Annotated in this window: 53 protein-coding genes and 5 pseudogenes (1 of these 58 running past the window's edge); 25 read left to right on the forward strand and 33 right to left on the reverse strand. The window is 58.0% G+C overall.

Annotated features, from left to right (window positions below):
• The 6 genes from HD598_RS12960 to HD598_RS13325 all read left to right on the forward strand — a co-directional run.
• A partial coding sequence (locus HD598_RS12960) for a transglycosylase SLT domain-containing protein (protein ID WP_183666913.1) occupies positions 1 to 1,009 on the forward strand: 1,009 nt, incomplete at its 5' end.
• Positions 1,009 to 1,563 (forward strand): hypothetical protein, encoded by a 555-nt coding sequence (locus HD598_RS12965; RefSeq protein WP_183666915.1) that lies wholly within the window; start codon positions 1,009 to 1,011, stop codon positions 1,561 to 1,563. The genes HD598_RS12960 and HD598_RS12965, both read left to right, overlap by 1 nt.
• Before the next feature lie 106 nt (positions 1,564 to 1,669).
• Positions 1,670 to 1,903: a hypothetical protein gene (locus tag HD598_RS12970; protein ID WP_183666917.1), complete on the forward strand. Its 234-nt coding sequence runs from the start codon at positions 1,670 to 1,672 to the stop codon at positions 1,901 to 1,903.
• A gap of 219 nt (positions 1,904 to 2,122) precedes the next feature.
• The gene (locus HD598_RS12975) at positions 2,123 to 3,991 is read left to right on the forward strand and encodes a hypothetical protein (RefSeq protein WP_183666919.1); all 1,869 of its coding nucleotides are present in this window, start codon (positions 2,123 to 2,125) and stop codon (positions 3,989 to 3,991) included.
• A gap of 234 nt (positions 3,992 to 4,225) precedes the next feature.
• Positions 4,226 to 5,149: a ParA family protein gene (locus tag HD598_RS12980; RefSeq protein ID WP_183666921.1), complete on the forward strand. Its 924-nt coding sequence runs from the start codon at positions 4,226 to 4,228 to the stop codon at positions 5,147 to 5,149.
• Positions 5,150 to 5,151: 2 nt separating this feature from the next.
• On the forward strand, positions 5,152 to 5,652 hold the full coding sequence (locus HD598_RS13325) for a hypothetical protein (protein ID WP_221244891.1): 501 nt from the start codon (positions 5,152 to 5,154) through the stop codon (positions 5,650 to 5,652).
• Between the two features lie 276 nt (positions 5,653 to 5,928).
• On the opposite strand, the gene HD598_RS12990 is transcribed toward HD598_RS13325, so the two are convergent.
• Positions 5,929 to 6,210, reverse strand: a complete 282-nt coding sequence (locus HD598_RS12990; protein ID WP_183666923.1) for a hypothetical protein — start codon at positions 6,208 to 6,210, stop codon at positions 5,929 to 5,931.
• Between the two features lie 755 nt (positions 6,211 to 6,965).
• On the opposite strand from HD598_RS12990, the pseudogene HD598_RS12995 reads away from it, so the two are divergent.
• Positions 6,966 to 7,490, forward strand: a pseudogene (locus HD598_RS12995) (IS110 family transposase); the annotation flags it as partial.
• 73 nt (positions 7,491 to 7,563) lie between these two features.
• Here HD598_RS12995 and HD598_RS13000 read toward each other — a convergent pair.
• The 4 genes from HD598_RS13000 to HD598_RS13015 form a co-directional block, all read right to left on the reverse strand.
• Positions 7,564 to 8,550, reverse strand: coding sequence for an IS481 family transposase (locus HD598_RS13000; protein ID WP_065062263.1), 987 nt, complete (start codon positions 8,548 to 8,550; stop codon positions 7,564 to 7,566).
• A gap of 78 nt (positions 8,551 to 8,628) precedes the next feature.
• The gene (locus tag HD598_RS13005; protein WP_154676754.1) at positions 8,629 to 8,790 is read right to left on the reverse strand and encodes a hypothetical protein; all 162 of its coding nucleotides are present in this window, start codon (positions 8,788 to 8,790) and stop codon (positions 8,629 to 8,631) included.
• A 43-nt stretch (positions 8,791 to 8,833) separates the two neighbouring features.
• The gene (locus HD598_RS13010; RefSeq protein ID WP_176338507.1) at positions 8,834 to 9,712 is read right to left on the reverse strand and encodes a permease; all 879 of its coding nucleotides are present in this window, start codon (positions 9,710 to 9,712) and stop codon (positions 8,834 to 8,836) included.
• Complete coding sequence (locus HD598_RS13015) at positions 9,709 to 10,107, reverse strand: ArsR/SmtB family transcription factor (protein WP_048896403.1); 399 nt, start codon at positions 10,105 to 10,107, stop codon at positions 9,709 to 9,711. Before HD598_RS13015 ends, HD598_RS13010 begins: the two co-directional genes overlap by 4 nt.
• A gap of 67 nt (positions 10,108 to 10,174) precedes the next feature.
• On the opposite strand from HD598_RS13015, the pseudogene HD598_RS13020 reads away from it, so the two are divergent.
• Positions 10,175 to 10,672, forward strand: a pseudogene (locus HD598_RS13020) (transposase); the annotation flags it as partial.
• A gap of 220 nt (positions 10,673 to 10,892) precedes the next feature.
• Here HD598_RS13020 and HD598_RS13025 read toward each other — a convergent pair.
• The 9 genes and pseudogenes from HD598_RS13025 to HD598_RS13065 form a co-directional block, all read right to left on the reverse strand.
• Positions 10,893 to 11,912 (reverse strand): annotated as a pseudogene (locus HD598_RS13025) (HoxN/HupN/NixA family nickel/cobalt transporter); the annotation flags it as partial.
• On the reverse strand, positions 11,913 to 12,794 hold the full coding sequence (locus HD598_RS13030; protein WP_183666927.1) for an urease accessory protein UreD: 882 nt from the start codon (positions 12,792 to 12,794) through the stop codon (positions 11,913 to 11,915).
• Complete coding sequence (gene ureG / locus HD598_RS13035; RefSeq protein WP_183666929.1) at positions 12,791 to 13,408, reverse strand: urease accessory protein UreG; 618 nt, start codon at positions 13,406 to 13,408, stop codon at positions 12,791 to 12,793. Before ureG ends, HD598_RS13030 begins: the two co-directional genes overlap by 4 nt.
• Positions 13,409 to 13,437: 29 nt before the next feature.
• A complete protein-coding gene (locus tag HD598_RS13040; RefSeq protein ID WP_183666931.1) occupies positions 13,438 to 14,118 on the reverse strand; it encodes an urease accessory protein UreF in 681 nt (226 codons plus the stop codon).
• The gene (gene ureE / locus HD598_RS13045) at positions 14,099 to 14,578 is read right to left on the reverse strand and encodes an urease accessory protein UreE (RefSeq protein ID WP_183666933.1); all 480 of its coding nucleotides are present in this window, start codon (positions 14,576 to 14,578) and stop codon (positions 14,099 to 14,101) included. The genes HD598_RS13040 and ureE overlap by 20 nt, the downstream gene beginning before the upstream one ends.
• A gap of 7 nt (positions 14,579 to 14,585) precedes the next feature.
• Positions 14,586 to 16,343: an urease subunit alpha gene (gene ureC, locus HD598_RS13050; RefSeq protein WP_183666936.1), complete on the reverse strand. Its 1,758-nt coding sequence runs from the start codon at positions 16,341 to 16,343 to the stop codon at positions 14,586 to 14,588.
• Positions 16,340 to 16,684, reverse strand: coding sequence for an urease subunit beta (locus HD598_RS13055; RefSeq protein WP_183666938.1), 345 nt, complete (start codon positions 16,682 to 16,684; stop codon positions 16,340 to 16,342). The genes ureC and HD598_RS13055 overlap by 4 nt, the downstream gene beginning before the upstream one ends.
• A gap of 9 nt (positions 16,685 to 16,693) precedes the next feature.
• Positions 16,694 to 16,996, reverse strand: a complete 303-nt coding sequence (locus tag HD598_RS13060; protein ID WP_183666940.1) for an urease subunit gamma — start codon at positions 16,994 to 16,996, stop codon at positions 16,694 to 16,696.
• A gap of 79 nt (positions 16,997 to 17,075) precedes the next feature.
• Positions 17,076 to 18,761, reverse strand: a complete 1,686-nt coding sequence (locus HD598_RS13065) for a purine-cytosine permease family protein (protein ID WP_183666942.1) — start codon at positions 18,759 to 18,761, stop codon at positions 17,076 to 17,078.
• Positions 18,762 to 19,458: 697 nt separating this feature from the next.
• Between HD598_RS13065 and HD598_RS13070 the strand changes: the two genes are divergently transcribed.
• The 4 genes from HD598_RS13070 (at position 19,459) to HD598_RS13085 (ending at position 22,145) form a co-directional block, all read left to right on the forward strand.
• The gene (locus tag HD598_RS13070) at positions 19,459 to 20,439 is read left to right on the forward strand and encodes a DUF4192 family protein (protein ID WP_183666943.1); all 981 of its coding nucleotides are present in this window, start codon (positions 19,459 to 19,461) and stop codon (positions 20,437 to 20,439) included.
• Between the two features lie 80 nt (positions 20,440 to 20,519).
• On the forward strand, positions 20,520 to 20,876 hold the full coding sequence (locus HD598_RS13075) for a hypothetical protein (RefSeq protein ID WP_183666945.1): 357 nt from the start codon (positions 20,520 to 20,522) through the stop codon (positions 20,874 to 20,876).
• A gap of 417 nt (positions 20,877 to 21,293) precedes the next feature.
• Entirely contained in the window at positions 21,294 to 21,530 is a 237-nt protein-coding gene (locus HD598_RS13080; protein WP_183666947.1) for a glutaredoxin family protein, read from the forward strand.
• Between the two features lie 66 nt (positions 21,531 to 21,596).
• The gene (locus HD598_RS13085; RefSeq protein WP_183666949.1) at positions 21,597 to 22,145 is read left to right on the forward strand and encodes a hypothetical protein; all 549 of its coding nucleotides are present in this window, start codon (positions 21,597 to 21,599) and stop codon (positions 22,143 to 22,145) included.
• A gap of 51 nt (positions 22,146 to 22,196) precedes the next feature.
• Here the strand turns inward: HD598_RS13085 and HD598_RS13090 are convergent, their stop codons facing one another.
• From HD598_RS13090 to HD598_RS13100, 3 genes are all read right to left on the reverse strand, one after another.
• Positions 22,197 to 25,016: an SAM-dependent DNA methyltransferase gene (locus HD598_RS13090; RefSeq protein ID WP_183666951.1), complete on the reverse strand. Its 2,820-nt coding sequence runs from the start codon at positions 25,014 to 25,016 to the stop codon at positions 22,197 to 22,199.
• Positions 25,017 to 25,110: 94 nt separating this feature from the next.
• Positions 25,111 to 25,680 (reverse strand): recombinase family protein, encoded by a 570-nt coding sequence (locus HD598_RS13095; protein WP_183666953.1) that lies wholly within the window; start codon positions 25,678 to 25,680, stop codon positions 25,111 to 25,113.
• Between the two features lie 394 nt (positions 25,681 to 26,074).
• Positions 26,075 to 26,467: a MerR family transcriptional regulator gene (locus HD598_RS13100; RefSeq protein WP_183665250.1), complete on the reverse strand. Its 393-nt coding sequence runs from the start codon at positions 26,465 to 26,467 to the stop codon at positions 26,075 to 26,077.
• Between the two features lie 166 nt (positions 26,468 to 26,633).
• Between HD598_RS13100 and HD598_RS13105 the strand changes: the two genes are divergently transcribed.
• The 7 genes and pseudogenes from HD598_RS13105 (at position 26,634) to HD598_RS13130 (ending at position 32,532) form a co-directional block, all read left to right on the forward strand.
• On the forward strand, positions 26,634 to 28,175 hold the full coding sequence (locus HD598_RS13105; protein ID WP_183665248.1) for a SulP family inorganic anion transporter: 1,542 nt from the start codon (positions 26,634 to 26,636) through the stop codon (positions 28,173 to 28,175).
• 220 nt (positions 28,176 to 28,395) lie between these two features.
• Positions 28,396 to 28,989 carry a recombinase family protein gene (locus HD598_RS13110; protein ID WP_035762867.1) on the forward strand — a complete coding sequence of 198 codons (594 nt, stop codon included), beginning with the start codon at positions 28,396 to 28,398 and terminating at the stop codon, positions 28,987 to 28,989.
• A gap of 72 nt (positions 28,990 to 29,061) precedes the next feature.
• Positions 29,062 to 30,504 carry a Mu transposase C-terminal domain-containing protein gene (locus HD598_RS13115; RefSeq protein ID WP_311539000.1) on the forward strand — a complete coding sequence of 481 codons (1,443 nt, stop codon included), beginning with the start codon at positions 29,062 to 29,064 and terminating at the stop codon, positions 30,502 to 30,504.
• A complete protein-coding gene (locus HD598_RS13120; RefSeq protein ID WP_183665246.1) occupies positions 30,504 to 31,316 on the forward strand; it encodes an AAA family ATPase in 813 nt (270 codons plus the stop codon). The genes HD598_RS13115 and HD598_RS13120 overlap by 1 nt, the downstream gene beginning before the upstream one ends.
• Before the next feature lie 310 nt (positions 31,317 to 31,626).
• Positions 31,627 to 32,121: a CinA family protein gene (locus HD598_RS13125; RefSeq protein WP_183666955.1), complete on the forward strand. Its 495-nt coding sequence runs from the start codon at positions 31,627 to 31,629 to the stop codon at positions 32,119 to 32,121.
• A pseudogene (locus HD598_RS13880) lies at positions 32,122 to 32,274 on the forward strand (DNA topoisomerase IB); the annotation flags it as partial.
• 9 nt (positions 32,275 to 32,283) lie between these two features.
• A complete protein-coding gene (locus HD598_RS13130; RefSeq protein ID WP_183666957.1) occupies positions 32,284 to 32,532 on the forward strand; it encodes a ferritin-like domain-containing protein in 249 nt (82 codons plus the stop codon).
• A 185-nt stretch (positions 32,533 to 32,717) separates the two neighbouring features.
• Here the strand turns inward: HD598_RS13130 and HD598_RS13135 are convergent.
• The 3 genes and pseudogenes from HD598_RS13135 to HD598_RS13145 all read right to left on the reverse strand — a co-directional run bounded on the left by HD598_RS13135 (position 32,718) and on the right by HD598_RS13145 (position 35,450).
• Positions 32,718 to 33,622 (reverse strand): annotated as a pseudogene (locus HD598_RS13135) (SDR family oxidoreductase).
• A gap of 47 nt (positions 33,623 to 33,669) precedes the next feature.
• A complete protein-coding gene (locus HD598_RS13140; RefSeq protein ID WP_183667007.1) occupies positions 33,670 to 34,500 on the reverse strand; it encodes a carbohydrate ABC transporter permease in 831 nt (276 codons plus the stop codon).
• A 44-nt stretch (positions 34,501 to 34,544) separates the two neighbouring features.
• On the reverse strand, positions 34,545 to 35,450 hold the full coding sequence (locus HD598_RS13145; RefSeq protein WP_311539061.1) for a carbohydrate ABC transporter permease: 906 nt from the start codon (positions 35,448 to 35,450) through the stop codon (positions 34,545 to 34,547).
• Positions 35,451 to 35,745: 295 nt separating this feature from the next.
• Here HD598_RS13145 and HD598_RS13150 point away from each other — a divergent pair, with 295 nt between their 5' ends.
• Positions 35,746 to 37,116 (forward strand): ABC transporter substrate-binding protein, encoded by a 1,371-nt coding sequence (locus tag HD598_RS13150; RefSeq protein WP_183666962.1) that lies wholly within the window; start codon positions 35,746 to 35,748, stop codon positions 37,114 to 37,116.
• Positions 37,117 to 37,945: 829 nt separating this feature from the next.
• Here the strand turns inward: HD598_RS13150 and HD598_RS13155 are convergent.
• The 3 genes from HD598_RS13155 to HD598_RS13165 are packed head-to-tail and all read right to left on the reverse strand — an operon-like array spanning position 37,946 to position 39,782.
• Entirely contained in the window at positions 37,946 to 38,542 is a 597-nt protein-coding gene (locus tag HD598_RS13155; RefSeq protein ID WP_183666964.1) for a DUF3618 domain-containing protein, read from the reverse strand.
• 14 nt (positions 38,543 to 38,556) lie between these two features.
• A complete protein-coding gene (locus HD598_RS13160) occupies positions 38,557 to 38,982 on the reverse strand; it encodes a phage holin family protein (RefSeq protein ID WP_183666965.1) in 426 nt (141 codons plus the stop codon).
• On the reverse strand, positions 38,979 to 39,782 hold the full coding sequence (locus HD598_RS13165; protein ID WP_183666967.1) for a hypothetical protein: 804 nt from the start codon (positions 39,780 to 39,782) through the stop codon (positions 38,979 to 38,981). The genes HD598_RS13160 and HD598_RS13165 overlap by 4 nt, the downstream gene beginning before the upstream one ends.
• 250 nt (positions 39,783 to 40,032) lie before the next feature.
• Between HD598_RS13165 and HD598_RS13170 the strand changes: the two genes are divergently transcribed.
• Positions 40,033 to 40,839: a PRC and DUF2382 domain-containing protein gene (locus HD598_RS13170; protein WP_183666969.1), complete on the forward strand. Its 807-nt coding sequence runs from the start codon at positions 40,033 to 40,035 to the stop codon at positions 40,837 to 40,839.
• 847 nt (positions 40,840 to 41,686) lie between these two features.
• On the opposite strand, the gene HD598_RS13645 is transcribed toward HD598_RS13170, so the two are convergent.
• From HD598_RS13645 to HD598_RS13190, 5 genes are all read right to left on the reverse strand, one after another.
• Positions 41,687 to 41,818 (reverse strand): hypothetical protein, encoded by a 132-nt coding sequence (locus HD598_RS13645; RefSeq protein WP_260170757.1) that lies wholly within the window; start codon positions 41,816 to 41,818, stop codon positions 41,687 to 41,689.
• 32 nt (positions 41,819 to 41,850) lie between these two features.
• A complete protein-coding gene (locus tag HD598_RS13175; RefSeq protein ID WP_183666971.1) occupies positions 41,851 to 43,026 on the reverse strand; it encodes a zinc-dependent alcohol dehydrogenase in 1,176 nt (391 codons plus the stop codon).
• A 547-nt stretch (positions 43,027 to 43,573) separates the two neighbouring features.
• Positions 43,574 to 44,701, reverse strand: a complete 1,128-nt coding sequence (locus HD598_RS13180) for a DUF4192 family protein (protein ID WP_183666973.1) — start codon at positions 44,699 to 44,701, stop codon at positions 43,574 to 43,576.
• 210 nt (positions 44,702 to 44,911) lie between these two features.
• Positions 44,912 to 45,532, reverse strand: coding sequence for a hypothetical protein (locus HD598_RS13185; RefSeq protein WP_183666975.1), 621 nt, complete (start codon positions 45,530 to 45,532; stop codon positions 44,912 to 44,914).
• 45 nt (positions 45,533 to 45,577) lie between these two features.
• Positions 45,578 to 45,919: a PIN domain-containing protein gene (locus tag HD598_RS13190; RefSeq protein WP_183666977.1), complete on the reverse strand. Its 342-nt coding sequence runs from the start codon at positions 45,917 to 45,919 to the stop codon at positions 45,578 to 45,580.
• 230 nt (positions 45,920 to 46,149) lie between these two features.
• On the opposite strand from HD598_RS13190, the gene mobC reads away from it, so the two are divergent.
• The 4 genes from mobC to HD598_RS13210 are packed head-to-tail and all read left to right on the forward strand — an operon-like array spanning position 46,150 to position 49,213.
• A complete protein-coding gene (mobC, locus tag HD598_RS13195; protein ID WP_183666979.1) occupies positions 46,150 to 46,530 on the forward strand; it encodes a plasmid mobilization relaxosome protein MobC in 381 nt (126 codons plus the stop codon).
• Complete coding sequence (locus tag HD598_RS13200) at positions 46,527 to 47,963, forward strand: relaxase/mobilization nuclease domain-containing protein (RefSeq protein WP_183666981.1); 1,437 nt, start codon at positions 46,527 to 46,529, stop codon at positions 47,961 to 47,963. Before mobC ends, HD598_RS13200 begins: the two co-directional genes overlap by 4 nt.
• Positions 47,964 to 47,972: 9 nt before the next feature.
• A complete protein-coding gene (locus HD598_RS13205) occupies positions 47,973 to 48,824 on the forward strand; it encodes a hypothetical protein (protein ID WP_183666983.1) in 852 nt (283 codons plus the stop codon).
• Positions 48,821 to 49,213 carry a DUF4913 domain-containing protein gene (locus HD598_RS13210; RefSeq protein ID WP_183666985.1) on the forward strand — a complete coding sequence of 131 codons (393 nt, stop codon included), beginning with the start codon at positions 48,821 to 48,823 and terminating at the stop codon, positions 49,211 to 49,213. The genes HD598_RS13205 and HD598_RS13210 overlap by 4 nt, the downstream gene beginning before the upstream one ends.
• A 222-nt stretch (positions 49,214 to 49,435) precedes the next feature.
• On the opposite strand, the gene HD598_RS13215 is transcribed toward HD598_RS13210, so the two are convergent.
• The 5 genes from HD598_RS13215 to HD598_RS13235 form a co-directional block, all read right to left on the reverse strand.
• Entirely contained in the window at positions 49,436 to 50,827 is a 1,392-nt protein-coding gene (locus HD598_RS13215; RefSeq protein ID WP_183666987.1) for an HAD family hydrolase, read from the reverse strand.
• 64 nt (positions 50,828 to 50,891) lie between these two features.
• Positions 50,892 to 52,631, reverse strand: coding sequence for a type IV secretory system conjugative DNA transfer family protein (locus HD598_RS13220; RefSeq protein WP_183666989.1), 1,740 nt, complete (start codon positions 52,629 to 52,631; stop codon positions 50,892 to 50,894).
• Positions 52,628 to 54,199, reverse strand: a complete 1,572-nt coding sequence (locus HD598_RS13225; RefSeq protein WP_183666991.1) for a hypothetical protein — start codon at positions 54,197 to 54,199, stop codon at positions 52,628 to 52,630. Before HD598_RS13225 ends, HD598_RS13220 begins: the two co-directional genes overlap by 4 nt.
• Positions 54,199 to 55,704 (reverse strand): SCO6880 family protein, encoded by a 1,506-nt coding sequence (locus HD598_RS13230; protein ID WP_221244896.1) that lies wholly within the window; start codon positions 55,702 to 55,704, stop codon positions 54,199 to 54,201. The genes HD598_RS13225 and HD598_RS13230 overlap by 1 nt, the downstream gene beginning before the upstream one ends.
• Positions 55,705 to 55,709: 5 nt before the next feature.
• Positions 55,710 to 56,963, reverse strand: partial view of a hypothetical protein gene (locus HD598_RS13235; protein ID WP_183666995.1) — the 3' portion only. The gene runs 444 nt beyond the window's last position; the window shows 1,254 of its 1,698 coding nt (coding positions 445-1,698); its start codon lies beyond the right edge, outside the window; its stop codon occupies positions 55,710 to 55,712.

Raw genomic sequence — 56,963 nt, forward strand, 5'->3', positions numbered from 1 at the left:
GGTTCTCGTCCTGACAGCCGGCACCGACGCGAACGGCCAGCCACTCAACGGGTGCTCCCCTACCAGCCAAGCCCGCCCAGGCATCCCCGAGCAGTACAGAGATGCCATTAACGTGGCCGCCAAAACCTCCGGACTGCCCGCGGAACTGCTCGCAGCTCAAATCAAAGCGGAATCTAACTGGGACCCCACAGCTACCAGCCCTGTCGGAGCACGCGGCCTGGCGCAATTCATGCCAGCAACGTGGGCTCAATACGGACAAGGTAAAGACATCCTCGACGGCAACGCTGCCATCGACGCCCAGGGCCGCTACATGAAAGACCTTCTCGATGCTGTGTCCTCAATCGCCACCAGCGATAAAGAACGCATCGACCTCGCCCTCGCTGCCTACAACGCCGGCATCGGCAACGTCCAAGCAGCCGGCGGAATCCCGCCCTTCCCTGAAACCATCGCCTACGTCAAGCGCATCAATGCCAGCGCTCAACTCGACTACTCCGCAGACTGCACGCCACTGGGCGGCTCCACCATTGGGGAACTCGGCTCAGGACAATGGACTCATCCACTTTCAGGCGCGCAGCTCACGAGCACTTTCGGGTTCCGGGGCTGCATCGGAGGACTCTCCTGTATTGGCGACATCGCCAACCATCGCGGAGTTGATTTCTCCACCGGCGGCGGAGGAACCGTCGTCGCGCCCGCAGATATGCGCATCACCGTTGCCGAAGCAGGCCAAGGATGGAAATCCGGATACGGCACCTACATCATCGGCCGACAAACCGAAGAACCCGGTTTGATCTTCGAATTCCATCACTGTGTCGACGGCTCTCTCAAAGTCGCACCTGGTGACACCGTTGCAGTAGGCACTCCCCTCTGCGTGGAAGGCAACACCGGAAACTCAGCCGGCGCTCACCTGCACTTCCAAATCGGTGACCCCAAAGCCAGCGACACCGAACCGACCCGACTGAACGCCATCGACCCACTACCGATCCTTCGCCAGAAAGGAATCATCCAGTAATGCGTCGCAACCTCATCATCGCCGTACTCAGCCTCGCAGTCATCGCGCTGCTCGTTACTGTTGGCATCAAACTCTTCACCCCGCGCGCGACTACGGAAGCCACCACGCTGCCAACTATTAGCCCCACCCAGGCTGCAACCCAAGCACCCACCAGCAGCGCAGCAGAACCAACAAGCCCCACCAGTAAAGAACAAGCCGCGCTCCACGCGGCCACCGTCATGAGCACCTGGACTCCAGCCACGGACTTCAACCGCACCGCATCAGAACTACGTGCACGAGATCTCATGACACCGGCCCGGGCCAAGAAAGTCCTAGCCCCTGTCCGCCCCGCAACCGGAGAGCAATGGCTCACCGCGGCAGCTGCAAACGCCACTTCAGTACCCACAGCGACCCTGAACCGCGCAACCGAGAAGAACCTCACCTCCGTCACCGTGACCTGGATCTGGAAAACCAAAGACGGAAAAGTCCTTGACCTGCCCGCCGAACAACGCACCTACTTCTTCCAACTCACCGAAACCACGCCCCACAAAATCACGGACTATGACTATGAATAGCCACGTCAGCGTTAAAAACCACCAAACCTTAGACAATCGGTTAAAGGTTGCGACACGCCCCACCAACTCCCCCCACACCCTTTTGTATTTAGATACATTCACGGGTATGACAACGACGGCACAGAAACTCCCGCGAGGCACTCGCAGAGATTCCATGTCCATGGGATTACTGGTCGAGCGCGCAAACAAAGAAAAATTTGCTGAGATCGCTCGCAACTGTGGCATGACCGCGAGTGGCTTCTTCGACTACCTCGTCGAGCACATGCCGCTCGACGAAAACGGCCGTCCTGTCTTCATTGACTTGGCCGAAGATGGGAGGCTTCCTCTGGACGCCGCTTAACGAGTAAGGCCCCACATTTTTCAGTGGGGCCCGAAGCTCAATATAGATCCCTGATCTGCCGAATAGTTTGGCGACTGGAAGCAGATCAGTTCATAGATTCCGACCTCACGGCCGGTCCCTCTTACGTACCTCGAAAGGAGGTTCGTGCTTTTGAGTATACCCAAAAGCGCTGTACATGGAACACCCACACTCGGTGTGGCGTGGCTGTTAACCCAGTACATGAGCCCGCGCGATCGTGTTCGTATCGCGTCCACGGACCCCACCGGGGCTGTTCTTAACGAATACGCGAGCACCTATGCGTGCGCTGCAGAACCGCCTCCGACGGTTTGGGCTGTGAACCTCGCAGACGACGACGGACTCTTCCGCCTGATCGCGTTCGATTTCGACGCAGGCCAAGACCCAGCACGTGCAGCACACGACGCAGACGGGCTCTCAGAACGGCTCGAACGCCTCGGCATCGAACACGTTCTCTGCGCTTCCGGACCATCCGGTGGCCGCCATATTTGGCTCAGCCTCGCCGAGCCAGCCACCCCTGATCTGGTCAAAGCGCTCTCCATCGCTGTAAAGCGCGCCTACCCCAGCCTTGACCGCACCCCACTAACTAACCCAGCAACGGGCTGCTGTCGCCCACCCGGAGCACCACACCGCAACGGTGGGGTCTCTACCGTGATTCGTGGCCACGAATGGGACCTCGCTTCCCCGTGGGTTACAGTCTCTCAACTTCTTGAGCTCACCGAAGAGCTCAACCGCGAACACCCCGCCCCCGGAGTCACGCAGATTCGTGCTGAAGCTGGCCCCTTGCCCGTTGATGCGCAAGGACACCTCTACCTGCCCGGCCCACGCCGAGCTCTCCCCACTGGCAGCCAGGAAGCCCTTAACACCCGGATTGAGGCAACACAGGATGCTTCCACGATCCTGTGGACCGTCCTCATCGGTGCAGCTGCCGCTCGCTGGCACTACAACGACGTCCTACAACACCTACGCACCGCGCCAGGACTCGAACACGCACGGACCCTGCGCGGCCACACCGCGCACAGCGCACGACGTCAACGCCCCCGCCACGGATCTCAATCCCCCGAAGCAATCCTCGCCGCCGAATGGCGCCGGGCAGTCACCCACGTAGCCACCACGCCACGGCAAGCCGGCGAAGACCCCACCTTCGAACCCCGCGCCCAACACATTGCCGAACTCGTAGAAACCATCCAAGATCGTGCAACCGCCAGCCCCGGCCGGTGGAACACCGGCGGAGGCCCTGCAGACCGCCGCGTCCTCGACGCGCTCTGCCTCCTGGCACTCCAAGCCGTTCAACCCATCATCGAAGCAGACATCCGCCGCCTCGCACTGATCACAGGCATCGGCCGAGAAACAGCACGCACCAGCCTCATCCGCCTCTCCCAAGACGGCTGGATCACCCGCACCGAAGAAGCCAGCGGACCCCACGGCGCAAGCTGGACCATCGACCCCCAGGACACTATCCACAACCAGCCAGACCATACTCGGCCACAAGCGGTCACACGCGCCGAAGGCGCTGGGGCCGCACACCGTAACCTCCTCCTCACAGAGCTCACCGACAAACTCCACGCCAGCAACCACGACGCCTTCACAGGCAACGGCAGCCTGAGCTTGCACCTCGGTAACGTCTACGCCCTCGTTGCAGAAGAACGAACCCTCCCCCAGCTCACACGCCTCACAGGACAAACAACCTTAGAAACCCTCAAAAACCTCTCAGAGCTCCAGTCAGTCCAGCTCATCAAACGCACCATCAACGGATGGACCCAGACCTCTTCCAGGAACCTCGACCAGCTCGCACGCAACCGAGGCACAGCCGGCCGACTCAACGAGCGAGCCAAAACCTACCTCGCAGAACGAATCCTCTGGGCTTGGTGGCAACAAGAACACCAATGGATGACCACACCCGGCACCAAATCACGCAGAACCCCACTCGGACAAACCACCCTGGCACTCGGCCCGATACTGGATGCATACCCGATCTACCCACGCTCAGCACGCCACCGAGCAGACCACCACGCAGCACGCCAAGCACTCAAAGCCGGCGCACTCCAACACCTCATCCCAACAGCCGCCTAATATCCCACTCCCCTAGTCGACCACACACCCACAACAACATTCAGACTCTGTTAGTAACAGACTCTGTTAGTCTGTTACTAACAGAGTTACAGACTTCAACGGATGATTCTGAACTTCCAGAACCGCAGAAATTCAACCGTTTTCAAACTCCGACTAACAGACTCTGTTAGTACGTAACTCTGTTAGTCTGTTACTAACAGAGTTAAAGAGTGGATACTCTCGAGAGGACACAGCATGCCAACAGGACTCGAACGCGTGATCGCGGTCGTCAACGGAAAGGGCGGCGTTGGTAAAACAACCATCACCGCCAACCTCGGAGGCATGCTCGCCGCCAGCGGCTACAAAGTCCTCCTCATCGACATGGACCCCCAGGGCAACCTCGCCGAAGAACTTGGCTACACCAACGAGGAAATCAACGACGACGGACTCGGCCTCGCCCAAACCCTCGTCTTCGGTGCCGAACCCTCACGCGCAACTGCCGTCCGCGAGAACCTCGACGTCCTGATCGGCGGCTCACACCTAGACATGGCAGCCGCCGGCCTCACCACGAAAACCAACAAAGACCCCGACGGTGCTAAAAGATCACTCTCGACACCGCTGCAGAGCATCGCGCACGAATACGACATGATCATCATCGACTGCCCACCAGGACAGGAGACGCTGCAACAAGCAGCGCTCACCGCATCCCGCTGGGCGCTCATCCCGGTAAAAACCGATGCGTCATCCCGCAAAGGACTACGTGACGTTGCACGCCGGCTCGAAGCAGTCATTCCCATCAACCCGGACATTGACCTTCTCGGGATCGTCCTCTTCGGCGTCAACCGATCCGCTAAACGCGTCTCCGAAACCGCACGCGAAGGAATCAAAGCCGAGCTCGGGGACGAAGCGCCCATCTTCGAAACCACCATCCGTCACGCGGAAGCAGCCGCCCAGGAAAGCCGCGAACGAGGCCTACTGGCCTTCGAACTCGAAGAAGCCGTCCTTGCCGCACCTAAGTGGTACGAAGTCCTTCGAGGCTCCGCCAATGACAGCGCCGGGCCGCGATCAAAAAGCGCCGTCGGAGTCGCCAGCGACTTCCAAGCACTCGGCGAAGAAATCATTCAACGCATCGTTGAAACCGAAAACCAGACCACCAACACCACGGCAGCAGGGGAGTAGCCATGACAGAGAACAAGCCTTCACGCGGACTCACCAAAAAGCTTGGACATGTGGCATCGGAATCAAGGAAACCATCGGGTGACCTCGGCATTCTCTTCGCTAAAAATCGAAGCGAGAACGCACCAGCCCCGCAAGAAACACCACAGCCGGCGGCAATTCCAAAAGCTTCCGAACGTACACCAGGAGTAACAGACTCTGTTAGTAACAGACTAACAGAGTCTGTTACTAACAGAGTTCCGAAGTACCGCCAGCTCAAGCGTCGAGAAGCACGCATCCATGAAGAACAAGCCGACGAACTCACTCTCATGGCACGCCAGCTCAACATGCAGCGTAAACGCCCCGATGGAACCACAGTGGGGGAGCGCATCACCGACAACACCCTCATCCGCGTTGCCATTGACCTACTGCTCAAGCACCGCGAAGAACTCCACGGAACCAGTGAACAAGAACTAGCGATCAGCCTCGGACTGACGCCACGCGAAGTCCCCAGCCAGGAGAAATAATCCTGGAAACAGTTCGAGTGGGGTGCTCACGCCATAGCGTGAGCACCCCACCCTTTGTGTTCCCCGCGGAGCTTGCTTGAGCGTTGCCCCCTGCACACATTGTGGACGGCCTGAGATTTATTGGGGTCTCCAGCCGACCACAATGTGCACAGCGGGACCCATGTCGACCGGCCGCACACACCCCACACCCTCACCACGAGCAGGCACACTTACGGACAAGAGCGCGGGGCATGCACGGACCTCTGACGAATTAGCCGGGGGAGGAAATCCTAGGCTTTAGACGGGGGTGATTGAAGACGTCACGGCCCGGAAAGAGCCGCTGTAGAGATTCGGGGAAATGTACCGGCAGTACTGCAAGTGCGTGACCATTTTGCCCTGCCGCCGCACCTCAGCAACCTTCGCCAGCAACGCCGAGTTGCACATGGACTGAGTTGTTCTCTGAATAATCCAATACGTAACGGTCGTAGCGGACGCCTGAGTGCCAGCGGCAAACAGTCCTCCAAAAACAAGCATGAGAGCTAGAAAAACACCCGTGAACTTCGATCTAACAACAGACATCACACACACCCCTTTTAATCCAACGATTGATTAAAAGGGGGCTCTACGGCAGGTCAATCTGGTGCACAAGAGCTTTCCCAAATTATTACACCGTAAGCAACAATTTCCGTTCGAGATGCATCCAGTGGCCGTTCCGGCTGAGGAAGAACGGATCGACTAACGCATTGCCGTCTAGAGCTAGTTACGTGAAAGCTAACAGACTTATTGGGCGTCCATTGCATGGACGACTGTTAGTGGGCTTACAGCCCACCGGGACCACCTGCGGTGGTCCCTTTCTTTTCATTTTTTGCTGCTGTCCTTCGGAGTTTACGGGCCGCCTCCAATCTCACAAGCCACTGCACACCCTTGCGGGTGTTCCGGGCGAGCTCGCTACGAAAATTTTGGACGCGGTCACTGCGCTCCCTTATTTCGCCCAAAATTTTCTCCGCTCCCACCCCTGACGGGTTGCTGAGCTTTCCGGTCGACCCCGCTCCATTTCATTTCGCCAGCAGGCAAAAAACAACTGTGAGTCTTGCAGTGGCTGGTCTGGGACTAGCTGGCAGTGTTGATGCCGGTCGTTCTGCCTGGAGCGTGACTCGAAAAAACAATTGCCCCTTGAGGGTGCGTTTCCCCCGACTTGTCCGCGCTGGGTGGAGCGGCCGGCGTTGACCTGTCCCACGACGGTGGCTTGATTAGAAGCTTGTCCAGCCCTTCGGGGTTGTGGCTCATCACAGTATTGCCTCGAAGTGACTCCTCCCAGGTCAGTGCCGGTCGCGATGCGGCCAGTCTTGCCCGTTCGAAAAGGAAGGAGGGTGGCCGCGTTGACTATCGTTGCGCAGACCCGCCCATTCGTCATTGGCGTGGACTGCCACGCCCGCACCCACACCTACGCCATCATTGACGCCAGTACCAGGCGACAGGTCGCGTGCGAGCAGTTCCCGACCACCTCGGCAGGGATTGCCCGGGCACTTGCGTGGGTAGGCCGCCGGTCAGACGGTGATATGTCCTGTCTATGGGCCGTTGAGGGTATCGGCTCCTACGGGGCGCGCCTGGCCCGGGCAGTAACCGACGCCGGCTACGATGTCGCCGAAGCTCCACGGATGAACGCCCGGGGGCGCCGGGGGATTGGCAAATCCGACCCGCTGGACGCCGCCGCTATCGGAACCGCAGTTTTGGCGTTGGAGGAGTCCCAGCTGCGAGCCCCGCGCCGGGCTGAAGGAACCCGTGCCGGACTCAGGATCCTGAGCGCAGCACGGGATCAGCTGACCCGGGAACGAACAGTGAATGTCAATGCACTCATCGCCCTCCTCCGGGCACATGACCTTGGAATCGACGCCCGTAAACCGCTCGTTCCCGCCCAGATCGCCACGATCACTAGGTGTACTGACCGGACACGTTGGTCAATCGTGAGAAGGGCGGCTGGTTGCTGCAGGCTGTGTGGGGCCGGTGATGGTTGTAGTAGTGCAGCCAGCCGTCGAGTTCGCCGCGACGCTCCGTCTCGGAGGTGTAGCAGCGGGCGTAGGCCCAGCCGTCGGCCAGGGTGCGGTGGAAGCGCTCGATCTTGCCGTTGGTCTGCGGGCGATACGGCCTGGTCCGTTTGTGCCTGATTCCCAGCTCGGCGCAGGTGTCGCGCCACAGGTGTGAGCGATAGGCGCCACCGTTGTCCGACAGGACCCGCTCGACGGTCACCCCGCGGGCGTTGAACCACTTGACGGCCCTGGCCAGGACCGCTGTGGCGGTGTGGGCTGTTTCGTCGTCGTGGATCTCGGCGTAGGCGACGCGGGAGTGGTCGTCGATGACGGTGTGGACGTAGGCCTTGCCCATCAACGGGTCGTAGTGCTTGTTCTTGGGCTTGTCGGGTGTGGCTGCGCGGTTCTTCTCGCCTTGTCGTCGGCCGACGTAGCGCCAGCCTCCGCCGTCTGGGATGTTGCCGAGCTTCTTCACGTCGACGTGCAGCATCGCCCCGGGGTGGTCGTGCTCGTAGCGACGAACAGGCTCTCCAGTGGCACGGTCGACGTGCGACAGGCGGTTCAAGTGGACGTCGACCAAGATCCGGTGGACTGTCGACGGAGCAACGCCAATCCGGTATGCCAACTGAACCGGACCTTCCCGCAGACGCAGCCGGAGCTGGATACAGCGCTTCGCAGTCGTGGGGCTGGTCTTGTTCGGGGAGCGGTGAGGCCGTGAGCTGCGGTCCTGCATGGACTGACCGGCCCGGTAGCGGTCAGCCCAGCGCTTCACGGTGGGCCAGGAGACCTGGAACCGGGCAGCGACCTCGCTGATCGGCCATCCGTGGTCAACAACCAGCTGGGCAACCTTGAGGCGGTGACGCGGAGTGAGGGCGGCATTGGCGTGGGACATGGTGGTCTTCCTGGTGACGAGCGGGTGGAGACAGTGATGGGGCTGCACCCTGTGGTGCAGCCCCATCGATTCGGTATGTCAGTTGCCGTCCGTGTCCTCGCTGTTCGGCGCTGAAGAGGCAGCCGTCTCGGTGGGTGTTCCCTGCTCGCTCTGGGGCTGGTCGTCATCGTCGGGCACGATCTGGGCCCCGCAGCAACTGCTGTCCTGCTTGCGTGCGGTGAAGAGGTCCTTGAGTCCCATGGTTGCTTGTTCTCCTCGTGTGGTTGGGAATGTGGTGGTTGGGTCAGGCGATCAGTGGGATGAGGTAGCCGGCGGCGATGGCCGTGCCGATGACAGTGACCACGAAAGTGACGACCAGTCGGGGCTTGAACAAGGTGGTGAGCATCGAGATCTCGGGGATCGAGGCTCCGGCGCCGCCGATCATCAGCGCGAACACTGCACCTAGCCCCATGCCGGTCGAGCTGAGGGCCAAGCCGATGGGCAGCATCGTCTCGATACGCACGTAAAGCGGAACGCCAAGCACGGCGGCCAACGGCACGGCCCACGGTTTGTCGTCGCCAGCGACCGCGGCGAGTTGGTCCTGAGGCACGAAACCGTAGATAAATGCACCGACCGAGACACCCAGCACCATCGGGACGAGCAGCGGTCTCAGATCGGCCCAGGCCTCGCCGAGTGCGGGCCGGATCTCGTTGCGCAGGCCTGCCCAGGGGTGGGGGGTGCTGTCGTCGCCGACGACCTTGACTCGCTTGAGCTGGCTGGCCATGCCGAGTCGTTCCCATACTAGGGGGGCGAGCAGGGACCATGCGGCGGTGACCACCGTGTAGACCAACGCGATACGCCAGTCGAACAGCAGCACCACCCCGGCCACGATGATGGGATCCAGCAGCGGTGACGAGATCAGGAAGGTCATCGACGTCCGGAACGCCACCCCCGACTTCAACATCCCAGCCAGCACCGGCAGCGTCGAACAGGAACAGAACGGCGTGATCGCCCCCAGCAGTAGCCCCTTGAGCGGGCCGGGAAGGCGCCCATCGGCCATCCAGCTCTGGATCCGATCCGGCCCGAACCGCCGGTTCACCAGCGCAACGAGCACCGAGATCAGCGAGAACAGGACGAGCAACTCGACCAGGATCAACCCGAAGGTCTGTACCGCATGAATCACCGCGCAGCACCCTCAGTCGATGCCTGACCCTCCCCTGCTGGGGCAGTGCAGCACGCCTTCTGTCCCTCTGGAGTGAGAGTCGCCAAGTGAGCGAGCCACTGCACCGGCGCCGCCAACTGCTCACAACACAGCGCGTAGATGTTGGACCGGCCCTCGGCCCGCACACTGATCAGCTGCGCTTGCCGCAAGGCTGCCACATGGTGACTCACCAGCGCCTGGCTCAACCCGGTGGCCTCCTGCAACTTCTTGTTCGAGCACGCCCCCGCCGCAAGCGTCAGCACGATCATCAGTCTGTTCTCGTCTGACAAAGGCTTCAACAACGGAGCAAGCATCCGCGCGTGATCCCGCGCCGACAGGTCCGTGCGCGGCAGGGCAACATCCAGTGAAACTGTCATACCCACACTATAGACAAGCGTGGCCTTCTGTCACAAGTGGCGACTTGTCTATCGATCAACGTGTCCGGTCAGTACAACTAGGTGGCGGGAACGACAGGAGCAGATCGAACTTTCGATCGCGCGTGAGGAAGCAGTTCGATTGGCGCGCCGCGTTCTCGAAGTGACCGCTCAGCTGGCTGCGAACCAGAAGCGCATGACGGAGCTGATCCAGCAAAGCCCCGCGGCGCCGCTGTTGGAGATGGTGGGCGCCGGGGCTGTCACAGTCGCCACTGTCCTGGCGGCGTGGTCGCATCCAGGAAGGGTTCGCAGCGAGGCTGCCTTCGCCTCACTGGCAGGAGTGAACCCGTTACCAGCTTCAAGCGGTAACACTGTCCGGCACAGGCTCAACCGGGGCGGTGATAGGCGCCTTAACCGAGCCTTGCACACCATCACCATGACCCGGATGGTCCATGACCCCGGAACGCGGGACTACGTCGCCAAACGCACCGAAGAAGGCCGCAGCTACCGCGAAATCCGCAGATCCCTCAAGCGCTACATCGCTCGAACGCTCTACCGCCAGCTCAACGTCCTTTATGCCACCGCGGAACCGGCCCGATGTCACGTTGCCGGGGGTTCAGGTGGTGTCCGGTAAAGGGTGCATTTCCCCCGACTTGTCCGCGCTGGGTGGAGCGACCGGCGTTGACTTGTCCCACGACGGTGGCTTGATTAGAAGCTTGCCCAGCCCCTGCGGTTGTGGCTCCTCCTGAAGGGGCATCAAGTGACTCCGCGTTGCGAACCGGGCACCTTCGTACGGCGGAGGCAGCCCAGCACATCAGCAATAGGGCAACCAGCAGCAGGCCGGCATCGCCAAGGTCCACGCTGCCAAGCCAGCTCGTGACCGGGTCCTCCAGCCGGAAGGCGGTGTTGAGGAGTCCACCCAACGTCATGGTCGCTATGAAGAGTGCGGAGAGCGCGGAGATTCCGGTGACTGCGGCGTTGAACCCGAGCCTCCGGAGGGGGTCCTCGAGGGCCGAACGGTACATCCGCATCATTGCCACCCCGTTGAGCGAATCGCACAGCGTCATCGCGGCGGTGAAAGCAAGGGGCAGCGCGATCAGGGTGGGCGCCGAAACGCCTGAGAGCGACGCCGCCGTCGTCAAGACCAGCAGACCGATGGTGGTGGCAGTGTCAAAACCCAGGCCGAACAGGAATCCGATCACGTAGATGTTCCGAGGCCGCCGGACGCGGGCTAGCGGTTTGGCCAGGAGCAGGGCCATGAATCCCTTTGCTTCAAGGTCGGCCGCGTCGATGCGGCCACCCATCCGCGCGCGGCGGTAGGCCCCGGCGGCCCGGATGAACGCGGAGCCGTTAAACAGCCCCATCATCAGGAGGAACAGCCCAGAGACCCCGCTGCCAATCACACCGAGCACCAGATTCCCCGCAGAGCCATCCTCCATGAGATGGCCCGCCATCGTGGCACCTGCCACCACCAGGACGCCGGCCAGGACTACCACTGAGCTGTGTCCCAGGCTGAAAGCGAACCCAACGCTGACCGGGTCCTGATGCTGGGCGACGAATTTGCGCGTGGAGTTGTCGATGGCCGCGAGGTGGTCCCAATCGTAGCTGTGCTTCACTCCTGCCAGGTAGGCGGTCAACAGCAGGCCCAGTGCCAAGGGCTGCCCGCCGCCTGCGGTTCCGATGGCCAAGAGGACGACGGCGGCCAGATGCAGGGCGGCCACCGCGCCGAAGATGAAAAGCAGCCGCGTCCGAAGCGGCAGGGTGCCCCGTCCCCGGTACAGCTCCGCGAACCGGGTCAGGCCGGTCATTCAGTACTTCCTCAGGTTCAAGGGCGCCTGCCCGTGCCAGCGGTCCCGGAGCATGGCCGTGCATGAGCCCAGCAGGCCGTTAAGCTCCTCCGTATTGTGGGAGAGTGCACGCAGCACCAGACCGGTGGTACCCGCTGCGGTTCGGGTGAGCGAAATGCCGCAGTGGGCGTCGCGCCCGGCGGCAAGGGTATGGAGTTCATCGGCGATCACCTGGTTCACCCGGGCATCCACAACCACCAGCGAGCCCAAGTGGCTGAAGCCCTCCATGTAGCCCAGGCCGGTGACATCATCCAGCGGCGGACGGATGAGCAGGTTGTCCAGCGCCAGCAGGTGGCTTCCGTGATCAGTTTCGACGCGGATTTCGGTTCGCAGCCGCACTTCCTCATACCGGAAAGCCGAACCGTCCGGCGACCAGCCGGGAGTGACCACCTCCGCCATGACCAGGGACGATGACGGCCGCAGTGTGATGGAGGTCCGTTGCCGGTATGTGGCCTCCCGGTAGGCGATGAGCTGGTCCGGCATGAGCTCAAGCCGAGACCGTTCCCCCAGCCGCAGGTCCATCCGCTGCTCCGCATGGGACCCGGGAGTCCGGTATACCTTCGTGGCGGACTGCGTTGTGAGCAGGAGGTCAGACCCTTCCCCGACTTCAATGTCCAGGACCAAAAGGTCTGCCCCGAGATATGCCCCCCCGGGATTGACCACGACATAACAAACCTGCCCGGAGCCATCAAGGTAATGCGGGCGAAGGACACGAAGCGACCCCTCGTGAAACTGATACGAGGCAACAGACCTGCCGCCCCGCACACTAATGCCAAGCTCAAGCCGGCCCATTGGAGATGTATCTGGTGAAGCCGCGGGTGATGCCACCGCCGTCGTACTCATGTCGCCAAATCGAGCATCAGGACATCGTGCCGGATCCAGTCGATGACTTTCTCCAGCCCTTCGTCCGTCTTGAGATTGGTGAAGCAGAACGGTTTGTTGCCGCGGAATTCTTTGGAGTCCCGTTCCATAACTGCCAGGTCCGCCCCGACGTGGGGGGCGAGGTCGGTCTTGTTGATGATGAAGAGGTCCGATTTGATCATGCCCTGCCCGGCCTTGCGGGGGATTTTTTCACCCTGGGCCACGTCGATGATGTAGATCGAGAAGTCCACCAGTTCCGGGCTGAAGGTAGCCGAAAGGTTGTCGCCGCCGGATTCGACGAAGATGACCTGCAGGTCGGGGTGCCGTGCCTTGAGTTCCTCGATGGCGGCGGTGTTCATGGAGGTGTCTTCGCGGATGGCGGTATGCGGGCAGCCGCCGGTTTCGACGCCGATGATCCGGTCCACGGGCAGGATGCCGTTGGCGGCGAGGATCTTGGCGTCTTCGATGGTGTAGATGTCGTTGGTGATCGCGGCCATGGAAATCCCGCGGCTCATGTGTCGGGTGAGCCGCTCCACGAGCTGCGTTTTGCCGGCGCCCACCGGGCCGCCGATGCCGATTTTAATGGGTTCAGTCATGGTGTCCTCCGTTGAAGTCAAAAACACAGTTAGCTCATGAACATCCGGGCACGTTGCCGTTCGTGCCGCATTTGCGAAATTTCCAGTCCGGGGCTGACTGCCCCGAAGTCTTCCGGGGTGAGGTGGGCGATCCGCCCGGCCGCGGCAGCTACGCCGTCGGCCGCATTCCGCAGCAACCGCTGGCCGGCGTTTTGGCCGAGCGGGATGGCCCGCACCCCGTTCTGCGTCAGTGAGGTGACGGCAGCGAAGAGGTACGCCATTACCGCCTCGGCGGCCGGGACGCCCAGGGAACGGGCGACGACGGCGAACGCCAGCGGCTGGTGCCCGTCGGCCCGGCCCGCAGTCACCAGATCCCGGTACAGTTCCAGCGCGGGGGAAGGAAACGCCTCGACCCCGATCTCCAGAAGCCGTGCCCCCATCTTTACACTGGCCTCCCGCACCTGCCGTGGCAACAGCGAAGCAGACAACAGGGCATCGAGTTCAAGAACCTCCCACCCCTCATAAAGGAACCGGATGGCGAGCCCATCGGCATACGTTAGCGGCTGGGCGATGAAGGCCGACAACCAGCGCCCAAAAGACTCCTCGTCCATGACCATCCCTGCATCGATGTACGTTTCGAAGCCAAGAGAGTGCGCAAAAGCTCCGGTAGGAAGCGCAGAGTCAGTGAGCTGCTGCAGCGCCAGCTGGTAGTTAGTGGCTGTGTTCGGCATGGCGGAAAGGCACGGGTATCACGCGCTCCTGGCGGTCGTAGGGCACGCCGGCGTGGCGAAGATAGTCCTCGACGGTGTGGTCGTAGGCGCACACCATGACTTCGGCACCGTATTCCGATCCGGCATCGAAGAACTGCGCCTGCAGGTGCCGGTTGCCGAGGGAATGGGCTATGACTCCCATTTCATGGATGGTCCGGGGCGCGATGACCAGGACGTCGGTAGGCAGCACGGACACGACGATCAGGCTGGACTCTTCAACGTGCAGGATGTCGCCGTCACGCAGGTCACGGGAGCCGGCCGCCAGTCTGATCCCGATTTCTTTGCCGTGGTCGGTGGTGACCCGCTGGATGCGCTTTACCAGCTGGGCGCTGGGCAGCAACACTTTCTCGCGGTGCAGCCCGGTGTAGGCCTGTGTGTCCGGCAGCTCATGCAGGTTGCCGAGGATTTTCTCAATGATCACGATGCTCCTAAAAGAGGAAGTAGCGCTGCGCCATGGGCAGCACGTCGGAGGGCTCGCAGGTGACATCCTCGCCGTTGACTGTCACTTGGTATGTTTCCGGGTCAACCTGGATATCCGGCGTGGCGCCATTGTGTTTAAGGTCGCCCTTGGTCAGGGTCCGGATACCCGAGACAGGCCGGATGTTCTTCTGCAGGCCCAGTTCCTCCGGGACGCCGGCGTCGATCGCGGCCTGGGACAGAAAGGTGATGGAGGACTGCTGCACCGCCTTGCCGAACGCTGCGAACATGGGGCGCATGGTGCGCGGTTGCGGCGTCGGGATGGAGGCGTTGGCGTCGCCCATCAGTGCGTAGGCAATCTGTCCGCCTTTGAGTACCAGTTCGGGCTTTACGCCGAAGAAGGCCGGATCCCACAGCACCAGGTCGGCGAACTTGCCCTCCTCTACCGAGCCGATGGAGTCGGACATGCCCTGCGCGATGGCCGCGTTGATCGTGTACTTGGCGATGTAGCGCTTGAGCCGGAAATTGTCGCTCTCCTCGCCCAGGCCTGAAGCGGAGCCGTGAGTGCCGCCGTCGGGATCCTTCAAGACCCCGCGCTGCCTCTTCATTTTGTCCGCCACCTGCCAGGTGCGCGTGATGACTTCGCCCACCCGGCCCATGGCCTGCGAGTCGGAGGAGGTGATGGAGAAGATGCCCAGGTCCTGCAGCACATCCTCTGCGGCGATGGTCTCGGCGCGGATGCGGGAATCCGCGAAGGCCACGTCCTCGGGGATGTCCGGGTTGAGGTGGTGGCACACCATCAGCATGTCCAGGTGTTCTTCAATGGTGTTGCGCGTGTACGGCAGAGTGGGGTTGGTCGATGCCGGCAGGACGTTGGGCAGCCCGGCGATTTTGATGATGTCCGGCGCGTGCCCGCCCCCGGCGCCTTCGGTGTGGAAGGTGTGGATGACGCGCCCACCGATGGCGCGGATGGTGTCCTCCACGAAACCGCACTCGTTCAGGGTGTCGGTGTGGATGGCCACCTGGACGTCGTATTCATCGGCCACCTTCAGGGAAGTATCTATGGAGGAGCTGGTGGATCCCCAGTCCTCGTGGACTTTGAGTCCGACCGCACCGGCGCGGATCTGCTCGGCGAGGGGTTCGACGGCGGATGCGTGGCCTTTGCCGAACAGCCCGATGTTGATGGGGAGCCCTTCGGCGGCCTGCAGCATCCGTTGGATGTGCCATTTGCCCGGGGTGACAGTGGTGGCCTTAGTGCCTTCGGCGGGGCCGGTACCGCCGCCCACCATGGTGGTCACTCCGCTGGTGAGGGCGGTGGGCACCTGGTCCGGGGAAATGAAGTGGATGTGGGTATCGATGCCGCCGGCGGTGAGGATTTTCCGTTCGCCGGCGATGATCTCGGTGCTGGCGCCGATCACGATGTCCACGCCGTCGGTGATCTGGGGGTTGCCGGCCTTGCCGATTTTGAAGATATGCCCGTCCCTGAGCGCGATGTCGGCCTTGTAGATACCGGTGTAGTCCAGGACGACGACGTTGGTGATGACGGTATCCGGGATGCCGCCCCCAGCCCCACCGTCGCGCGTGGCCTGGCCGTTCTGGCCCATCCCGTCCCGGATCACCTTCCCGCCCCCGAACACCACCTCCTCGCCGTAGACGGTGAGATCCTGCTCGATTTCCAGGAACAGGTCGGTGTCCGCCAGGCGGATGGCGTCGCCCGTGGTGGGGCCATAGAGGTCCGCGTACTGCCTGCGGGGAATCTCGAAGCTCACTGGGCTTCCTCCTTGGTTCCGGGCCGCGGCCCTGGGGCCAACGGGCCATTGACGGCGTTGCTGAGGCCGTAGACCTCGCGGCCGCCGGCGAGCTCAATCAGGCGGACGGTCCTGCTGTCCCCCGGTTCGAACCGGGCAGCGGTCCCGGCGGGGATGTCCAATCGGCGGCCGTAAGCTGCGACGCGGTCGAAGGCCAGGGCCGCGTTGGCTTCGGCGAAGTGGAAGTGCGAGCCCACCTGGATGGGCCGGTCTCCGGTGTTGGTGACATTCAACGTGACGGCTGCGCGGCCTGCGTTCAGCGTCACAGGTTCTGCCCGCAGGATGTATTCGCCTGGAATCATGGCCGGCTCCTAACGGATTGGCTGGTGGACGGTGACGAGCTTGGTGCCGTCAGGGAACGTAGCCTCGACTTGGACGTCGTGAATCATTTCTGGCACGCCTTCCATGACATCCCCGCGGGTAAGGATGGTGGTCCCGTAGCTCATCAGATCGGCGACGGTGCGGCCGTCGCGGGCGCCTTCGATCAGTTCATAGCTGATGACGGCTACGGCCTCCGGGAAGTTCAATTTCAGTCCTCTGGCCTGCCGCCGGCGGGCCAGGTCGGCGGCCACCACAATCATGAGCTTCTCCTGCTCACGGGGCATCAGATGCATAGTGTTCCTTCAACGGCCATACGGCCTGGGCGCACCGCGCTGGTGCGCCCAGGCCGTATGGCCCAATTACGTGGCTTTATTAGTTCTGGGCGGGCAGGACGTAGCGGCCTGTCCGGTCCGTTGAAAGGGACAGGGAGGAGATGTATTGCTTTTCGCCCTCCGGCCCCGCTTCAGCCGAGAGCATCATGTCCGGGCGCTCGAACTCAATGCCGGTCACGTGGCACAGGAGTTTCTCGCCGGAGGGGTTGCCTTCGGCGTCGAACATGGGCAAATCAATGCCGTCGTCTGTGCGGCGGAGGTAGTACCGGCCTTTGGTGGCGATGGCCAGGGCCGGGGTGGCCACCAGGGCGAGGCCGACAGCAAAGATCGGGGAGTACGGCTGGACGGCCGGTCCAAATGCGCCGAAGAAGATAGCGATGGAGATGCCGGCGGAGAGCAGCATCGAGACGAAACCGACCGGGTTGACGGCGTACAGCATGCCGCGCCGGAACTCCGGCTGCTTGGGGGAAATCTTCAGCAGGTACTTGTTGATGGCAATGTCGGCCGCCACGGTGACTACCCAGGCCATCGCGCAGTTGGCGTAAAATCCCAGGATAGTGTTCAGGAAGTCGAACATGTTCGCCTCCATCAGTACAAGGGCGATTACGAGGTTGACGACAACGAACACCATGCGGCCAGGGTAGGTCTTAGTGACGCGGGTGAAGCTGTTCGTCCAGGCCAGGGAGCCCGAGTAGGCGTTGGTAACGTTGATTTTGATCTGGGAGATGACCACCAGGACAACCGCAAGGGTCATGGCCAGCCAGGCAGGCATCATCTCCTCGTAGACACCTAGGAACTGGTGCACGGGCTCGTTGGCCATCGCTGAAGCGGCGGGGTCGAGCTTGGAGATGAGGTAAACGGCGATGAACAGGCCGATGGCCTGCTTGAGGGCGCCGAACACAACCCAGCCGGGCCCGGCGGTGATCACTGCGAGCCACCAGGCACGGCTGTTGTTGGCGGTCTTGGGTGGCATGAACCGCAGGTAGTCGATCTGCTCGGCGATCTGGGCCATCAACGAAAGGCACACGCCCGCGGCGAGCATGACGGCCGCCGTGTTGATCCCACCATCGCCGCTGGCGCCGCCGTAGTTGAAGAAGTCCTCAACCGATCCCGGGTTGGTGGCCACCAGGTAGACGAGCGGCACCACCATCAGCAAAAGCCACAGGGGTGTGGTCCATACCTGGAGCTTGGCCAGCGTGTTCATCCCATAGATCACCAGCGGGATCACGATGATGGTGGACACCGCGTATCCGATGGCCTTCGGTACGCCCAGACCCACTTCGAGGCCCTGCGCCATGATGGAGCCTTCGAGGGCGAAAAAGATGAAGGTGAACGTCGCAAAAATGACGTTCGTGACAATGGAGCCGTAGTAGCCGAAGCCGGAACCGCGGGTAATAAGGTCCAAGTCGATGTTGTAGCGCGCGGCGTAATAGGCGAGGGGGAACCCGGTGACAAAAATTACCACCGCAGCGACGAGGATTCCGAGCAGGGCGTTCGCTGTCCCGTAGGCCATGCCAATGTTGGCGCCAATCGAGAAGTCTGCCAGGTACGCAATCCCGCCCAGCGCGCTGGTGGCGACAACGCCGGGCCCCCACTTGCGGTATGAACGCGGCGCGAAACGCAGCGTGTAGTCTTCAAGGCTTTCTTTCGCGGCGCTGACAGCGTCCCGGCTGCCAGCCGGGCGTCCCGGCTGAACGCTGGTGGCGTCCCGGTCCAGGACGGCCATAGCGGGCCCTTGGGGTGGCTGCCCATTTCCGGCAGTGTGCTCAGTGGTGTCTTGCATGATTCCTGCTTTCGACAAACAGTGCAGCCCGGGCAGGCGTCCTGCCAGGCCCGGAACTCTTTCCCCCAAGCTAATTGGGTGGTGGATCCTGACTGTCACCGATTTGTAACGGGGGTGTTAAATCTTCTTCACCTGAAATTGGCAAAAGCCCCTCGCTACCAGCAATTTCGCCCCTATTCGAATCTATTTTTTTGCGCGTTCGGCTGGAGTCGGGCATAGCCTCTACCGTCACCAGCAAAGCCCGCGCAGGGCCGGTGCCCGGGCATCAAAGAACGGCCTCGCTTCGCTCGGGCTGTAAAAGATTCTTCTCTTTTTTGCTGCTGTCCTTCGGATCGTACGTGCCCGCTCCACCGGCTCAACCGTCCTGCGGACGGCTGCGAGCCGATGGCTTGTGTCGGCGCTTCGCTTATTTCCTCCCATAACCCATCCGCTGCTTGCCCTTCGGGTTGCCCCGGTTCCGTCGGGCACAGCTACGCGCTGCTCCGCCAGCAGGCAAAAAACGCCCGGGGGAGGGCAAGCCGGTGGTCAGCACCCGCAACACTTTCCAGCCGCTTGACAGACATAGAAGCGTCGTGGGGGAGAACACATCACGGGGCTGGCACCGCGACCCACGAACGGACACTGAACTAGGGAGCACATCATGGCTGCAAGCATCAAAACCACCACCGACCTCATTGCTTTCGCAATCGCATCACTCGGCTACACCCCATCCTCAAGCTTCGTCATCATCTTCGCTCAGAAAGGCGAAGCACTTGGCCTCATGCGTGCCGACTCAGACTCAATCGCAGAACCCCGCGCATGGGCTCAGATGGTCAGCGAGCAGGTCGCACGCCTCGAAAACATCGACGCCACATACTTCCTCAGCTTCGAGGGAATCCAGAAAGTTACCGACGAACAGCACACCGAACTCGGCGACGAACTCGCCCACCTCGGCGCACCACTCAAAGACTCGATCATCGTCACCAACACCACCGCCCGCCGATGGGACGACGAACCAGCCGACGCCATCGAACTCACCGACCTTGACAGCTCACCCGTCGCACTGGAACTCATGCACAGCAACACCAACATCCGCTGCAGCGCAGACAACATCCCACCAGCACCCGAAACGATCGACCAGGAAGGCTACGAAAAAGGCCTCGAGCTCGCACACCACCTCGACAACTTCGGAAACCACGAACTCAGCCAGGAAATCGGTGCAGAGATCATCCGCTGGAACACCGAGAACGGAACCATCAACGAACACGCGGCCGCAATCGTCGCCGGACTCGTCTCCAACATCCAAGCCCGCGACGCCATCCTGCTCTCCTGCTTCACCGCCGACGACGTCACCAACCACATGTCAGAATGCACCACAGGCAGAATCGCCCCACACACTTGGGACTACGTCAAAGGCCTCGAAGAAGCATTCTTCAACGCCCTCACCTACACACCAACCGGCCACCGCCCGCACATCCTCACCGTGATCTGCTGGATGCAATGGCTCCAAGGCGAAAGCACCAAAGCCCTCGGAAACTGCGAAGCAGCCCACCGCATCGACCCAGACACAGGGCTCACGCAACTACTGAAAAGTTACATCCTGCAGCTAGGCCCAGCACTGGCAGCCACTCAAAACCGCTAATTATCCACAGTTGAGGGGGACAGCACACCAGCTGTCCCCCTCAACTCATAGACTCCCCTCATGAAGGGGGCAAGAAAACAATGAACCACGACTTTATCCACGCCAACAACATCATCAACATCGACTTCAGCTCAGAGAAATCGGCTGCGGGCGACTCCGCAAGCTCCGCCGCCCGCAGCATGCCCGCGCTCCGCGCGACCAACCCCAACGACCGCTTCACCCACCACGGCAGCATCTACGAACTCATCAGGTACTACCCGAACCCCACCACAATCCGCGAAACCACCCCTGAAACCACGAAACCCGTACAAATACCCACCACGGACGGGGACCTGACAATCACAGCACGGGTCACTGCGCAATCCGAGAACCTCATGCACGTCGCCTGGATCGACGACAACCATGAACCCATCGGAACCTGGATCCCGCGGACGTAACCCGTCCGCGAAGGCAGTAAACTTACGACGTTAGAAACAGCCACGGAACCCGTGGCACCAGTGTTTGAACCACCAGAACAAACGCCATGGTGGCGTGTTCAATCCCCCAACATGAACACGCCACCACCTCAAAAACAACGGTGTAGCCCACGCAAACGCGAGCTACCCAACCCCAAACAAAAACTGCACTCTCGTTCCTGACGCCCCATCATTGCCGGCCGGGCCTACGAGCAAGCGGACAAGCCGCCACGGCGGTAAACAAAGCCCGCACGCGCTCACCCCATAAAAAGGGGATTCGCTTATTTCGCGCGAACTTTCTTCCCCACCCCGCCCTACGGGTTGCACTCCACCCCTCAAAGCCGGCACTGCGCTGCTTATCAGGAACGAGGCACACAACCAACGAGGGGGAACCACACCATGAAAGTCACGATCTACACCACCGGACCAGCCTGCATCCGCTGCACCATGACCAAAAAAATACTCACCAAAAACAACATCGAATACACCGAAATCGACATCCGCACCAACCCCAACGCACGCGACTACATCACCGAAGAACTCGGCTACTCAGAAGCACCCGTCTGCATCATCGAAGACGGAACCAACCAAAACCACTGGTCAGGATTCCGTCCCGACCTCATCGAGAAGCTCTAGAACAAACTCACACCACATGGAAGAGTTGAATCCATCTCGAAGCTCGCGAGAGTAAAGGAAACCCCGATGGCAGAAAACTACCGACTCTCACACCAAGCGCCAGGACCCGAAGAAGACGGAACCACCATCCGACTCGACCAAGTCGGCAGCGCAACCGACGAAGTCTTCCCCAAAGACGTTCTCGACAAGCCCCAAAACTACGGGCTACAACACGCAACCACCGCCAACGCCCTCAACCAAGCACAAGGAAACCCGGACACCGAAGTCCGCATCTACCGAGCCGTACCCAAAGGCATAACCACCATCAACCCAGGCGACTGGGTCTCCCTGTCAAAGGAATACGCAGCAACAGAAGCCCAATTCGAAGGATCCACCATAATCTCAGCCACAGCCCAAGCCCAGGATCTATGGTCCGAAGGACTCCTCGAAGAATGGGGATACCACGGAACAACAGTTCTATCCCACGAAGCGATGAGCAATGCGAGAGAAAAAGTTCGCTCAAATTTTCCTTCGAACCGCAATCAATATCGAACAGGGATAAGCGTTCCAGGCCTGGCTGGTGAAGTAGCCAGTTATCAAGAAGCGCAAGAGGCATCGTCAGGTATCAGTAAATGATTCAAGCAGGGTCTAGATGTTCTCCGACCTATTTCATTGATCGTTCCTAATTCATCGCGTTAGCGAGGCATAGGATTCGAACAAATAGTGTTGCCGCTCTCTTTCGTCACGGCATCGGCGCGGAGCACCAACGGCTTTGTCTACTACAGAATCAAGGACATCGTGAGCTTTTACTAGGGCAGGAGCCATAGCAAGTGGTGAATAGTGCTGCTCAAGCGACCAATCAGGATGGGCGGCACGTGCGGCCAGTATCCCTTGACCAGCCTTGACTATTGAGTCCTTTTGACCTGGATTCAGACTCGGTAGTGGAAAGTTGTTCCAAGTAATCGTGGACGAGAAAGATATTCGATCCTCCAACCGGCCACCTACAGTTTTCATCCACGTGATGAACATCGAGGAGGACGCGATTGCAAAGAGAAGCCCGTCGGGGTCCACGGCACCATAAACCTTATTAGAAATGATTACCTCGGGCGCGAGAAGTCCTACCGGAAGATATCGTCGGGTCTCACTACTTACTTCCGGGATGCCAACGAACGGGACATCGGATACGAGCCCACGTTGCCGAAAGAGGTGAGGGAATCGTGCCCATTCTCTGGTCGAGGAAGCACGAGATTTAGCGCGTTCGGACTCGACACCCTGCAACCGCCGTTTCAGCTCAGGAGATTTTGACGGATCCGAAGGATTCATATTCTCTAGCCAAAGACACCACCGGTCTTGTCCCTTAATTAGCTCACGAGACCCGATGTACGGTCTAACGTACGGGGCAAGGACAGGGTCAGACTTGACGGCGCTGTACTCCTCTGGAGAAATGACCAAATTTCCTCCGTCCGTTGGCATTGAACCTTTGACGACTTCTACCATGTCCGGAGATAGCGGAGATTCCCGCGTCCCTATGAGCAGATTTGGTCCGTCGACCAGGTATGCGTTGATAAATTTTGTACCTTTAACGAGTGTTGCTTCACTGGTAACAGTCTCGTAGTCGTAAAGCTTTGGCTTAAAAGTCTTGTTCCTTGTGAATCCGATAATGACGCAGTGCACGGCAGCTTTGCCAGGTGCTTCGGAGTCCCATTTGAAGGTGCGGTGGGCAAACTTGATCCGCCATCTCTGTTCAAAGATTGGGCTAAACAGCCGCGCGGGTTGGTCTCCTTGAACAATGCTATTCGTTGTTACGAATGCCCACTCGCCAGGACGCCGGTCCAAAAGTCTGAGGGTTAGAGCGTGCCAGCTGGTAACGAAGTCTAGTCTTGAAAGCTGTTTGTCTGGCCCCCAAGCGGCTTGCATGAGTGCGAGCTGCTCCTTGGTTCTTGTGTGGTCGCCAAGGAATGGTGGGTTTCCGAAAACGAATGTCTTTCCGGTTGTGATTGGGAACGAGGCTTCCCAATCGAGGGTTAGAGCATCATGGTGGAATATGTGAGCCGTTATCTCAATTGGAAGACGGGTTGGTGCTTGGCCAATGGCTTGTGCAAGTAACCGGTTGGATTGATGATCAACAAGAAACATTGCTGTTTCGGCGATCTTTGCGGGCCACCAATTGATTTCAATTCCGTAGAATCTGTCAATTGTCAGCCTTTGATCCATCCCGACGTCAAGTGATGCTGTTCTGTCTCCCATGTTCCATCGGGCAACAATAAGGTCTGTTTCAATTTCACGTAGCTTTGCGTAAGCGACGTTTAGGAAGTTGCCGGCACCGCAAGCTGGGTCGATATAGATGTTGGAAGCGAGTTCGTCCTGGAGAGCTTGGATATCTCTAGGTGAAGTGGTCTTATTTGCTATCAGACGGTCGGCTCGTTCGCGGTAGTCATCAAGAAACAGTGGGCCGATGGTCTTCAGTATGTTTTGTTCGGAGGTGTAGTGCTCACCTTCGCTTCGCCGCGCTTCTTTGCTCTTGACTAGCTGGAAAAGAGCACCAAAGATGGCCGGTGATATGTGTGTCCACCTAAATCTGCATGCATTCAGGAGCGCGCTACGCATCTTTTCGTCGAGGAAGACCGGTGTGGTCGCTTCACTGAAGATTCCTCCGTTGACGTATGGGAACCGGGCGAGTGTTTCAGGAAGTTTTCTCCGGCGATTTTCGGGTGTGTTCAGCACAGTGAATAAGGCGGACAGCTGTGGCCCGAGATTCTCGGGTGTTGTATCAAACTCAACCCACCGATGGAATAGGTCAGATTCCCAAAGACCGGCATCGTCGCCATAAAGTAAGAAGAGAATGCGAGTCAGGAAGACTGATGCTTCTTGTGTGGCTTGGTCTTCATCGGATTCATTCTCCGGCGCATCCTCATTTATATCTATATCGACTTCGTCACCGAGCATCGCGGTAAACAGGCTCGCCATCAGGTGCGCGGCCTGCATGGACGCTTCTTCTTCCTCGGCTTTTGAGATGGTTTCAGCACCAGCCAGGAAGAGCAGCTGGTCGAGATGATCCGGCAGATCATTTATGTCGAACTCTGTCGTCCAGGATTCATCGCCGAGGCGATCAATCCTTAGTCGTTCAAAGTTCGTGACCAAGATAAATTTTGGCCATTCGTGCTGGGGGATTGAGCCGCCGCTGAGGTAATCGAGAGCTTGGTCGAACGCTGGATCTAGATCCTTGCCGAGGCTTTTTGCCTCACCAAGTGCAACACCGGACCAAAAGAAATCGATATATCCTGTGCCGCCTGTGCTGGCGCGGACTGCATCACGTTCAAAGAGATCAATTCTCTCCGGAATTACTTCAAAACAGCGCAGAAGGTCGGACCAGAATTGCTGAGCAAAAGATTTTTCGGTGTGGGCTTGCTTGGATTGCTTCCATTGACTGATTCGATGAACCCACGCCACGGACATCCCGTTGAGTTTCTTACGGATCTCGCCGCGATCAATGAACCCAGAACTCAACTCGTCCCACCTTAGAACTATGTAACTGAAGCAATCTATCTAAATAAAACTAATCTAGGCCTGAAGATATCGAAGATTCGGACAAACTTTAGTGTCATGTCTTCCTAAGTTCTCGGTAGATCGTTGTTCGAGAAACGTTGAACAACTCTGCGAGCTCGCTCTGAGTGTGCTCGCCCTTCGCAGCGACCGAGAGCAGGTGCTTCCGTTGTGTCGCTGAGAGTTTGGGTTGTTTGCCTTTGAGTTTTCCTTTGGCTTTGGCGATGGCCATTCCTTCGCGGGTCCGGGCGCGTATGAGGTCGGCTTCGAACTCGGCGACCATGCCGAGGACGTTGAATAGCAGTCGCCCGACTGGGTCGTTTGGATCGTAAACGCTGCCACCGAGACTAAGCGCTACACCCTTCTTACTGAGTTCATCTGCGATATCTCTGGCGTCGGGGAGGGACCGTGCGAGGCGGTCGAGTTTGGTGACGACGAGGGTGTCGCCAGCGCGGACGGCGGCGAGTGCTTTGCCGAGTCCTGGTCGTTCACGGTTCGTTCCGGTGAGTCCATGGTCCACATAGAGGTTTGCTGTTTCGACGCCGAGTGCTTCAAGGGCTGCTTGTTGTGTTGCCAGGTCTTGTTCGGCGGTGGATACGCGGGCGTATCCGATCAGTAGTCCACTCATGCATTCATTGTTGCAGTTATGGCCCCTTGATCGTGCACATTATCGTGCGGGTCTAACGTGCAGATGGAATTAGCGGAAATCCGCGAAGCCTGTGACTGTTAACTTCGTTTGGCGGTTGGAGCACAAATAGTTTTGGCGGTTAATGTTCACTTAAGCGGGTTATGGATGCCTGTTGGCCCTCTTTAGCTACGTGCTAGGAATGGGTTAAGTTAGGCGTTAGCTTGCAAGGCGCGGTACGTATGGTTTCATGCGCCAACAATCAGCGCGCCGATACCCGCGACCAAAAGTGAGCCGCGCCCCCGACTTACCCATGTTGGGCTTCCTCACCTCGAGCATCGAAAGCCAGGTCGCCTACCAGCAGCGAAAAGGTGAAACCGATGCCAGCGATGCTGATTCATTTGGTGTGCAGGTCAGCGATGAATGATTCGGCTCGTTCCAGGTTCAAGGCCAGTTTATCGCGCTTGGTGATCGCCCGCTGGGTGTATTCAGTGAGCTTCACACGAGCAGTTTCGTTAGCAGGTTCAGCGGCTAGTTTGTCCACTGTGTCTAGCAGTTCACCCATCTCTTCCAAGGTGAAACCCAGTGGTTTCATGGAACGGATCACCAGCATGCGTTTCAAATCTGATTCGGTATACACGCGAAATCCTCCCTCGCTGCGGGTGCTTGCTGGCAGGAGACCCACCTCGTCGTAATGGCGAATGGTGCGATGTGAGAGACCTGTCGCCTCAACCATGTCTCCAATATGCAGGGTGCGCGTATTAGCAGCCGCTGGTGTGGGTTCAGGCATGAGTTCCTCCGTGATCGTCAATTACAACCCTACCCTCACGTTAGGTTAGTGTGGGGTTAGATTTTTCAGGCCCTACCGAACAGGTAGCCCTTGACTCCTCCTGAGCGCAATGACGCGCCGCTAAGAATTCTATGCACTCCCAAGGGCTTTTGCCCTAAATCCATCAATGAATGGAGACTCCTTCGTGAGCACACAAACACCTGCAGAACCCCAGGCCCTCACGCCAGTAGAGCGCCAATCGGTGCTGCGCACCCTGAAATCCCCGCGACTACTCAAAACCGAAGTCCTCGCCGGGCTCGTCGTTGCTTTGGCCCTGATCCCTGAAGCCATCGCCTTCTCCATCATCGCCGGAGTCGACCCTCGCATTGGTCTCTTCGCGTCCTTCACCATGGCGGTCTCGATCGCCTTCCTCGGCGGACGCCCCGCCATGATTTCAGCCGCCACCGGTGCTATCGCCCTGGTGATCGCCCCGTTGATGGAAAGTCACGGGATCGATTACTTCATAGCCGCAGTGATCATGGCCGGAATTTTCCAAATCATCTTGGCATTGCTTGGGGTCGCTAAGCTCATGCGCTTCATCCCGCGCCAAGTGATGGTCGGTTTCGTCAACGCTCTGGCCATCCTGATTTTCATGTCTCAGGTTCCCGAGCTTCTCGGGGTCCCCTGGCTGGTCTATCCACTGACTGCGCTGGGACTTTTGATCGTCTTCGGCCTGCCTAAATTGACCACCGCGATCCCGGCTCCGCTGGTCGCCATTGTCGTTTTGACCCTCATTACCGTCTTCGCGTCCCTGGCTGTTCCCACCGTCGGGGATAAAGGAGAGCTGCCCGAAAGCCTACCCGCGTTATTTTTCCCTAACGTTCCACTGAATTTCGAGACGCTGCAGATTCTCTTCCCCTACGCTTTGGCCATGGCCTTCGTGGGACTACTTGAATCACTGATGACCGCGAAACTTGTCGATGATGTCACTGACACGCACTCGAATAAGACCCGCGAATCCTGGGGTCAGGGTGCAGCGAATATCATCACCGGATTCTTCGGCGGCATGGGCGGGTGCGCGATGATCGGGCAGACCATGATCAATGTGAAAGCTTCTGGAGCGCGAACGCGAATTTCCACTTTCCTCGCTGGTGTCTTCCTGCTCATCTTGGTCGTAGTCTTGGGTGATATCGTCGCGCTGATCCCGATGGCCGCACTGGTCGCGGTCATGATCTTCGTATCGATCGCCACCTTCGACTGGCACAGTATCAAGCCCTCCACGCTGCGCATGATGCCCAAGAGCGAAACCACCGTCATGCTGGTCACCGTGATCTTCACCGTCGCCACGCACAACCTCGCGATCGGTGTCGGGGCCGGTGTGCTTACTGCCATGGTGCTCTTCGCCAACCGCGTCGCGCACTTCGTGACCGTGACCCGCACAGTCGAAGAGCATTTTGACCAGGAAATTGCGAAGTATGTCGTCGACGGCGAATTGTTCTTCGCTTCCTCCAACGACCTATACACCCAGTTCAACTACGCAGAGGACCCTGAGGACATCGTGATCGACATGCATCAGTCGCATCTGTGGGACGCCTCGACCATTGCGGCCTTGGATTCCATCACTGACAAATATGAGAAGTATGGGAAGAACGTGGACGTTCAAGGGCTGAACCAAGCCAGTGCCAACATGCGCGAACGCATGGGTGGAAAACTCGGCGGCGGTCACTAATACATTAAGGAATGAAGAGGTATCGACGGAATCAGATTCCGCCGCTACCTCTTATTGTGCGTGTCTCAAAAATCTAAAGCTTTTTGAGACTCTACCTAGAGTAGAAACTTGTCGCATCAAATACTTGGAAAACGCGGGCTGTATTTGTCTTATAAACTCGTCCCAACGTAAAACGTCTTACCTGCTTGCCGCACAGGGGTTTTTGAGTCACACTGGGCAGGTGAGGCATTTGGGATACACACGAGTGAGCACTTCGAGCCAAGACGCGGCCTTGCAACTCGACGCTCTTGCTGCAGCGGGGGTGCAGAAACGCGACGTGTTCGCCGATGTGACATCCGGCAGCCGGAGCGCGATTGAGCGGCCCGGGATGAAGAAACTGCTCGAGTACGCGCAGTCCGGGGACACCGTGGTGGTCTGGCGAGTAGACCGGCTCGGGCGATCCCTGATCGATGTTTTGAACACCGTGAACCTCTTACGAGAGCGCGGGGTTAATGTCCGCTCCATTTCCGATGGCATAGACCCGGCCACGTCGACCGGACGGATGATGCTGAACATGCTCGCCTCATTGGCCGAGTACGAGCGAGAGCTGATCGTTGAACGAGTCAATGCCGGCATTGCTGCCGCCCGGCAATCCGGAACCCGTTTCGGCCGGCCGGTCTCTGACCCGGCGGTGATTGCCGATAAGCTCGCGATCGCCAAAGATGCCCGCGCCAGGGGACGCACCGCCGAAGACGCAGCACGTCTGGTTGGCTGGAGCCGCGCGACGTTCTACCGCCACTTGGGCCAAGAATCCGCCTCTGTCAAGAGCCTGTGATCGGCCATGTCCCGGCGAAGCGAAACGCGCAGGGACGCACCGCTGGGACAAAACCAGAATGGCAGCAGTACCGTGAAAGCAGGAACCTCTTACAGCGGCCTGATCAAGGCAACGGCACGCTGGGAAATACTGCGGCAACACGTCGAAGACGGAGTGCCGCTGACGGTCTTGGCTGAGGAACACCATATCGGCCTGAGGACACTGCAGCGATGGCACCAGAGCTTCAAGCTCCAGGGGAAGCCTGGTCTGGAACCGGTGGCACAGGGCAAACGCGGACGCCGGATGCCCAGCGACTTCGTGAAGCTGGTCGAAGGCCTCGCCTTAGCTAAACCGCCCAGGACCACTGCAGCCATCCACCAGCAAGCTAACAAGGTGGCGCTCCACCTGGGGTGGGCACCGGTTTCCTACTCCACCATCCGCTCGATTGTCGGCGAGATAGATCCCGGGATGATGACACTGGCGCAGCAAGGCGCGGCGGTGTACCGCGATAAGTACGAACTGGTCTGGCGCCGCCGCGCCGAACGTCCGAACTCGGTGTGGCAGGCTGATCATACCGAGCTCGACATCCTGGTCCTAGATGCTAGCCACCAGCCGGTCCGCCCGTGGCTCACCACGATCATGGATGATTACTCGCGAGCCCTATGCGGGTACATGATCTTCACCGGTGCTCCCTCATCCTTGAATACGGCATTGGCGTTGCGTGAGGCGATCTGGCCCAAAAAGACAGCTGATTGGCCGATGTGCGGAATCCCTGATGTGCTCTACGTGGACCACGGAACCGATTTCACGAGCCACCACTTGGCGCAGGCTGCCAGAGACTTGCACTTCGAAATCACTTTCTCCGCAGTAGCCCGGCCACAGGGCAGGGGAAAGATTGAGCGTTTCTTCGGTACGTTGAATACCGAGCTTTTGGCCCGACTACCGGGTTACTTGCACAACGTACGCAATCCCAAACCCGGACTATCGATTAGTGAACTGGACACGGCGCTAGGTGAGTTCATTGGGCAGAATTACCACCAGCGTGAACACCAAGAGATCAAAGAAACACCTCAAAAAGCGTGGCAGGGCAACGGCTGGTTGCCGCGTCTGCCTGAATCCATCGATGAACTGAACCTGCTGCTGCTCACGGTCGCCAAACCTCGAATCGTCCACCGCGATGGGGTGCACTTCCAAGGGCTACGCTACATATCTCCCTTGCTGGCTGCCTATGTCGGAGAATCCGTCATCCTTCGCTACGACCCGCGAGACGTTGCCGAGATTCAGGTCTTTCACCATGGCCAGCACATCTGCAAAGCTGTGGATCCCACGCACGAACGATCCATCATGACCTTTAAGGACGTCCAGAAAGCACGCTCTGCACGAAAGCGTCAGCTGCGCGGACAAATCAATGAACGAATCGCCACCGTCGCGGAATTTCTAGCGGCCGGGCAACCAACAACGGAGGCACCCCAGCCTGATCCGGCGGTCCACCGAACCAAGAAAACGAAGCTGCGCACTTACGCGGAGGACGAGTAATGGGACCAACAACTTTTATCGCAACGAAAGAGCACCGCCGCTTCACTGAGTTCGCCAATGCGGTGCGTCGGCAGCGGACTATCGGGGTCTGCTATGGACAAGCTGGAATCGGCAAAACCCTATCGGCTAAACGTTATGCCAACTGGAGCCCGAAAGCCGAGGCGTTAATAGAGGAATGGGGTCGACGGGAGGACAGTGACCTCCAGATCTACAAGGATCTGGCCAAAACGCGGACCGTCTTCTTCACCCCAGGGGTTCTGACGACGCCTAAGCAAATCAAGGATGAACTCTCTCTGGTCACCACCCGGACCTCGATCTGTATCCATCAACATCTCGATACTTTAGGTGCCACGAATGGCCCGATGAATCAAGACAAGCATGTTGAGCTGATCATCGTTGATGAGTCGGAGCGACTCAACGCCACTGCCTTAGAAGTGCTACGAGATAGGTATGACAGGAACAATATCGCTCTGATGCTGATTGGGATGCCTGGCATCGAAAAGCAGTTCAGTCGATACCCTCAGCTCTATAGCCGTGTTGGTTTCGCTCACGAGTACCGTCCGCTTGCTCAGGATGAACTGCATTTCGTTTTGCAACGAAAGTGGCGTGCCCTCGGCAAAACTCTGGACTTGGAGGACTTCACCGATACCCAAGCTGTCGCGGCGATCGCCCGTATCACGCGAGGTAATTTCCGGCTGATCGATCGACTCTTCACACAGATGCAGCGAGTCATGAAAATCAATGAGCTGGACACGATTACCGATGATGTTGTTGAAGCTGCTCGATCCACGCTAGTGATCGGAATCAGTTGAACCGCCAATAATAGGTGCGCAGAAACCGCCAAACGAAGTTAACAATCACAGCGAAGCCACTTTGGGGAACCGGGTGCACGTTGGGGGATCGGCTTACGTGCACTGACCGTAGCATCGACACGGCACCTGAGTTGAGAATAGATTGGTTAATCACTGTACGGCGAAAGTCTTCGAAGATGATGCTTGCTACTTTGATGGACTTGCCTCTTCGGGCTATCTTCCCGGGATTCAAGCGGGGTGGATATGTTTATCCGACCGAGGTTTTACGAGTTGTGTACAGGGTAAGTTTTCTAGGGTAGGAGACGAAGGAATGGTTGACTTTGCTCTGGACTGGACAGTAGACCAGTGCCTTGATGCTTTGGTTGAGGCGGTGAGATCTTCTGGATGTTCTATTGCGACGGCGGAGTCGTTAACCGGTGGACAGCTTGCTGCTGCCCTTTCATCTGCCGCCGCTGCCAGTGATTGGTATAAAGGCGGGATAGTGGCTTACCAGTCTGATGTCAAACATGGACTACTGTCCACTCCCGCCGGTCCGGTGGTGACGGCCGAGACCGCTTCAGCGATGGCCGTGTCGGTCGCTCATTTACTTGGGGCACGATTCAGCTTGGGCGTAACTGGTGTGGGTGGACCGGACCCCCAAGATGGTGTATCTCCGGGGACAGTATTTGTGGCTACTTTTGAGGATGGAAAAACCGCCGAGGTCACACGTCATAATTTTTCTGGGCAACCTCTTGAGATCCTTCAGCAAACAGTTTGTGCTTCACTGCGCCAAATTACCCGCCGTATTAAGTCAGGGGACCCCTAATTGGCGACACGGAGGAGCCTGTCGATTACGCGAGTTTCGGTAGGCGAAGGCTTTGAGTACTGGCGAAATGGAAAGCGTCTTCGTAAACGTTCGGATATCAGCAGGATTGAAGCGATCACGATTCCACCAGCGTGGACGAATGTAGAGATATCTGCATCTGCGATGGCCGGAACCATTGTGGCTGCAACCTCAATTGAGCAACCAACAAGTGGTGAGTTACTGACCACTGACGCCATCGATGTAGTGGTTAAGGCGCTGGAAGCGACAGTAAAAGTAATGCGAGACAAGCACGACGCAGTGGACGAGGCGGATCCGACGACCGCCGATATTCTGCACCAGTACATTGCCGACCTGGAGCAACAGGCATGGTTCATTAGTGCGGAGAAGCGGACTCCCCGCACCAGCAAATAGATTTAAGTCGACGAAGGCGCAACGGGAACATCTGTATCCCGTTGCGCCTTTTTAGTGGGTTATTTACTTGCTTGTAGCGAAAGCTGTAGCCAGTGAGAAGTCACCGTCGTACCAAGCTTCATTTTTCAGTACCACAGCGACTTCTCTGGGTGGAGTTTGTTCTCTATCAAAGGTGTTCTGATGTTTTAGGGGGAGGGCATGCCCCCGTTGACGTTGAGCGTTTCACCGATGACGTAGCTGGATTCTGGTGAGGTGAGGAAGACGAACGCTGGTGCGCATTCGGTGGGTTGTCCTGCTCGGCCTAGGGGGTGTCTTTGCCGAAGTGTGGGAGTGCCTCTTTGGGTTGTCCGTCGGAAACTTGTAGAGGCGTCCAGATGGGTCCAGGAGCTACGGCATTTACGCGGATTCCTCGTGGGGCCAACATTTGGGCTAAACCTTTGGTGAAGTTATTGATAGCGGCCTTTGTGGAGGCGTAATCGAGTAGATGGGTGGAGGGTTTGTAGGCCTGTATCGAGGTGGTGTTGACGATGGTGGATCCGGCTGGCATATGTTTGAGCGCAGCTTTTGAGATGCGGTAGATGGCGTGAATGTTGACGTTGAACGTATCCACCCATTGTTCGTCGGGAAGATCGCTGAGTTCTTCAACTGCAATTTGACGGCCAGCATTGTTGACGAGCGCGTCAAGTCCACCCAATTTCTCAGCAGCGTCGTCTACTAGTCGCGCGCAAAACTCTTTATCTCTGAGATCGCCCGGGAACAAGAACGCCTGCTGGCCTGTCTGCGTCACGATTGACTTGATGGATTGGGCGTCTTTTTCCTCGGCAGGTAAGTATGACAACGCGATGTCGGCGCCTTCGCGAGCGAATGCGATGGCTACGGCGGCTCCGATACCGGAGTCGGCACCGGTGATGAGTGCGCGGCGACCAACTAAGCGCCCTGTTCCTTGATAGGAATCTTCGCCGCGGTCACTGCGGGGGATGAGCTCTTTGTCTAACCCAGGTTCGGGCTGGTCCTGTTCAGGCGGAGTGATGGAGGGGTATCTTGTGACGGGGTTTTGGAATTTTAGTTGATTATTCGATTGGTCAGTCATGCGATTTCTCCTTCTTAGGAAGATAGGGCGAGGAATTTAGGACTGTTCTATCCCTTTCGGCCCTCTGTGGCGATGCCTTGAACGAAATAACGCTGGCCGAACGCGAAGAGCAAGAGCATCGGAAGGGTGACCAGCAGCGAGGCGACCATGACGTATTGATAGTCACCCTGTCCACCGTTGGTGGGGCTGTATTTCGTCATGGCGTAGGCGATGCCCAGCGGAGCAGTGAATTCTTCCGGGGATCCGGAATTCAGATAAATTAAGGCGGCTTGTAGATTGTTCCAGCTAGCTTGAAACTCAAAGATGAAAATCACTACAAGCGACGGTACAGAAAGCGGTAATGCAATGCGACGAAATAGTCCCCAATACCCTGCACCGTCAATACGAGCAGCTTCGAAAAGTTCCCGTGGAAGACCCATGAAAAATTGTCGTTGCAAGAAGATATAGAACGCTGAGCCAAAGAGGTTCATCCCAAAAAGAGGAACCCACGTGCCTACCAGTCCTAAATTGTTCCAAATCAGGTATTGGGGAACCATGGTGACGGCGCCAGGAAGCATCATTGTGGCAAGCACAAGGCCGAAAAGGAATCGGCGCAAGGGAAACCTGAAATAGGCGAACCCAAAAGCAACCATGGCGCTAGAAAATGTCACCAATGTCGCGGCAATAAAAGCAATGAGCAGTGAATTGAGGACCCAATTACCTAGCGGCAACTGGTTCCACACTTCCACGTAGTTCTGTGGTGTGAAGGTGTGTGGGATCAGTGAATTATCGAACACTTCACCCCGCGGTTTCAGGCTCGCAGCGAATAGCCAAGCAAAGGGGTAAAGAAAGATCAGCGAAATTGCTAGCAACAGCACCACAGTGAGCATGCGCCCCATGCTCCAGCGACGGGTGAATGTTTTGGGCGAGGCCAAGGTTTTCACTAACGTTCACCTCCTTCGTAGTAGACAAACCGATTGCCCACTTTCACTTGGATCGCACTGATGATCATGATGAGGACAAACAACAGCCATGCCATCGCTGAAGCGAATCCGAAATTAAACTCACGGAATGCTTGCTGGAACAAGTAGATTCCGTAAAACAGTGAAGATTCGGGAGAGGCGTTGGATTGGTCGCGCCAAAAAAGTAGGAAAGCTTGGTCAAAGACTTGGAGTGCTGCGATCGTTAGCACCAAGACGTTGAAGAAGATTGTGCTCGAGATTTGGGGCACGGTAATGAAAAAGAATTGGCGGACCGGACCGGCCCCGTCCAACGCTGACGCTTCGTAAAGTTCGGTGGGTACGTTTTTGAGCGCTGCCAGAAAGATCACCATAGTTCCGCTGACCCCCCACAAGGTCATAAGAACGATGGAGGGCTTTACCCAATCAGGATCAATCAGCCACTGTGGTCCCACAATCCCGAAGAACTTCAGAAACTGATTGATTGCACCAGTGTTGCCATTGAGAAGCAGTAAAAAAATAGCCGCGGTCGCAACGGCCGGCGTCATCTTGGGCAGATAGAAGATGGTTCTAAAAAATCCCGATCCTCTCGGAATCTTCGTCAAAAGCAATGCCAGTAAGAGCGCGAGAATTATTTCGAGCGGCACGGCCATGACGGCGTAAAACAACGTATTTGCCAGAGATAAAGCTACTTTCGGATCTTCAAAGAGTCTCTCGTAGTTAGCTGTGCCCACCGGACGAACAGCATTCGATATGGGGTTGTATCGGCTGAAAGAGATCATCAAGCTGAAAGCCATGGCACCGACCGTGAATACCAAGAATCCGATAATCCACGGGGAAATGAAGAGATACCCCGCTAATGCTTCTCGGCTGTTGTATTTTCTGAGCACTCTTCGAGTCGCTGGTCGTTCCGTACCGGGTGATTCCTTAAGTTGATCTCGTGCTGTGCTAGACACTGTTCGCCCCCTGCAACGCTCTATTATCTAAAATTCAGGCGATATTGATGATGACTATATCCATTTACATCTTCGACGGATAGTGCTTAGCTGATATGGCTAGAGCCTAGTGGGAAACTCTTTGGATCTTAGCTATAAGCATTGTCACGCCTCGAAAACCTATACTCGCTTCCTTGTCAATGACTAGGAACGTGCCATGTTACTGGCCGCTGTAGAAAGTTGAATCGTCATGAACGTGAAGAAGTCAATCGTTGGCACCATATCCATCGGGGCGCTGGTGGTCCTGACAGGTTGCGCAGGAGGGGCGAGTACCGCAGCGACCTCTTCACCTGCAGTAGCTTTCAATACGAACGTCTCAGGAGATCTCAAGGCATGGGCTTTTGATAATGCCGACGACGTTGGAAAAGCACGCATGAAATACGCTGAGGAGAAGCTCACCGGCCTCAATGTTACTTTGGACCAAACATCCTTTGATGCTCAAAAATTCACCACGAGAACTGCTAGCGGAGACGTACCAGACGTCGTGCAAATGAGCAGATCATACGTGGCCACCTATGCGGCGCAAGAGCTGATTCAACCTCTTGACCAGTGCTACGCGGCACACGGCGTTGATGCCGAAAAGTACTTTTATCCTGCTGTGACATCCCAGGTAAAATACAAAGACCATATCTGGGGCGTGCCCCAGTTCTATCAGCCTGCCGCAATCATTGCCAATACTGATGTGCTCAAGGATGCAGGTATCACGGTGGGAGAAATTGATACTTCCCAGCCAGAAAAATTGCTAGCGGCGATTGGTAAGGCATATGCAGAAAAGGGTGGTAATCCTGCGGTGCTTGGCTTTGATCCTGTAGCGACGGGCCAGATCGAATTATGGTTCTTAGGCTTGGGCGGAAAACTTCACGAAGAAGATGGAACCCCGTCCTTGGATAAGCCTGAAAACGTCGAAGTGATCAGTTTCCTCAAGAAGATCTATGACGCTCAAGGGGGCTTCGCGAAAGTCCGAAGCATGAGTGATTCTTTCGATGTGTTTGGTGACAAGAATCAGTTCGTAAGCGGCCAAGTTGCTGCGCAAGTAAACGCCCAGTGGTACGTCAACGTTCTTTCACCGTATGCCAAGGACCTCAATATCACCGGCATTCCCTTCAAAGACCGTCAAGGCCAGATAACCACGGCCGCAAGTGGCACGGTCTTCGTCATTCCCACCGGGGCTAAAAACAAGGACGCTGCGTGCGCGTGGATGTTGTCGTTGGTCGAGCAGGAAGCATGGATGGCAGCTGGAGAAGCACGGGCGAAGACGCTTAAAGAGAAACCTGGTTCCATCAATACCGGCCTGTTCACTGGCTCGCCAGGACCTGATGAAGCCATTCGATCACAATTTGTGAAGGCCAGCGGTAATCAAGGATTTGATGAAACGATTAAAACGTTTTACGAAGTGTTGCCCCACGGTAAGCCAATTGGGTCCAGCCCCGCCGGGGAAACCATTACCGCGGAACTAAAGAACGCCGTGACCTCGGCTCTGCTCGGGGAAAAGACGCCTGAGCAGGCTCTTAAGGATGCTCAAGGCGCTTCAATGCGCTCATTTGAGCAGTTCCAAGAATAAGCACACCTGCTGGTGGTGCTGCCGCCTTCGTTGTGGGGGACGGTGCGCCACCAGTGGGCTGGTCTATTCATTAGGCATTTCCTTCTTTTCTGTGCACCCTTTCTGTCATACCTTCATCGAAGAAGAATGTCGTGGGAGTGCAGGGTGTTTTGTATCCCCGGAGTGTCAGAAGGAAGTGAAATGGTTTGCGCTGTCTCTCTTGCGACAGTGCTCCGGGAATCAGTCACGAATCCATTTACCAGGCGATCTATGTTCCAGGCCGTGGCGAACTGCGTAAAGACCTTTACCGGTGCCTGTCCACGGGATAGCTAAATGCATCGTACCCGCAGTCACCGCAGTCATAGCGTCCACAAATTGATCAAAGGGCCGCCTCCATTGCTTCGGTGAACCGAATTTTTCCACTGAGCGAACGCTCCGAGGTGATCGGTGGGGAGGTCAGCGCCCGGTTATGAAATCGAAAATGGACATCAGTCTCTCGTCGCAGATTTGAGAGGCAGAGGGGGTTGGCATGCGGAGGACTTATCCCACGTGCGGTGGTCCGATTTCTTGGACCAATTGCTGTGGTTTGGTGGATGTGGCAGTCACACGCAATCCCGCGCGTGGACAGTTAGTTGTCGATTCGGGAGGCGCAGGGAGTGGCTGGTGAAGAATGAGGTAAGGAGTGCGGTTGGAGCAAGGCACTGCGCATTGAAGAGTTCTCGCAGTATGTATGAGTAAGACTTTCTGCGGGGAAGTCGATAGTTATTCAAACTTCTTTGCAGCGTTTAATTGTTGCGCCCGGTTGCCTTCCAGCATCGTTGAAGGCAACCGGGCGTCTTTTTAGAAGAGGTTAGCTCTGTTGGACGTTGTCTTTGGCTTCGGTTGTACGGTCCTTGACCTCGGTGACGGCTGTCTGGCCCTCGGCTTTGAGCTGTTCGGTGGCGTCCGCGGCGGTGGCCTTGACGTTTTCCATTGCTGTTTGGACCGGCTCTTTGAGACCTTGTGCGAGGTCTTTCGCTGCTTCTGTTACCTCGGTAGTGAGAGGTTCGGCAGCTGACTTTAGCGACTCGGCTGCTTCGCGTTCCTTCTGGCTAGCGGGGACGAGGGCCGAGAGGAGAAGTCCGGCACCGAAGGCGATCAGGCCGGCAGCGAGTGGATTGCCTTGGGTTTTTGCTTTCATCTGGTGTGGAGCGTCGGCTATGGCAGAACCGGCCTCATGAATGTGTGAGGTTGCGCCCTCGCCCGTGGTCTGGACGTAGTTGACCGTGTCGTCGGCAGCTCCCATGACTTTTTCTTTGACTCCGAAGAGTGCGTCTTTGACCTTGTCGGCTTGGCGTTGGGCGATATGTGAGGGGGTGACCTTGTCAGCCACAGCATCCACACTGGTACCAAGTCGAGCCCGCGTTGCTTCAATATCGGCGCGGATGTCGTCCGGATTTTCACTCATTGTTTATCCTCGCTTTAGTGGCTGGGCTTGAGAGTAGGGGGGATTTCTTGAATCGTCTCGGCTGTCTGAGGTAGGCCCTTGATGGTTTTGAGTTCTTTGCGGCCCAGCACTGCCAAGATCGCACCGGTGATGCCCCAGATGATCGCTACGACCACGCCGGACCAGCCCAGCCCGATGAGGGTTCCCAATCCCCACCACAAGGCGAGAGAGAGGAAGAGTAGGACAAAGTGGGCTGCGATGCCGGCGCCGGCTAGCATTCCGCCACCCTTGCCGGCACGACTTGTGCTCTGCTTCAGTTCGGCCTTGGCAAGCTCCACTTCTTGGCGCATCAGCGTTGATAGGTCGCGCGTGACATCACCTAGAAGATCGCCGAGCGAACCGCTTTCAGAGGGAGAAGAGGCTCCGTTAGCGCTCGGGGGTTCTGGTACTTGGTGACTCACCGTTGGCCCTCCTGCGGGTGAGAGGAAAGAAAATCGTCATGAAGGGCGGTGTTGGAGCCGGTCCCCGACGGCAACGTCTCTGTCGAGACAGGACCAGGGGTGCCGGTTAGAACTGGCTCGTCGAAGAACTGGCTACCTGAGGTGGGCATAGTCCTTGTCTCTTGATCGGCAGTGGGATCGGCCGGAGTACTCAGGTGTGAAGGTTTCGAAGGAGCATGCGGGGTGTCTGCGGACGCGGACTGAAGGTTGCGCCCAAGACGTCCGGCTAGAATGCCTGCCCCAGCGGCAGCAAGGAGGAAGGCTCCGGGACGTTGACGAGCGAAAGACTTTAGCTCGTTGAGGACATCGCCAGGCTCTCGGCTCTCAAGCCAACTGGCCACGGAAGACGAACGATCAGCTACTTGGCGGATCACCTCGCTGGCGATACCCGAGTGCTCTGAGGCGTTGGCCATGGTGTGCAGTTCGTTGGAAATCGAATGCAGACCCTTTGCAGCGTTTTGTTGTTGCGTGCCTGCCTGTGCCGTGAAATCTGTGCGAGCCTGATGGAGCAGATCCATGGTGTTGTTTTTGACTTCATCGGCAACGTTGGCTGTCGCGGTCTTAGCGGTCTCGACGACGTTCTGTGCGGACTCTTCTACCTGAGACTTCACTTCGTAGGCTTCGTCCTTTGCGGATTCGACCTTTGAAGTAGCGCCGGTTTCTGGCGTTGTATGTGTGGAAGTGGACGAAGGCAGTGATGCTGGGGGAAGCAATTCACCATCTGCCGAGCTTGGCGTGTTGTAAGTATTGTCTTGGGTCATCTTCGCTCTCTTTTCCATGTAGATCTGCTGAGGGTAAACCAGCCAGCAGGGTCGAGCTCGAATTATTTAATCCGTTTACGCTTACATAGTAAGCACAGGTTGTTCTGGTTGGATAGAGCGAAATTTTTTAGAAAATTGTCGATGAATGTCCTTGCCACGCACCGTGTAAATGTGTTTAGGGTGAAGTGTTGTATCGATCCGCACGGAGCGAGCGCTATCAGCGCAACAACAAAGATCCAAAGGAGATTTCATGCTCACCAAGGAACACATTGATGAACTGCTCGCACGAAGTGGAAACGTCGTTTCTACTGAGGGCGCCAAGATCGGATCTATCGGTCAGGTCTACGTTGATGATGAAAATGGACAACCTACTTGGGTGACAGTGAAGACTGGTCTGTTTGGCACATCGGAATCCTTTGTTCCGCTGGAAGGGGCCCGCCTCGAAGGCGAAGATGTTGTTGTCCCGTACACGAAAGATCAAGTAAAGGATGCCCCGCGTATCGATGTGGATGGCCAACTGGATCCTTCAGAAGAAGACCGGCTTTACTCCCACTACACCCTCAGCGCCGGATACCAAGACCATGTTGACTCCGACAGAGGACCATTAGGGGACCATGAGGCTGTCTCAACGGCAGGCTTCGACGGAGACAATGATCCACACCGCACAACAGAGAACAACAATCTTGACGATGGCCTCACTCGCTCCGAGGAACGCCTGAAGGTTGGCACCGAGAAGGAAGCAGTGGGACGTGTGCGCTTACGCAAGTACGTCACCACTGAAAATGTCACCCAGACCGTGCCGGTAACACGGGAAGAGGTGCGCATTGAGCGGGAACCCATCACAGACGCTGACGATGTCGCCATGACCTCGGCTGCACACTTGGGCGAAGAAGAACAAGAAGTCATCTTGCATGAAGAACGCCCCGTAGTTCAGAAGGAAACCGTCCCTGTCGAGCGAGTGCGCCTTAAGACAGAGACCGTGACTGATGATGTCACTATCGACGAGCAAGTACGCAAGGAACACATCGAAGCAGAAGGCGACGACACCCTGCGTTAAGACCCTGCCAAGTATAAATCCTTACGAAAACTAGGTCTTATTCCGTCAATAAGATAGTCGCTCGGCGATTTCTGCCTGACGAGGTTCTTCATTACAGGCAACTTCTAAAAAGTGAAAGGCCGGCCACATTGAACTGGCCCCCGTAAGTTGGACTCGCAATTGCGATGGGTCCACTCTGCGGGCCAGTTCATACCGGGCCGGCCTTTCTGCTTCCCTATGCAACTTCCCAATTGCAATGCTTGGTGCTCACGATAACCAAGAACATCAGAATAGAACAAAGTTTCTGTTTAGTGCAAACATTCGACTGGTTTGAGACTCTGTAACTCTGTTAGTAACAGAGTCTGTTAGTTGGTACTTCGGAAGACCGTCCGCGCAGGGAGTGGCAATTGCTTCGCGGAAGAGGGCCTTTTCGGAACTGGTGTGATGCTTTTTTCGTGAGTTCGCAGTGGGACTGTAGGCGTGAGGGTGCCCTCGCCTGTCACCAGAATTTTTGATCTGGGCCACCGGCCGCTGGATCGAGAAGTTCCACAACCGTGCCCGGCTCCACTTAGCCCGAGGCTACGACACTCCTGTGGAGCGTGAGCTACTGCTCACCACGGCACAATCTCAGCCGGTACGAGCCGCCTGATCAAGTCTCCACGACTTGGGGGCAACCCTGAAGAGAAGGTGTGGTGTGTGTGACCGGTCGCTGTGGGTCCCGCTGTGCATATTGTGGGCGGGTGGAGACCTTTGAGGAGTCTCAGGCCGTCCACAGTGTGTGCAGGGGGTGACGCTTTCGTAACCCAGTGTGGATGTGCAAGAGGGCAGTTCTCGTGATCGAGAACTGCCCTCTTCTGTTTGGGTGTCGCTATTTTTCGTTGCCGGCATCTTTTTCTTTGGATGATTGCTGGGTGGTGGTTCCTGATTGCTGGGTGCCGGTTTGGTTGGTGGTGCGGCCGGTTTCGGGGAAATTGGCTTGCTTGTTTTTGGTGCGTTTCACCTACGAAGTCGCGCGACGTGGGTCCACGGAGACTATGGCTTCAGCACCACCTTGATGCAGCCGTCTTGCTTCTTCTGAAACTTCTCGTACATCTCCGGCGCCTCGTCCAGGGACGCGGTGTGCGTCTTGAGGTCGAGAACCCCCAACGGGTCCGAAGGATCGTCGACAAGCGGCAAGAGGTCATCGGTCCACCGCTTCACGTTGCACTGGCCCATGCGTAGCTGGATCTGCTTGTCGAACATCGTGAGCATTGGGAGGGGGTCCTTCATGCCGCCGTACACCCCGCTGATGGAGACCGTTCCGCCGCGCCGAACGGCGTCGACGGCGGTGTACAGTGCGGCGAGCCTGTCCACCCCGGCCGTCTCCATCGCCTTGCGGCCCAGCGGGGACGGCAGCAGCCCCACCGCCTGATGGGCCGCACCGGCCACGGGTGAGCCGTGAGCCTCCATACCGACCGCGTCCACCACGGAATCCGGACCGCGGCCGTCCGTGAGGTCCTTCAGCTGCTCCGCTACGTCGCCGGAGAAGTCCAGCGTCTCGATGCCGTAACGTTCGGCCATGGAGCGCCGCTCGGGGACCGGGTCCACCGCGAGCACCCGGTAGCCCAAGTGCCGGCCGATCCGGGCGGACATCTGACCGATCGGGCCTAAGCCCAGCACGGCCAGGGAGCCACCCGACGGGGGCGCGGCATACTGCACGGCCTGCCACGCCGTGGGCACTACGTCGGAGAGGAACAGGTAGCGCTCGTCCTCGCCGGTGTTCGGGACCTTAATGGGTCCGTAGTCCGCGTGTGGGACACGCAAATACTCGGCCTGCCCGCCGGGCACCGAACCGTACAGGCGGGAGTAGCCCAAGAAGGCTGCACCGCTGTTGTACTCCCGGACCTGGGTCGTCTCGCACTGAGACTGCAAGCCCTGCTTGCACATGAAGCAGTGGCCGCAGGAGACGTTGAAGGGAATCACCACGCGGTCCCCGGCCTTGATATGGGTAACGGCGGAGCCGACCTCTTCCACGATCCCCATGGGCTCGTGGCCGATGACGTCGCCTTTGTCCATGAACGGGGTGAGCACCTCATACAAGTGCAGGTCCGACCCGCAGATGGCGGTCGAGGTGATCCGCACGATCGCGTCCGTGGGCTCTTGGATCCGGGGATCCGGAACCTCCTCGACGCTCACGGACCGCTTCCCCTGCCATGTCAGAGCCTTCATACGTCCTCCTTCTCAGGGCTGCCCCCCGGGCCGGGATGACAGCCTGCTGATCTGTCCGGTGTGACCGATACTACTATGACGTCTCGTTCTGATGAGCCCGGTGGGTCGCCGGTGAGTATCGCTCGGGATGTGTTAATTGAGCTCGCTATACCGAAGCGCCCTAGGTTTTTTGCCACTTTCGTCGACTTGAGCGAGGCCTACGACGTAGCAAGCGTGGCCTGTTTCGTCGAGCAATATTCCGAGTGGCGGTTGGGGCGTTCGACGTGCACTTCATTGGATTGGTTGTTTTAGGCCTTGGAGCAACGTGTCAGAGGTTCGTGCATGCCCCACACTCGTGTCCGTAAGTGTGTCTGCTCTGGGTGAGCGTGTGGAGTGTGTGCGGCTGGTTGTTGAGGGTCCTGCTGTGCATATTGTGGGCGGGTGGAGACCTTTGAGGAGTCTCAGGCCGTCCACAGTGTGTGCAGGGGGCAACGTTCCGCAAGTCCGAGTGGGTGTTCAAAAGGGCAGTTCTCGCGTGCTAGAACTGCCCTTTTCTTGTTGGGTGTGGTTATTTTTCGTTGCCGGCGTCTTTTTCTTTGGATGATTGCTGGTTGGTGGTGCCTGGTTGTTGGGGGCCGATTTGGTTGGTGGTGCGGCCAGTTTCGGGGAAGTTGGCTTGCTTTGATTTGTTCCGCTCTGCGAACAGGTCGGCTTCGCGGAGGGTTGTGCCGAGACCGGCGTTTACGTTGTTGAGGAGGTCTTGCAGTTTGTGGGGTGGGAAGCCGGCTTCGACAGCGGTGCTGACCATGCCCGCGATGGACGCGTCGGGGTGGTTGGGTGGTACTTGGAGGGCTAGTTGTTTGCCGCCGATGACGTCGCCGGCGGTGTAGTGCTTGATGCCTCCGACAGCTCCGAGGAGCCCTATGTATTCGGGTGGGCAGGCGAGGAATGCTTGGCGGAGTACTTCGGCTTGTGGTCGTGATGCGGTGTCGTGGGTGATGATGAGGTCACGAACGAGTGTTGAGCTGTCCATGAGGGCTGCTAGGCGCGGGTAGTCGGTGTCTCGTGGTTGTTCACCGGGGGTGGCGAGACGGTCCAGGATGTCGAGTGTTCCGGTTCCGCGGTCGACGTGTTTCTGGTTGTTGATGGCGTCGATTTCGGGCGGGGGTAGTGGTTGCCAGGTGCTGGTTCCGGTGTGTTCGTAAGAGTTTTTCGCGTCATCGAGACTGGCTGCTGGCGAGCTTCCGAGGAGCGCGCCGATGGCGTCAACTCTGTCGGATTTGAGGGGCTCCGGGAGAGTCCATTCGTCGAGGTTGGGGAGGTATGTTTCCACGGTTTGGGCTGCGAGGTCGATGTGCAGCTGGATGATGAGCGGGTTTTGCGTTGCGTCGAGTTGTGTGCGGAGTCCTTCTTCGACGGCGTGTGCGCGGGCTTTGCCGTGTTCGCCGTAGGAGGCGATGGTGATCATGTTGGGGTGGCAGTCGTAGCGGCCGATGATCTGGAGTGTTTTGGCTGCTTGTTCTGAGAAGTGTTGGGACTCTTCAGTGTTGGTGGGGGCGATGTCGAAGGTGACGAATTGGTCGTCCTCACGGTCTCCGAAGCCGAAGATGACGACGTGGCGGTCGTCGGGGCGGAATTCGATGAGTTGTGGGACGAGGGCAGCGAGTTCTGCTGGTTCGCCGAGGGGGTTACTCACTTGCTCTCCTGACCTTTATTGGATGTGGGGGTTTTTGTGGGTGGTGGTCCGATGCGTAGATCGGGAATCTGGGTCACGGGCCCTGTTTGTGCTGCTTCGTGTTCTCCGATGGCGGCGTCGAAGGCTTTCTCGACGGGGCTCTGGGAGTTCGGTTCCATGATGTTTTCTCCTGTTTTTGCTGACGCTGATGCTTGGCCGGTTGGTGGCCGTTTATTTGCCGAGCTCGTTGCCGGCATCGGGGGCGGGTGGTTCGTGTTTTGCTGTGGTGCCGGGGGTGTCCGTGTCGCGGCCTGCGGGGAAGGATGCTTGGCGGTATTTGTTCCGGTCGTGCACACCGTCGGCTTCGTCGATGTGTGGTGGTAGGGCTTCGGCGATGCGATCGATGACCTTCTTGAAGGCTTGAGGGGATGCCATGGTGAGGCGGGCTTGGGTGATGGTTTCTCGCCAGGGGCCGTCGGCATCGTTGGTGGGGATGTTGTTGATTAGTGGCATGGCTGCTCGGTAGTTGCCTTGGGCTGCGTAGGTGACGGCCGCCGGCACGGCGAGGTCTTGTCGGTGGGTGGCCGGTGCTGTGTTGTGTAGGTCTTGGAGGACCGCGGATTTGGCGGGTGTTTGGGTGGCGTCGAGGGTGACTTGGTCGCGCACGAGGGGTGAGCTGGTGATCAGTGCCGCTAATCGTGGGTAGAGGCTGGTGGGTTCGTCGAGGGAACTGGTGGCGATGGATTGGAGTAGGTAGGAGGCTTCGGTGCTGCGCACCGAGGGCCGGTGGTTTTGGATGTGGTGAAGTTCAGAGTCGTTGAGTGGTTTCCATGTGGTGTTGTTTTGGCTCATGTTCTTCTCCTGGCTGTACGTCGGTGTGGATCGTGGGGCCGGGGCTCACTGGTGCTCGGGCGGCATGACCGCTGGTGGGTTGGCCGGAGGGCGGGTTCGTGGGGCGCGTTTGGTGGTGCGTGGATCTGTGAGTCCGAGCTTGCGGAGTTCGGCTGGGCTGTTGCCGGCGGTCACGGCTGCTTGGAATGAGCGGGCGTGGTCGTCCTTGATGGTTTTGAGCTCTGTGTCGAGCTGCTTTTTGAAGTCCTCGAGTCGCTTCTTGTGGTTGGCTTCTGCGTTGATGACGGCTTGGCGGGCGGTGGCGAGAGCGCTGATGGCGTCGAGTTTTTTGGTGTGTTCCTCGCGTGCTTTGGCGAGGATTTCTTCAACGGATTGATGAGTGGCCATGTACTCATCCTATGAACGGAACAATGGCGTGGGTACTAGCCATTCGTCTATGTGGATAACCCTCAGAATCTGTAAGACTGAGCATGGACCGCCCGCGGAAGCGGAGCGGAGCAAGCTATAGATTTAGCCGGGCTAAATCGCTTGCGAATCTTGCTGCTTGGCAGGGTTCGTGACACACTCGAATCAGTTTTGATCGTGTGTGGCGTTGCACTGTGCTGGAGGTGAATTGGATGGATCGGAAGCGGCAGGCGAACGTGACGGGAGGCCGTCCGATTCGTCGTGAGGTGAAGTTGAGTGTGAGCGAGGATGCTGCGCTGCGGGTTGCTGCTGCGTCGATGGGGGTGACGGTTCCGCGGTTGCTGAAGGAGTCAGCGTTGAGCGCGTCTCGTGGAGAGACGGTCACGGAGCGGCATGAGCTGATCAAGGAATTGTTTTTGGTGCAGCGCGCGATTGCTGCTGTGGGTAACAACATTAACCAGATCGCCAGGGCAGCGAATGCGACGGGTGAGATCTCGGAGGAGTTGCAGGGCAGTCTGGTGTACGCACGCAGTGTGCTCAAGCGCATGGATGCTGTTTTGGAGTCATTGAGTTTGGATGGTGGCCAGTCATGATTCCTAACATCACTCGAGGTGACCGGATGGCCGGGTTGATGGCGTACTTGGTGGGTCCTGGACGTGCGAATGAGCACGAGAATCCGCACTTGGTGGCCGGTGATGATCGAGTGCTTTTCGCGGTCGATCACGATGGCGAATTATCGTCGTATGACGCGTTTGAGATCGCGTCAGTGTTGTCTCAACCGCAACGCGTTCACGGGACGAAAGTGAAGTCCCCAGTGAACGTGTGGGACGAGGAACTGGGTCAGAACGTGAGGGTCGGTTCGACGCGTGCGGAGGTGTGGCATTGCTCCTTGTCGCTGGCTGCCGAGGAAGGCAAAATCGATGACGCGAAGTGGTCGAAGATCGCGAACGAGTTTGTGAACCGGATGGGGTTCATTGACCCCGATGGTGCGAAGTCATCTCGCTGGGCTGCGGTGCATCATGGTGCCTCGAAGAATGGTAATGACCACATTCATATTGTGGTGCAGATGGTGCGTGAGGACGGTACGAAAGCGAACGTCCACAACGACTTCTACCGGTCGCAACAGGTGTGTCGGGAGTTGGAGAAAGAGTTCGAGCTGCAACTGCTGGAGAGCCAGGAGAAGGGTCTTGGTCTGGCCGGGGATAAGCCAGCAGAACGCACGCGTGCTACCCGTGAAGTAGCACCACAGTCGGCACCGTTTGAGTTGCGCCGGCGGATGCGCGCAGCCCTAGCAACAAGCAGCACCGAGGCGCAGTACGTGCAACGGCTGTTGGATATGGGCGTTCGTGTTGCTCCCTCGTTTGAGAAGGGCTCACGAACGCAGGTGCGCGGGTACAAAGTCGCGATCGCCGGTGCCAAGAATGAGGACGGACACACGATCTGGTACACGCCCTCAAAGCTGGACCGGACCCTGGGGTGGCCGCAGATCCAGCAACGCTTCGGCGGCCGCGAACACGATGAAGCAGTCTCACTTTTGGTGAGTCTGCACAATTCTCAGGACGTGCCAGCGCCGCAGATTCGCTTGCACGGCTTTGATCCAATCAGGGCTGAACGGTTGATGAGCGGCAAGGCCGGCCCGGATACGTTGGCGAACATTTACGCGCGGGTGTCGATGCAGCTCGAGAAAGACCGGCCGGGTGCTTTTGCACGGTTGAGCGAGAACTACGCCAGGGCAGCCCAAGGACGCGGCAACGCTGCGTACGCTGTACGCATTGGTGCACGTTTTGCGTCGAAGGATTCCACTCGCGGATGGCTGGCCGTGATTCAACAGGCGAACCGGCTCGGTCGCGCGATGACCGCAACACAACTGATGACTGAACGACCCCGGCTTGCACGCTCGACAGCAGCACTGCTCGAGCACGCGAACCGCACCCTTGAAACTGCCACTACATCCACTACTACAGATCGACCATTTGATTATCGTCTCGGACGATACCGGGATACCGGACGAGGCCACGGACTCTAGGAGGACATCATGGAGGCGCACGAAGAATCAGAAGTCGCAGAATCCCTCGGCCGCGTCCTACGCGTGGCTACCGGCGGGCAAATGCAGTTGATGGAAATGAACCAACGTCGCCGACAGATGACCGAGGCAGAGCGCCAGCGCGAAGATCAACAGAACGCCCGGCGCGACCAAGTCCTAGCAGCCGCGTTGCAACAGACGGTATTCACACGCGAGTACTGGCGCACCGCCGGCTCAGAATCCATCGCCGATAACTTCACAGTGCTAGCGCAGCTTCGTGGGCAACACCCACAAGCTGAGACCGCGTACGGGCATATGAAGGACGTGCTGCGAACCGACTTTGGCATCAACGTTGAGGACGCCAACCGTGATCACCCGGACGCACTGTCCAAACAGCATCACGAGCTCCGAGATGCCCTGGATGATCACTTCGCCAAGAAATACCTGGACGCGGAAGCAGACCAAACCTTGGCCGCAGGCACAGGCCGGAACGAACCAGAAGTAGTTGCTGAAGCTGGCGAGCTGCGCGAAGTGGCAGATGAAGCCAAAGAATCCGAAGAAGCCCACCTGGACAAGGCTGCCGAACATGAAGCGGAAGCCGGTCAAGACCGTGTAAACGCAGCGGCCCAAGAAAGTGGTGCAGCACTAACAGCTGAACCTTACTCTAGGGCAACAGTCCAAGCACTGGCGCAGGTCCGTGAAACAGCAGGCGCTGAGGCTGCAGCCAGCCGAGAGACGCAGTCTAAGAACTTCCCACAAAGCCCGGACACGCAAATCAGTACAGGCACCACTCGTAAGCCGGCGCGACGAACCGGAAACCAACACACACCGGGCCGACGCAGAGAATCAGGACGAACCCGATGAGCACCAACCCCTTCAGTGAAGAATCCGAAACCGAACCAACAAACGAAGAATCCACCCAACGAGAACTCTGCTACCCGAACGCCGAAGAATGGGTCAACAACTGGCTACTACCGCACTACCGACGCAACCCAGCCACCCACAAGTGGGACCCGCAATGGTGGCGCTACGAAGAAGTCGGCACCCTCATGGAAACCCTCTGGGAGACCTGGGAAAAAATGCGATGGGACGGAGCCGGCGGCATCGCCAACTACTTCCGCGACTACCTCTACCCGCTCATGGACCGCATCACCGCACCAGACGGACCGTTCTGGGCGTTCGATCCGCCACTCAAAGAGGATGTACCCCCAACACTACCGAGTGAGCCAGCGCCAGACGGGTTCTACAACTAGATGCAACAGCTTTGATCGAGTAGAGCTTCAGTGCATCCACGCAAGAGCGGAGGTTGGCAATCCGGCTACAGCTGTGACGGCGGGTGGAAGAGCTACTGCTTGGACAGCGCCTGACGTAAGCGCGACAAATGAACCAGTGCCAGACGGGATCTACAAATGAGTTGGAGATTTGTGGTGAGCGCGGAAGGAACTGTTTGTTTCAGGTTCCGCCGCTAACTCTCATTATGGAAGGGGTTGTCCCAGCCACAGTACTAGGAACGTGGCGGCGAAAACTACCCCTCCAAGGAGGTAAAAAGCATCAAGTTTGTGCGACGAATCCCACCATTTTGAGTCTTTCTCTTCCTTGGCCCTATTTTTCATATTTTTTCTTTTTCTACTACTACTCGCTTGGGTAATAGATCCCCCCAAATCGACTGGAATCCCCGCAGAGGAAAGTATTTCCTCTTGGCGCATGCTGTCTTTTACAGCGGCTTTGAGATACGTATGAAACCAAAGCCGATCTGTGAACCAGAATCCTAACCAAAGCGCGAAGCCCACTGGTAGCAGCAATGCGGCGATGCTTATATCTAGAGAGTCAAACAGTTTGATTCTGCCCAAATTTTCGTATGCGAAACCTGCAGCGCCAATTACGAATGTAAAAATGGTGAAAGCGAGGCTTCGTATTCGCCACCCGAGGTCATTGAAATGCATCTGGACAGAAACTTCTTGCTTCCAAATTTCGAGGTGAGATTCGGTATCAATTGGCGTCCCGAAGTTGAATAATCCTAAGATTTCAAACAGGCCCTCCGTGAGCGTGTAATCCGGAGCAGCTTGGACTGAACTGCGTTCACGTTCAACTTCAGACGGTGTCCAATGAGTTACACGGCGGAGGAGATCGTATTCCGCTTTTGTATGATTCCTTCCATAGTCGGCGTAAACAGATATGACACCTGCGGCATGTGCCATTGCCACATCCCGATCGAGACTGTCTCCTATGTATATAGTTTTACGGCCTGGGACGGAGTGGGCTTTGAGGATGACTTCGAGGATTTGGGGGGATGGCTTTGAGATTCCCTGGGGCACGTTCAAATGCTCGGTATATTTAAGCCCATACTCGGAGTCAGGCAAGGTTCGCATGGACTCAGCTGATTCTCCTGCTGGGAAATCATGGTCCGGTGAAGAATAGATGACGTCAATCACCCCGTCGAGGCCCAGTTTTCTAACACGCCACTCAGTCCAAAATCGCAGCGACTCCGTGTAGGCGATAACTTTCACTCCCTGGCTTTTTACATACTTCAGAGTGTGTAGGACGCCTGGATAAAGTTTGGTGTATCGCAATCTTGCAGAGTTTTGCGCATGCAGTGCGTCGTCAAAGAACTCGCGTGGACTTTGGCCACCGGAAAATTCTTTTAGCTCAGGTAGTACATCGACGAGCCAAGAATATTCGGATGTCCCTTTTTCCTCGTGGATCTTCTTAATCGATGTGAGTAGTTGCTCTTCGTCGATGCCCGTCTTCTGGCTCAACCCTTCAACCAACGCAGAAAAAGACATGTACCAACCGTGAAACCACGTCCAGAGTGTGTCATCAAGGTCAACAATAACTAGGCCAATTTCCGGCTTTATTGAAGCATCCATAGCCTAAACATACGTGGGTCATATGACAGATAGAAAAGTCGGGCGGGATTCTGACCTCTGAGTCTTAGCTGGCTGAACCTTCCGCGGAGTTTTCAAATAGTCGCTGCGAATCCAGACAATCGCGACCGTAGTTTTTTGCGGTGAAGTGTTCAAGCTCGATAAGTGCGGGTGGCATTCCTGAGCTGGTGAGGATGGCTCGGCCGCGTGGGAGTGCGGCGAGGTCTGCGACGTCCATGATCTTTTCGCGTTGGATCGAGGTTGAGACAGACCGTCCGCCCTTTTGAGTCGAGGAGGAGCGTTTGACGACGTCGTGATCGCCCACGAGTTGGGAGAGGAACGGTAGGAAGGTGTTGTCACTGAGGCCTGATCCTGCGACGCGAATGTTCGCGGCTGACCATAGTTTTTTCATGCCTTTCTCACCGAAGGCTTCGAGGCCTTGGTCCCAGCCTTGAAAGAATGAGGATAGGACGATTCCGCGGGATCCGTAGTGGCTGTAGACATCGGGGAGTTGTCGCCAGCGGACGACGTTGGCGACCTCATCAAGGACGCCTGCCATTGGTGGTGAGAGTCGGCCGCCTGGTTGTCTGGCTGCTGTTTTCTCGGCTGCGGTGAGGACTGCTACGGCGAGAGCTGCTGTTACGGCGCGTGCAGTGCCGGCGCCTTCTTTAGAGATCAGGTACAGGGTGTCGGTGGAGCTCGCGAATTTCACGTGATTGAACTCTGGTCGATTCTTAGTTGGATCGTCCGTGATCCAAGGGACGACGTTTTCGTAGGAGAGGACGTTCACCCAGGGGCGCATCGTGCCGTAGACGCCATCTCGCTGTTTCTCGGTCAGTGTTTGGATTCTTCCCAGTGCGGCACCGAGACCCGGGTGCCCCGCTTCGATGAGAAGGTTTCGGGGCGTCTTGTCTTCTGGGTCTTGCGCCCAGGTGAAGACGTCAGTGATCGGCTGTCCAGCGATGGAGGCGGCGAAGAGCATGTGTGAGAGCAGGCGTTTGCCGTCGGATTCGAAGTAAGCGTCCTGCTTCGCTCCAGCGTCGGTGGCTGAGGAGATGAAAACATCGGTGAGGGTTTCCGCAGCTTCCATGGAGTCGACGAAGCTGAGCGGGTTCCACCACCAAGACGGCTCTTCACCGATGATGTTTTGGACGTCGTGCACCCACACGACACCGTTCAACGAGCGTGGGCCACGGGTCAGGTCCACGATGTCTCGCTTATTCGAGGTAGCTAGCACCGGCCCCTTGGTCTCGATAATCTGGGGGACGCACACGCAGGAGGTTTTTCCTGCGCGGGGTCCCATCAACCAGATCTGGACCCATTCCCATGAAGCGTAGAGCCGTTGCCCGTTGCCAACGAGTTTCGCTAAGGGGACACCGGGGCCGGCCTTCTCGGCACGTAACCGTGCAGCGTCTTCTTGGGCTGCTTTTTCCATGAGGGCGGTGAAGTCTTTAGGTCGTGACATCCGTGAAGCCAGGTGATCGATCCGGGATCGGTTTTTGCCTCGGTTGCGGAACGCTTTGAATAGCAATGTGCCCACACCAATAAATAGGATGAGTCCTGCCAGGCTGAGGCTGATCTGCCACCCAGAGACCGGGGCGTATCCGCGGGCTTGGGCAAGGATGATCCCTACCGGATTCTTGGTGCCGGCTGCTTGGACCGTGGCCGGATCGAGCGCGCCTGTGAGGCCCCACAACAAGCCACAGGCAAGACCGATCGTGAGCACGATCAGCAAAACGATCCATGGACCTTCATTGGATCCTGGCTGGTTGCGACGGCCGGATCGTGGGTCCCCGAAAATGGTCATTTGATCATTTCCCAGTCGCGGTTCGTATCCGAAACGAAGAACTCGTATGAGGTGAGTTCTGTATGAAACGGTGTGCCGGCTTGTTTGCCAGTTTTCAGGATGAAGTTTCCCGCTCCTGGCCTTAGCCCTGCTTTACCGGTCCGGTAATCCACGGGTGCTTCAGCCGTCCAGTCCGAGAGCAGCTCCATCTCCTCTTGGGAGAGGCTGAACACTTCGCGAAGGTTTCCCATCTCGCCCTTGGCCAGGCCTCCCAGGAACACCATGGAGGATCGTTCCACGAACCCCCACGCTGTCGCAGTCAAGTGCGCGCTGGAGAGTTTCAGGTCGTTCATCGTGTGCGTGACCATGACTTGGGCTATGCCCCGGCCGCGATTCAAACGAGTGATGGTGTCGATGAAGTGGACCATTTCTTCAGAGGCTCGCAGTACGCGCCAGAGCTCGTCCATCACCAAGAGATAGGTGCGCCGTGGACGACCAGCAGCCACCGCAAGATGCTGTTCGGCCGATACCGTGGCTGAGCCAAGGTTCCAGCACAATGATTGCACTGCAGCGGTGAGGATGGCGTCGTTCTCATTCACACCGGAAATATCGAAGACGACGGGGACGCCGGGGCGAATATGAGCCGTGGTGGGTTTGGAGAACATATCCCCGTACACCCCGTCCGGGCCGAGGGAGATCAGCGCGTCGAGGAGGTCTCGGACGCGCTCATCGTAGTCACGGTCATCGGTGGCCATCATGACCGTGCGTAAGTCATCAGGACGAGTTTTGATGAACGTGATCAGCTCGTGCATCAACGGTGGCTTCCGCAAATCAGGATCCAAGCTCACCAACGACTGAGCGATCACCGAGGATTCATGCGGGCGCAGGGCACGGCCGAGCATCATCGCCGTCAGGCCGGTGATCAATGAGCGGCGGCGACCGATCATTTCCCCGATGGCCTGCTCGCGGTGGGTAGGGTCTTCGATCTCCCACAACGACGCAGCTAACGGCCCCAAATCCATGGGATTGATGTGGCCCTTACCCGGGGAGAACGAAATCACCTGCCCGTTCAGGGCTTCCACCATCAGCACATAGTCAGGCCGGGAATCCGCCAAGATCATGGGGATGTAACCCCAGGCGGCCGAGACCGAAATGAATCGGTGCACCAACGAGGTTTTACCCAATCCCGGCTGGCCGAGGATGAATGCAGACGGGTTGGAAATGATGCCGGCCAGGAACCAGCTGATCGGGTCAGCACACACCAAAGACCGGCGGCGAAGGTGATACCCGAGGGGCGCTCCGATCACCGGTAATCCGGAACCGGCCACGAACGGATACAAGCCACACACCTGAACGGTCGTGCCGCGTACCTCGAACAACGATTCCGAGGGGCTCATCGCACCACCGGCTGGACGTGCCCACCCTCGCGGGCCGGGCCGGGATGCGAGGGCTTCACGGTTCTTCCGGCTTTCCTGCAACCACCGCGAGAACCGACCCTTGCGGGCTTGCTGGTTCTTTTTCGCAGCCCGTTCAAGGCGTGCTGCTTCTCGTTTGGTGAGCGTGAGCTCATGATGCTTCGTGGTGCTCATTAGAAGAATCCTTGCAATCCGGTACGAACGACCATGTGATCTGGAAGCACGACGCCCAAAGGCAGGCCCGCTTGGAAGGTCACGGCCTGATTCCCGAGGGCTGGGCGCATCCGTAAACGGGCCCCACTGACAAGACTGGGAATGGTTTTGTCCCAGCGGGCGAGCTCGTCCTGATTGCGGACGGTGATCGTGACGATCAATCCGAACCGGGTCAGGCCCGCCCCGAGGGCTTCTTCTTGAGCCGATTTTTGGGCGGCCGCCCGACGGATCTGCGCGCGCTGTGAGACCCGTGTCTGAGAACCAGCAAACGTGGAGTCGCGTTGTTCGCGATCCACCACGGCCGTGGCTCGATCAACCGGGATCGGACGGTACAAGAGCGTGACGCGCTTTCGTAGCGCCTCCGTGGACGGCTCCATGAGACGGCGCAGACAGTTCGAGGTGAACATACCCCTTGGGCCCTCGTACATCGTCCAGGACCGTGACACCGCCCGGTCATGACGGTAGAGGTCGAACTCGTCGACCGAGAACGACGGGCCGGCTTCTTCCCACACAAGCCCAGTTCCGCCGCTCTCCTGCAACTCTTCAACCGTTGCAGCGGTGGTTGGATCGTACGCGACACGGGTGCTGTCGGTGATCTGCTGCGCGGTACACAACATCACTCCGCCAGCCCCAGTGCCACCCAGGCCGGCAAGAATGCCGGGGAGTTTGTTGCCAATTTCTTCGGCCATCTCCACTGTTCCCCGGTCGCCGGCCTTTCCATCAAGCCGGCGGCCATCAAAAGTGATCGTGATTCGACCCGTGAGCTCCGGTGCCCCGGTGCGGTAGTTGTCGCGGATCTCGTTAACGACTTCTTTGGAAAACGCCGGTGCGTCGTCTCGCCCGTGGCTATCCAAGAGGCGCTCTAAGCGCAGTCCGCTATCAGGTGCGCTCTCAATCGTCACCGAAGCACCACGGATGGAATCATCCATGCTGCACTCAGAGAGCCAGGCAGCCCACTTCGCAACCCGGTTCTCCACCTCGTCATGATCAACGAGGGATTCACCGTCAGGGTGAGACTCGATCACCACGCTGTAGTGATGCACTCCCCTACCGCTGACACGGATCAGCCCGAAGGGTCGACCGTAAGAATCCTGTTGCTCTGTTAGTTCGGAGCGGGCCATCAATCCAGGCAACCGGAACGCACCATCAGGGGTTCCCGCACCGGTAGGGCCGGCAATATAGAGGTGTTGCTTCTTCTTTTCTTTCATGAACTGGCCCAGACGCAACTGCAACCTCCCATATAGATTTCGGCCTTGACGGCCAGGAATCAAACCAACAGCCGCGACCGATCCCCCGATCAGGAACAACAATCCAGCGGCAAGCAATTTCTGCTGCGCGATCAGAACGATCATGAACAAAATCAAAACCAACGCGATGATCGTTGGACCAGCTTTCAGACCCAGAAGGCCCGAATGCCGCAACACCGTCAAGTTTCCATAAGTGTTCGGCGCGATTTTCGTTTCCATCTGGCTCACTTCGAGCCCTCCTCATTCGGATCAATCATGCGTTCAGCCTGAGCGGCACCTTTCGCCACACCAGAAGCCGGATTAATGCCCTGCAAAGACTGACGAATCGCCGCGGCCTTACCCACGCCACTAGCCACCGAAGCCGACCTAGAAGCCGAAGACGACGCCCCAAATCCACTGGACCGTGCACCAGAAGCCGCGGCCCCGGATCCACGAGCCGAGCTCACTCCGGAGGCCGCAGTAGCACCACGACCTGTAGAACCAGACGATGAACGCCCACCAGAACTATCCGATGACGCGCCTCCCGCCGCAGCACCCGAAGAACCAGAATCCGAAGAACCTGCACCAGGCGAGGAAACTGCCGCGCCGCCAGGAACAGAACCCCCGGAACCAGCTGAGACACCACTGCTCGATCCACTAGGCGTCGAGCCGCCAGAAGCAGCCCCGACCGGTGCCCCAGCGGCCGAAGAGTCAGCGGTACCACCCGACATGGAAGCGCCAGAAGACGTACTTCCCGAAGCAGAAGAGGAGGCCCCTTCTGCCGCAGGACTACCCGCGCCAGATTGGGAGCCGCCCCCACTGCCACTGGAACCGGATGGGCCAGGTCCGCCACCAGTACCGCCGGTCGAGCTAGCGCCGCCGGCAGTACTTCCACCGCCGGCCGCTCCACCCGCCGCTGCGGCAGCGCTACCTGCCGCAGCGGCGCCACGGGCCGCACTACCGGCAGCCACAGCGCCACCAGCCATGGCAGGAGCCAAAACCGCAGCACCAGCGGCCACGCTCACACCAGCGCCAATCCCAGCGCCAATCGCGGCCCCGCCGCTAAACGCGCCAGCGCCCACACCAGCTGCAGGGACAATGAACTTCACCAACGCCGGCAAAGCAAGGCCAGCCAAGGTAATAATCAATAAGCCCATCAACGACGTGAACATCGAGGCCATGCCCTCATCGGCACTCGCGCTATCAACGCCCTCACCAATAAGACGGAAACCCAAAGCGTAAATACCCGCAGCAACGGGCTTATAAAGAACAAGCGCAATAAGCCAGCCATTGGCTTTTCGCCAAGCTTGCTTCCCCGATTCGGTTGTTGAAGCTGCTGCAACAACCGGTAGGAATGCCATCAAAACAAGGAACATTAGATTCCTGAATAACAGGAAAAAAATGTTAACCAGAGCCGCAATGAACATCAGCAAATAAATAATGAACATCGCTCCAAGATTTGTAGCTATGGTGGCACCCCCCGCAAGGAGCTTCCCGAA

Origin of the sequence: Neomicrococcus aestuarii (genome assembly GCF_014201135.1) — a bacterium.
GTDB classification, from domain to species: Bacteria; Actinomycetota; Actinomycetes; order Actinomycetales; family Micrococcaceae; genus Neomicrococcus; species Neomicrococcus aestuarii.

What these genes read in the sequence shown, in the direction of transcription:
- HD598_RS13170 (WP_183666969.1), top strand. Translation starts at nt 40,033, where the DNA reads ATGCTCACCAAGGAACACATTGATGAACTGCTCGCACGAAGTGGAAAC.
- HD598_RS13080 (WP_183666947.1), top strand. Translation starts at nt 21,294, where the DNA reads ATGAAAGTCACGATCTACACCACCGGACCAGCCTGCATCCGCTGCACC.
- HD598_RS13225 (WP_183666991.1), bottom strand. Translation starts at nt 54,199, where the DNA reads ATGAGCACCACGAAGCATCATGAGCTCACGCTCACCAAACGAGAAGCA.
- HD598_RS13215 (WP_183666987.1), bottom strand. Translation starts at nt 50,827, where the DNA reads ATGGATGCTTCAATAAAGCCGGAAATTGGCCTAGTTATTGTTGACCTT.
- HD598_RS13220 (WP_183666989.1), bottom strand. Translation starts at nt 52,631, where the DNA reads ATGACCATTTTCGGGGACCCACGATCCGGCCGTCGCAACCAGCCAGGA.
- HD598_RS13065 (WP_183666942.1), bottom strand. Translation starts at nt 18,761, where the DNA reads ATGGCCGTCCTGGACCGGGACGCCACCAGCGTTCAGCCGGGACGCCCG.
- HD598_RS12975 (WP_183666919.1), top strand. Translation starts at nt 2,123, where the DNA reads ATGAGCCCGCGCGATCGTGTTCGTATCGCGTCCACGGACCCCACCGGG.
- HD598_RS13130 (WP_183666957.1), top strand. Translation starts at nt 32,284, where the DNA reads ATGGCCGGAACCATTGTGGCTGCAACCTCAATTGAGCAACCAACAAGT.
- HD598_RS13075 (WP_183666945.1), top strand. Translation starts at nt 20,520, where the DNA reads ATGAACCACGACTTTATCCACGCCAACAACATCATCAACATCGACTTC.
- HD598_RS13015 (WP_048896403.1), bottom strand. Translation starts at nt 10,107, where the DNA reads ATGACAGTTTCACTGGATGTTGCCCTGCCGCGCACGGACCTGTCGGCG.
- HD598_RS13230 (WP_221244896.1), bottom strand. Translation starts at nt 55,704, where the DNA reads ATGGAAACGAAAATCGCGCCGAACACTTATGGAAACTTGACGGTGTTG.
- HD598_RS12970 (WP_183666917.1), top strand. Translation starts at nt 1,670, where the DNA reads ATGACAACGACGGCACAGAAACTCCCGCGAGGCACTCGCAGAGATTCC.
- HD598_RS13165 (WP_183666967.1), bottom strand. Translation starts at nt 39,782, where the DNA reads ATGACCCAAGACAATACTTACAACACGCCAAGCTCGGCAGATGGTGAA.
- HD598_RS13000 (WP_065062263.1), bottom strand. Translation starts at nt 8,550, where the DNA reads ATGTCCCACGCCAATGCCGCCCTCACTCCGCGTCACCGCCTCAAGGTT.
- mobC (WP_183666979.1), top strand. Translation starts at nt 46,150, where the DNA reads ATGGATCGGAAGCGGCAGGCGAACGTGACGGGAGGCCGTCCGATTCGT.
- ureG (WP_183666929.1), bottom strand. Translation starts at nt 13,408, where the DNA reads ATGACTGAACCCATTAAAATCGGCATCGGCGGCCCGGTGGGCGCCGGC.
- HD598_RS13030 (WP_183666927.1), bottom strand. Translation starts at nt 12,794, where the DNA reads ATGAGTACGACGGCGGTGGCATCACCCGCGGCTTCACCAGATACATCT.
- HD598_RS12965 (WP_183666915.1), top strand. Translation starts at nt 1,009, where the DNA reads ATGCGTCGCAACCTCATCATCGCCGTACTCAGCCTCGCAGTCATCGCG.
- HD598_RS13005 (WP_154676754.1), bottom strand. Translation starts at nt 8,790, where the DNA reads ATGGGACTCAAGGACCTCTTCACCGCACGCAAGCAGGACAGCAGTTGC.
- HD598_RS13125 (WP_183666955.1), top strand. Translation starts at nt 31,627, where the DNA reads ATGGTTGACTTTGCTCTGGACTGGACAGTAGACCAGTGCCTTGATGCT.
- HD598_RS13070 (WP_183666943.1), top strand. Translation starts at nt 19,459, where the DNA reads ATGGCTGCAAGCATCAAAACCACCACCGACCTCATTGCTTTCGCAATC.
- HD598_RS13055 (WP_183666938.1), bottom strand. Translation starts at nt 16,684, where the DNA reads ATGATTCCAGGCGAATACATCCTGCGGGCAGAACCTGTGACGCTGAAC.
- HD598_RS13095 (WP_183666953.1), bottom strand. Translation starts at nt 25,680, where the DNA reads ATGAGTGGACTACTGATCGGATACGCCCGCGTATCCACCGCCGAACAA.
- HD598_RS13200 (WP_183666981.1), top strand. Translation starts at nt 46,527, where the DNA reads ATGATTCCTAACATCACTCGAGGTGACCGGATGGCCGGGTTGATGGCG.
- HD598_RS13140 (WP_183667007.1), bottom strand. Translation starts at nt 34,500, where the DNA reads ATGGGGCGCATGCTCACTGTGGTGCTGTTGCTAGCAATTTCGCTGATC.
- HD598_RS12980 (WP_183666921.1), top strand. Translation starts at nt 4,226, where the DNA reads ATGCCAACAGGACTCGAACGCGTGATCGCGGTCGTCAACGGAAAGGGC.
- HD598_RS13060 (WP_183666940.1), bottom strand. Translation starts at nt 16,996, where the DNA reads ATGCATCTGATGCCCCGTGAGCAGGAGAAGCTCATGATTGTGGTGGCC.
- HD598_RS12990 (WP_183666923.1), bottom strand. Translation starts at nt 6,210, where the DNA reads ATGTCTGTTGTTAGATCGAAGTTCACGGGTGTTTTTCTAGCTCTCATG.
- HD598_RS13325 (WP_221244891.1), top strand. Translation starts at nt 5,152, where the DNA reads ATGACAGAGAACAAGCCTTCACGCGGACTCACCAAAAAGCTTGGACAT.
- HD598_RS13175 (WP_183666971.1), bottom strand. Translation starts at nt 43,026, where the DNA reads ATGAAGGCTCTGACATGGCAGGGGAAGCGGTCCGTGAGCGTCGAGGAG.
- HD598_RS13155 (WP_183666964.1), bottom strand. Translation starts at nt 38,542, where the DNA reads ATGAGTGAAAATCCGGACGACATCCGCGCCGATATTGAAGCAACGCGG.
- HD598_RS13210 (WP_183666985.1), top strand. Translation starts at nt 48,821, where the DNA reads ATGAGCACCAACCCCTTCAGTGAAGAATCCGAAACCGAACCAACAAAC.
- HD598_RS13040 (WP_183666931.1), bottom strand. Translation starts at nt 14,118, where the DNA reads ATGCCGAACACAGCCACTAACTACCAGCTGGCGCTGCAGCAGCTCACT.
- HD598_RS13100 (WP_183665250.1), bottom strand. Translation starts at nt 26,467, where the DNA reads ATGCCTGAACCCACACCAGCGGCTGCTAATACGCGCACCCTGCATATT.
- HD598_RS13120 (WP_183665246.1), top strand. Translation starts at nt 30,504, where the DNA reads ATGGGACCAACAACTTTTATCGCAACGAAAGAGCACCGCCGCTTCACT.
- HD598_RS13185 (WP_183666975.1), bottom strand. Translation starts at nt 45,532, where the DNA reads ATGAGCCAAAACAACACCACATGGAAACCACTCAACGACTCTGAACTT.
- HD598_RS13190 (WP_183666977.1), bottom strand. Translation starts at nt 45,919, where the DNA reads ATGGCCACTCATCAATCCGTTGAAGAAATCCTCGCCAAAGCACGCGAG.
- HD598_RS13150 (WP_183666962.1), top strand. Translation starts at nt 35,746, where the DNA reads ATGAACGTGAAGAAGTCAATCGTTGGCACCATATCCATCGGGGCGCTG.
- HD598_RS13105 (WP_183665248.1), top strand. Translation starts at nt 26,634, where the DNA reads ATGAATGGAGACTCCTTCGTGAGCACACAAACACCTGCAGAACCCCAG.
- HD598_RS13205 (WP_183666983.1), top strand. Translation starts at nt 47,973, where the DNA reads ATGGAGGCGCACGAAGAATCAGAAGTCGCAGAATCCCTCGGCCGCGTC.
- HD598_RS13085 (WP_183666949.1), top strand. Translation starts at nt 21,597, where the DNA reads ATGGCAGAAAACTACCGACTCTCACACCAAGCGCCAGGACCCGAAGAA.